This window comes from Massilia sp. BKSP1R2A-1 (assembly GCF_050586525.1).
In the GTDB taxonomy this organism is placed as follows: domain Bacteria; phylum Pseudomonadota; class Gammaproteobacteria; order Burkholderiales; family Burkholderiaceae_D; genus Telluria.
This window is the reverse complement of record NZ_JBOBRE010000004.1, coordinates 339,579-388,804: the sequence shown is the minus strand read 5'-3', so window position 1 is coordinate 388,804 and position 49,226 is coordinate 339,579. Positions and strand designations below refer to the sequence as shown.

General features: G+C 58.0%; 46 protein-coding genes and 1 pseudogene (1 of these 47 only partly in view). 23 read left to right on the top strand and 24 right to left on the bottom strand.

Going from position 1 to position 49,226, the window contains the following annotated elements:
• Nucleotides 1-116 precede the first annotated feature (116 nt).
• The 5 genes from kdgD (at nt 117) to ACQ7JA_RS09185 (ending at nt 5,967) form a co-directional block, all read left to right on the top strand.
• The gene (kdgD, locus tag ACQ7JA_RS09205) at nt 117-1,034 is read left to right on the top strand and encodes a 5-dehydro-4-deoxyglucarate dehydratase (RefSeq protein ID WP_430896819.1); all 918 of its coding nucleotides are present in this window, start codon (nt 117-119) and stop codon (nt 1,032-1,034) included.
• 10 nt (nt 1,035-1,044) lie between these two features.
• Nucleotides 1,045-2,625: an aldehyde dehydrogenase (NADP(+)) gene (locus ACQ7JA_RS09200; protein WP_430896817.1), complete on the top strand. Its 1,581-nt coding sequence runs from the start codon at nt 1,045-1,047 to the stop codon at nt 2,623-2,625.
• A 103-nt stretch (nt 2,626-2,728) separates the two neighbouring features.
• Nucleotides 2,729-4,120: an MFS transporter gene (locus tag ACQ7JA_RS09195; RefSeq protein WP_430896815.1), complete on the top strand. Its 1,392-nt coding sequence runs from the start codon at nt 2,729-2,731 to the stop codon at nt 4,118-4,120.
• A gap of 10 nt (nt 4,121-4,130) precedes the next feature.
• The gene (locus ACQ7JA_RS09190) at nt 4,131-5,012 is read left to right on the top strand and encodes an SMP-30/gluconolactonase/LRE family protein (RefSeq protein ID WP_430896813.1); all 882 of its coding nucleotides are present in this window, start codon (nt 4,131-4,133) and stop codon (nt 5,010-5,012) included.
• Between the two features lie 82 nt (nt 5,013-5,094).
• Complete coding sequence (locus ACQ7JA_RS09185) at nt 5,095-5,967, top strand: cupin-like domain-containing protein (protein WP_430896811.1); 873 nt, start codon at nt 5,095-5,097, stop codon at nt 5,965-5,967.
• A 100-nt stretch (nt 5,968-6,067) separates the two neighbouring features.
• On the opposite strand, the gene ACQ7JA_RS09180 is transcribed toward ACQ7JA_RS09185, so the two are convergent.
• The 6 genes from ACQ7JA_RS09180 to ACQ7JA_RS09155 all read right to left on the bottom strand — a co-directional run bounded on the left by ACQ7JA_RS09180 (nt 6,068) and on the right by ACQ7JA_RS09155 (nt 12,926).
• A complete protein-coding gene (locus tag ACQ7JA_RS09180; protein ID WP_430896809.1) occupies nt 6,068-8,167 on the bottom strand; it encodes a putative bifunctional diguanylate cyclase/phosphodiesterase in 2,100 nt (699 codons plus the stop codon).
• A gap of 140 nt (nt 8,168-8,307) precedes the next feature.
• On the bottom strand, nt 8,308-9,096 hold the full coding sequence (locus ACQ7JA_RS09175) for a nucleotidyltransferase domain-containing protein (protein WP_430896807.1): 789 nt from the start codon (nt 9,094-9,096) through the stop codon (nt 8,308-8,310).
• Nucleotides 9,097-9,103: 7 nt separating this feature from the next.
• Nucleotides 9,104-10,297, bottom strand: a complete 1,194-nt coding sequence (locus ACQ7JA_RS09170) for an acyl-CoA dehydrogenase (RefSeq protein ID WP_430896805.1) — start codon at nt 10,295-10,297, stop codon at nt 9,104-9,106.
• Between the two features lie 157 nt (nt 10,298-10,454).
• Nucleotides 10,455-11,402 carry an AraC family transcriptional regulator N-terminal domain-containing protein gene (locus ACQ7JA_RS09165; RefSeq protein ID WP_430896803.1) on the bottom strand — a complete coding sequence of 316 codons (948 nt, stop codon included), beginning with the start codon at nt 11,400-11,402 and terminating at the stop codon, nt 10,455-10,457.
• 40 nt (nt 11,403-11,442) lie between these two features.
• Complete coding sequence (locus ACQ7JA_RS09160) at nt 11,443-12,282, bottom strand: SDR family NAD(P)-dependent oxidoreductase (protein WP_430896801.1); 840 nt, start codon at nt 12,280-12,282, stop codon at nt 11,443-11,445.
• Between the two features lie 140 nt (nt 12,283-12,422).
• Complete coding sequence (locus ACQ7JA_RS09155; RefSeq protein WP_258826948.1) at nt 12,423-12,926, bottom strand: flavin reductase family protein; 504 nt, start codon at nt 12,924-12,926, stop codon at nt 12,423-12,425.
• 121 nt (nt 12,927-13,047) lie between these two features.
• On the opposite strand from ACQ7JA_RS09155, the gene msrA reads away from it, so the two are divergent.
• Complete coding sequence (gene msrA, locus ACQ7JA_RS09150; RefSeq protein ID WP_430896799.1) at nt 13,048-13,587, top strand: peptide-methionine (S)-S-oxide reductase MsrA; 540 nt, start codon at nt 13,048-13,050, stop codon at nt 13,585-13,587.
• 115 nt (nt 13,588-13,702) lie between these two features.
• On the opposite strand, the gene ACQ7JA_RS09145 is transcribed toward msrA, so the two are convergent.
• Entirely contained in the window at nt 13,703-14,908 is a 1,206-nt protein-coding gene (locus ACQ7JA_RS09145) for a class I SAM-dependent methyltransferase (RefSeq protein WP_430896797.1), read from the bottom strand.
• A gap of 51 nt (nt 14,909-14,959) precedes the next feature.
• Complete coding sequence (gene pdxH / locus ACQ7JA_RS09140; protein WP_430896795.1) at nt 14,960-16,162, bottom strand: pyridoxamine 5'-phosphate oxidase; 1,203 nt, start codon at nt 16,160-16,162, stop codon at nt 14,960-14,962.
• An 89-nt stretch (nt 16,163-16,251) separates the two neighbouring features.
• Between pdxH and tcdA the strand changes: the two genes are divergently transcribed.
• From tcdA to cysK, 3 genes are read left to right on the top strand one after another with little or no spacing between them, the layout of a single operon-like run.
• Nucleotides 16,252-17,133 (top strand): tRNA cyclic N6-threonylcarbamoyladenosine(37) synthase TcdA, encoded by an 882-nt coding sequence (gene tcdA / locus ACQ7JA_RS09135; RefSeq protein ID WP_430896793.1) that lies wholly within the window; start codon nt 16,252-16,254, stop codon nt 17,131-17,133.
• Nucleotides 17,134-17,168: 35 nt separating this feature from the next.
• On the top strand, nt 17,169-17,714 hold the full coding sequence (locus ACQ7JA_RS09130) for an FKBP-type peptidyl-prolyl cis-trans isomerase (RefSeq protein WP_430896791.1): 546 nt from the start codon (nt 17,169-17,171) through the stop codon (nt 17,712-17,714).
• A gap of 60 nt (nt 17,715-17,774) precedes the next feature.
• Nucleotides 17,775-18,707, top strand: coding sequence for a cysteine synthase A (gene cysK, locus ACQ7JA_RS09125; protein ID WP_430896789.1), 933 nt, complete (start codon nt 17,775-17,777; stop codon nt 18,705-18,707).
• 9 nt (nt 18,708-18,716) lie between these two features.
• Here cysK and ACQ7JA_RS09120 read toward each other — a convergent pair whose 3' ends face one another.
• From ACQ7JA_RS09120 to ACQ7JA_RS09110, 3 genes are all read right to left on the bottom strand, one after another.
• Nucleotides 18,717-19,337 (bottom strand): hypothetical protein, encoded by a 621-nt coding sequence (locus tag ACQ7JA_RS09120; RefSeq protein ID WP_430896787.1) that lies wholly within the window; start codon nt 19,335-19,337, stop codon nt 18,717-18,719.
• Between the two features lie 96 nt (nt 19,338-19,433).
• On the bottom strand, nt 19,434-20,417 hold the full coding sequence (locus ACQ7JA_RS09115; protein ID WP_430896785.1) for a cation diffusion facilitator family transporter: 984 nt from the start codon (nt 20,415-20,417) through the stop codon (nt 19,434-19,436).
• Nucleotides 20,414-20,743, bottom strand: coding sequence for an ArsR/SmtB family transcription factor (locus ACQ7JA_RS09110; RefSeq protein WP_430896782.1), 330 nt, complete (start codon nt 20,741-20,743; stop codon nt 20,414-20,416). The genes ACQ7JA_RS09115 and ACQ7JA_RS09110 overlap by 4 nt, the downstream gene beginning before the upstream one ends.
• Before the next feature lie 302 nt (nt 20,744-21,045).
• Here ACQ7JA_RS09110 and ACQ7JA_RS09105 point away from each other — a divergent pair, with 302 nt between their 5' ends.
• From ACQ7JA_RS09105 to ACQ7JA_RS09080, 6 genes are all read left to right on the top strand, one after another.
• Nucleotides 21,046-21,345: a helix-turn-helix domain-containing protein gene (locus ACQ7JA_RS09105; protein ID WP_430896780.1), complete on the top strand. Its 300-nt coding sequence runs from the start codon at nt 21,046-21,048 to the stop codon at nt 21,343-21,345.
• Nucleotides 21,346-21,770: 425 nt separating this feature from the next.
• The gene (locus ACQ7JA_RS09100; RefSeq protein ID WP_430896779.1) at nt 21,771-22,664 is read left to right on the top strand and encodes a hypothetical protein; all 894 of its coding nucleotides are present in this window, start codon (nt 21,771-21,773) and stop codon (nt 22,662-22,664) included.
• Nucleotides 22,655-25,069 (top strand): hypothetical protein, encoded by a 2,415-nt coding sequence (locus ACQ7JA_RS09095; protein WP_430896777.1) that lies wholly within the window; start codon nt 22,655-22,657, stop codon nt 25,067-25,069. Before ACQ7JA_RS09100 ends, ACQ7JA_RS09095 begins: the two co-directional genes overlap by 10 nt.
• A complete protein-coding gene (locus ACQ7JA_RS09090; RefSeq protein ID WP_430896775.1) occupies nt 25,069-26,565 on the top strand; it encodes an ATP-binding protein in 1,497 nt (498 codons plus the stop codon). Before ACQ7JA_RS09095 ends, ACQ7JA_RS09090 begins: the two co-directional genes overlap by 1 nt.
• A gap of 20 nt (nt 26,566-26,585) precedes the next feature.
• Nucleotides 26,586-28,319 carry a TniQ family protein gene (locus ACQ7JA_RS09085; RefSeq protein WP_430896773.1) on the top strand — a complete coding sequence of 578 codons (1,734 nt, stop codon included), beginning with the start codon at nt 26,586-26,588 and terminating at the stop codon, nt 28,317-28,319.
• 374 nt (nt 28,320-28,693) lie between these two features.
• The gene (locus ACQ7JA_RS09080) at nt 28,694-29,854 is read left to right on the top strand and encodes a TniQ family protein (RefSeq protein ID WP_430896771.1); all 1,161 of its coding nucleotides are present in this window, start codon (nt 28,694-28,696) and stop codon (nt 29,852-29,854) included.
• 431 nt (nt 29,855-30,285) lie between these two features.
• Here the strand turns inward: ACQ7JA_RS09080 and ACQ7JA_RS09075 are convergent, their stop codons facing one another.
• The 9 genes from ACQ7JA_RS09075 to ACQ7JA_RS09035 all read right to left on the bottom strand — a co-directional run bounded on the left by ACQ7JA_RS09075 (nt 30,286) and on the right by ACQ7JA_RS09035 (nt 39,030).
• A complete protein-coding gene (locus tag ACQ7JA_RS09075) occupies nt 30,286-30,945 on the bottom strand; it encodes a lysozyme inhibitor LprI family protein (RefSeq protein WP_430896769.1) in 660 nt (219 codons plus the stop codon).
• A 549-nt stretch (nt 30,946-31,494) separates the two neighbouring features.
• The gene (locus tag ACQ7JA_RS09070) at nt 31,495-31,902 is read right to left on the bottom strand and encodes a DMP19 family protein (protein WP_430896767.1); all 408 of its coding nucleotides are present in this window, start codon (nt 31,900-31,902) and stop codon (nt 31,495-31,497) included.
• Nucleotides 31,903-32,403: 501 nt separating this feature from the next.
• Complete coding sequence (locus tag ACQ7JA_RS09065; RefSeq protein ID WP_430896765.1) at nt 32,404-32,727, bottom strand: hypothetical protein; 324 nt, start codon at nt 32,725-32,727, stop codon at nt 32,404-32,406.
• Between the two features lie 149 nt (nt 32,728-32,876).
• Nucleotides 32,877-33,329 (bottom strand): hypothetical protein, encoded by a 453-nt coding sequence (locus tag ACQ7JA_RS09060; RefSeq protein ID WP_430896763.1) that lies wholly within the window; start codon nt 33,327-33,329, stop codon nt 32,877-32,879.
• Nucleotides 33,330-33,466: 137 nt separating this feature from the next.
• Nucleotides 33,467-33,988 carry a hypothetical protein gene (locus tag ACQ7JA_RS09055; protein ID WP_430896761.1) on the bottom strand — a complete coding sequence of 174 codons (522 nt, stop codon included), beginning with the start codon at nt 33,986-33,988 and terminating at the stop codon, nt 33,467-33,469.
• A gap of 262 nt (nt 33,989-34,250) precedes the next feature.
• Complete coding sequence (locus ACQ7JA_RS09050) at nt 34,251-35,294, bottom strand: LPO_1073/Vpar_1526 family protein (protein WP_430896759.1); 1,044 nt, start codon at nt 35,292-35,294, stop codon at nt 34,251-34,253.
• Between the two features lie 416 nt (nt 35,295-35,710).
• Nucleotides 35,711-36,958 carry a hypothetical protein gene (locus tag ACQ7JA_RS09045; protein ID WP_430896757.1) on the bottom strand — a complete coding sequence of 416 codons (1,248 nt, stop codon included), beginning with the start codon at nt 36,956-36,958 and terminating at the stop codon, nt 35,711-35,713.
• Between the two features lie 181 nt (nt 36,959-37,139).
• Nucleotides 37,140-37,916, bottom strand: a complete 777-nt coding sequence (locus tag ACQ7JA_RS09040) for a hypothetical protein (RefSeq protein ID WP_430896755.1) — start codon at nt 37,914-37,916, stop codon at nt 37,140-37,142.
• Between the two features lie 487 nt (nt 37,917-38,403).
• On the bottom strand, nt 38,404-39,030 hold the full coding sequence (locus tag ACQ7JA_RS09035; protein ID WP_430896753.1) for a tyrosine-type recombinase/integrase: 627 nt from the start codon (nt 39,028-39,030) through the stop codon (nt 38,404-38,406).
• 139 nt (nt 39,031-39,169) lie between these two features.
• Between ACQ7JA_RS09035 and ACQ7JA_RS09030 the strand changes: the two genes are divergently transcribed.
• Together ACQ7JA_RS09030 and ACQ7JA_RS09025 are read left to right on the top strand one after the other, a co-directional pair.
• Nucleotides 39,170-39,499 (top strand): H-NS family nucleoid-associated regulatory protein, encoded by a 330-nt coding sequence (locus tag ACQ7JA_RS09030; RefSeq protein WP_430896751.1) that lies wholly within the window; start codon nt 39,170-39,172, stop codon nt 39,497-39,499.
• Between the two features lie 418 nt (nt 39,500-39,917).
• A complete protein-coding gene (locus tag ACQ7JA_RS09025) occupies nt 39,918-40,430 on the top strand; it encodes a hypothetical protein (protein ID WP_430896749.1) in 513 nt (170 codons plus the stop codon).
• A gap of 278 nt (nt 40,431-40,708) precedes the next feature.
• Here the strand turns inward: ACQ7JA_RS09025 and ACQ7JA_RS09020 are convergent.
• A pseudogene (locus ACQ7JA_RS09020) lies at nt 40,709-42,136 on the bottom strand (IS1182 family transposase); the annotation flags it as partial.
• Nucleotides 42,137-42,299: 163 nt separating this feature from the next.
• Here ACQ7JA_RS09020 and ACQ7JA_RS09015 point away from each other — a divergent pair.
• The 6 genes from ACQ7JA_RS09015 to ACQ7JA_RS08990 all read left to right on the top strand — a co-directional run bounded on the left by ACQ7JA_RS09015 (nt 42,300) and on the right by ACQ7JA_RS08990 (nt 45,167).
• Complete coding sequence (locus ACQ7JA_RS09015; protein ID WP_430896747.1) at nt 42,300-42,572, top strand: hypothetical protein; 273 nt, start codon at nt 42,300-42,302, stop codon at nt 42,570-42,572.
• A gap of 123 nt (nt 42,573-42,695) precedes the next feature.
• On the top strand, nt 42,696-43,163 hold the full coding sequence (locus ACQ7JA_RS09010) for a hypothetical protein (RefSeq protein ID WP_430896745.1): 468 nt from the start codon (nt 42,696-42,698) through the stop codon (nt 43,161-43,163).
• A 144-nt stretch (nt 43,164-43,307) separates the two neighbouring features.
• Nucleotides 43,308-43,625 (top strand): hypothetical protein, encoded by a 318-nt coding sequence (locus ACQ7JA_RS09005; protein WP_430896743.1) that lies wholly within the window; start codon nt 43,308-43,310, stop codon nt 43,623-43,625.
• A gap of 482 nt (nt 43,626-44,107) precedes the next feature.
• Nucleotides 44,108-44,395 (top strand): hypothetical protein, encoded by a 288-nt coding sequence (locus ACQ7JA_RS09000; RefSeq protein WP_430896741.1) that lies wholly within the window; start codon nt 44,108-44,110, stop codon nt 44,393-44,395.
• Nucleotides 44,396-44,506: 111 nt separating this feature from the next.
• Nucleotides 44,507-44,755 (top strand): DUF7660 family protein, encoded by a 249-nt coding sequence (locus ACQ7JA_RS08995; RefSeq protein WP_430896739.1) that lies wholly within the window; start codon nt 44,507-44,509, stop codon nt 44,753-44,755.
• Nucleotides 44,756-44,804: 49 nt separating this feature from the next.
• Nucleotides 44,805-45,167 carry a transcriptional repressor gene (locus ACQ7JA_RS08990; RefSeq protein ID WP_430896737.1) on the top strand — a complete coding sequence of 121 codons (363 nt, stop codon included), beginning with the start codon at nt 44,805-44,807 and terminating at the stop codon, nt 45,165-45,167.
• A 121-nt stretch (nt 45,168-45,288) separates the two neighbouring features.
• Here ACQ7JA_RS08990 and ACQ7JA_RS08985 read toward each other — a convergent pair whose 3' ends face one another.
• The 3 genes from ACQ7JA_RS08985 to ACQ7JA_RS08975 all read right to left on the bottom strand — a co-directional run.
• A complete protein-coding gene (locus ACQ7JA_RS08985) occupies nt 45,289-46,119 on the bottom strand; it encodes a hypothetical protein (RefSeq protein WP_430896735.1) in 831 nt (276 codons plus the stop codon).
• Between the two features lie 320 nt (nt 46,120-46,439).
• On the bottom strand, nt 46,440-47,939 hold the full coding sequence (locus ACQ7JA_RS08980) for a recombinase family protein (protein ID WP_430896733.1): 1,500 nt from the start codon (nt 47,937-47,939) through the stop codon (nt 46,440-46,442).
• On the bottom strand, nt 47,933-49,226 hold the 3' portion of the coding sequence (locus ACQ7JA_RS08975; protein WP_430896731.1) for a recombinase family protein. 239 nt of this gene lie beyond the right edge of the window; 1,294 of the gene's 1,533 nt are visible here — the last part of the coding sequence; the start codon falls outside the window, past its right edge; its stop codon occupies nt 47,933-47,935. The genes ACQ7JA_RS08980 and ACQ7JA_RS08975 overlap by 7 nt, the downstream gene beginning before the upstream one ends.

Sequence of the window (49,226 nt, the reverse complement as noted above, 5' to 3'; positions counted from 1 at the left end):
AAAAAGAAGACCGAACATTTTGCTTGCGAGGTGATCATTTAGGTTGTACGATGACATACAACTGATCCACGATCGTTCTGCCGTATTCACCGATAACCTGTCTGGAGACCTTCGCAATGCAAGCACTCGAATTACAAAAAGTCCTGTCGCACGGCCTGCTGTCCTTCCCCATCACCGACTTCACCGCCGAACTCGAATTCGACAAGGCCGGCTACCAGAAGCGCCTCGAATGGCTGGCTCCGTACGGCGCCACCGCGCTGTTCGCCGCCGGCGGCACCGGTGAATACTTCTCGCTGCACGGCGAGGAATACGGCCAGATCGTCAAGACCGCGGTCGATACCTGCGCAGGCACCGGCGTTGCGATCCTGGCAGGTTGCGGCGGTCCGACCCGCGCCGCCATCGCCCACGCACAGGAAGCCGAGCGCCAGGGCGCCCAGGGCCTGCTGCTGCTGCCGCACTACCTGACCGAATCCAACCAGGATGGCCTGATCGCCCACGTCGAAGCGGTGTGCCGCTCCGTGAAGATCGGCGTCGTCGTCTACAACCGCGCCAATTGCCGCCTGACCCCGGATTCGCTGGCCAAGCTGGCCGACCGCAACCCGAACCTGATCGGCTTCAAGGACGGCATCGGCGACATCGAACTGATGGTCTCGATCTACCGCAAGATGGGCGACCGCTTCAGCTACCTGGGCGGCCTGCCGACCGCGGAAGTCTATGCCGGCGCCTACAAGGCACTGGGCACCCCGGTGTACTCGTCGGCCGTGTTCAACTTCGTGCCGCAGCTGGCGATGGACTTCTACAACGCCACCGCCTCGGGCGACACGGCCACCACCAACCGCCTGATGGACGAGTTCTTCCTGCCTTACCTGGAGATCCGCAACCGCAAGGGCGGCTACGCCGTCAGCATCGTCAAGGCCGGCGCCCGCCTGGTGGGCCATGGCGCGGGTCCGGTGCGTCCGCCGCTGACCGACCTGACCGCGGAAGAAGACCAGATGCTGCTGGACCTGATCAAGAAACAAAAGAACCCGGTGTAAGGGTAGAGCCATGACGATCACTGGTGAAATGATCATCGGCAGCCAGCTGGTCCGCGGTACCGCGGGCGAGCAGCGTGCCTACAATCCATCGACCCGCGCCGAGTTCGAGCCTGCCTTCGGCCAGGCGACCGGCGCCGACGTCGACCGCGCCTGCGAACTGGCAGCCGCGGCCTTCGACCCCTACCGGCTACTCCCGCTGGAGCAGCGTGCACGCTTCCTGGAAGCGGTGGCGGAACAGATCCTGGCCATCGGTCCGGAGCTGATCGAACGCGCCCAGCAGGAAACCGGCCTGCCGCAAGCCCGCCTGGAAGGCGAGCGCATGCGCACCGTGAACCAGCTGCGCCTGTTCGCGAAAGTCGTGCGCGACGGCCGCTTCCTCGGGGCGACCATCGACACCGCGCTGCCGGAACGCACTCCGCCGCGTCCCGACCTGCGCCTGTCGAAAATCGGCCTGGGCCCGGTCGCCGTCTTCGGCGCCAGTAACTTCCCGCTGGCCTTCTCGGTCGCGGGTGGCGACACGGCGTCCGCACTGGCCGCAGGCTGCCCGGTCGTCGTGAAAGCCCACGGCGCCCACCTCGGCACCTCGGAGCTGGTCGGCCGCGCCGTCCAGCGCGCCGTCAAGGAATGCGGCCTGCCGGAAGGCGTGTTCTCGATGCTGTTCGGCGACGGCCGCACCATCGGCCAGCAGCTGGTTGCGCACCCGGCCATCAAGGCGGTCGGCTTCACCGGCTCGCGTGGCGGCGGCACCGCGCTGATGCGCACCGCGGCGAGCCGTAGCGAGCCGATCCCGGTCTACGCCGAGATGAGCAGCGTGAACCCGGTCTTCCTCCTGCCGACCGCGCTGGAAGAGGGCGGCGCCGCGCTGGCGAACGGCTTCGTCGATTCGCTGACCCTGGGCGTCGGCCAGTTCTGCACCAATCCGGGCCTGGTGTTCGCGGTCAAGGGCGCGGCGCTGGACGCCTTCACCGCCGCGGCGACCACCGCGCTGCAAGCCAAGGGCGCCGGCACCATGCTGACCGCCGGCATCCATGAGGCCTACAACAGCGGCATCGCACGCTTCGGCGCGACCGAAGGCCTGCGCCTGGTCGCCCAGGGCAGCCTTGATGGTATCGGCTGCGCCGCCCAGGCCGCGCTGTACGAAGTCGAGGCCGGCGCCTTCATCGGCAACCCGGAGCTGCAGGACGAGATCTTCGGCCCGGCCGCGCTGGTGGTGCGTTTCGAGACCGAAGCGCAGATGCTGCAGGCAGCCGAACAGCTGCACGGCCAGCTGACCGCGACCGTGCACGTGAAGCAGGCGGACCACGCGCTGGCTGCGAAGCTGCTGCCGATCCTGGAGCGCAAGGCCGGCCGCGTGCTGTTCAACGGCTTCCCGACCGGTGTCGAGGTTTCGCATGCGATGGTCCACGGCGGCCCCTTCCCGGCCACCAGCGACAGCCGCAGCACCTCGGTGGGCGCGACCGCCATCGACCGCTTCCTGCGGCCGGTGTGCTACCAGAACCTGCCGGCCGAGCTGCTGCCGGAGCCGCTGCGGGACGACAATCCCCTGCGCCTGGCACGCGTGCTGGACGGCGACCTGAAGGTCGCGGTGTAATCACGGGGGCGCCTGGTGCGCCCCCTTTGACGATTGAAGCACCAGCCGGCGGAGACACCGGCTGATCCACTTGAAAAGAACTGATCACATGAATCAGCAAGTCATGAGCCGTAGCCCAGAGAAGACCGCGGAGCTGGCCTCCACGGTGGGCAAATACCGCTGGACGATCTGCGCCCTGCTGTTCTTCGCCACCACCATCAACTACCTCGACCGCCAGGTCCTGAGCCTGCTGGCGCCGCTCCTCACCAAGGAATTCGGCTGGTCGAACACGGACTACGCCAACATCACGGCGACCTTCCAGTTCGTGTACGCGATCTCGATGCTGTTCGCCGGCCGCGTGATCGACCGCCTCGGCACCAAGCGCGCCTTCGTGCTCGCCATCGTCGTCTGGTCGATCGGCGCCATCGCCCACGCCTACGCGATCGGCATCGGCACCGCCGTCAACAACGTCTTCACGACACTCGGCCTGGCCGCCGTGCCGGTCTCGATCATCGGCTTCATGGTCGGCCGTGCGGTGCTGGCGATCGGCGAAGCGGGTAACTTCCCGGCCGCGATCAAGGCCACCGCCGAGTACTTCCCGAAGCGCGAGCGCTCCTTTGCCACCGGCATCTTCAACTCCGGCGCCAACGTCGGCGCGATCCTGGCGCCCCTGACCGTGCCGCTGATCGCCGAGTACTGGGGCTGGCAGGCCGCCTTCATCGCCGTCGGCGCGGTCGGCTTCCTGTGGATGGGCATCTGGCTCTGGCTGTACGACACGCCGGAACGCCAGAAGCGCCTCAGCCCGGGCGAACTGGCCTACATCAACAGCGACAGCACGCCGGTCGAAGCCGTTCCCGCCTCCACCAAGCCGAAGGCATCGTGGTTCAAGCTGCTCGGCTACCGCCAGACCTGGGCCTTCACCTTCGGTAAATTCATGACCGACGGCGTGTGGTGGTTCTTCCTGTTCTGGCTGCCGAAGTACATGTCCTCGCAATACGGCCTGACGGGTCCGGAAATGGTCGTTCCGCTGGCGGTCCTGTACAGCATGACCATGGTCGGCTCGATCGGCGGTGGCTGGCTGCCGACCTGGTTCATCGACCGCGGCGCCAGCATCTACCAGGGCCGCATGCGCGCCATGCTGACCATCGCCCTGTTCCCGCTGGTGGTGCTGGCGGCCCAGCCGCTCGGCGCCCTGGGCTACTGGTTCCCGGTGATCCTGATCGGCATCGGCGCCTCGGCCCACCAGGCTTGGTCGGCCAACCTGTTCACCACGGTGTCGGACATGTTCCCGAAACACAGCGTCGGTTCGGTGGTCGGCATCGGCGGCATGGCCGGCGGCCTGGGCGGCGTGCTGCTCACCAAGCTGGGCGGCTGGCTGTTCGACTACTACGGCGCCCTGGGCCACCTGGAGACCGGCTACATGATCATGTTCTCGATCTGCGCGCTGGCCTACCTGGTCGCATGGGGCGTGATGAAAGCCCTGGTGCCCGCGCACCGCGAGATCACCGACCTGTAAGATGAGCGACATGCAGATCGAACGACTCGAAGGCGTGCATTGCGCCACCGGCGAAAGCCCGACCTGGAACGTCGCCGAGGGGGCGTGGTACTGGGTCGACATCCCGGCGCGCCGGGTCTGGCGCATGGACCACGCCACCCGCGCGGCGCGCTATTGGGAAGCCCCGGAGATGGTGGCTTGCGTGGCGGCGGCAAGCGACGGCAGCCTGGTGGCGGGCATGGAAACCGGCATCTTCCGCCTGACCCTGGGCGAGGATGGCGACGCCAAGGTCACCCTGCTGGCGGCGCCGCCCGCTTCCCAGCTGGGCGAGGGCATGCGCTTCAACGACGGCCGCTGCGACCGGCAGGGCCGTTTCTGGAGCGGCACCATGTTCATGGACATGGGCGCGGCGCGCGCGGTCGGCGGCTTGTACAGCTACGGCGCGAAGAGCGGCCTGGTGGGCCCGGTGGTGAGCGGCATGCTCACCCAGAACGGCCTGGCCTGGTCGCCCGACGGCCGCACCATGTACCTGTCGGATTCGCATCCGCAGGTGCGCACGGTGTGGGCCTTCGACTACGACATCGAGACCGGCACGCCCAGCAACAAGCGCGTCTTCCTCGACCTCACCGGGCAGAAGGGCCGTCCGGACGGCGCCGCGGTCGATGCCGAGGGCTGCTACTGGAGCTGCGCCAACGACGCCGGCCTGCTACAGCGTTTCACGCCCGATGGAACGCTGGACCGCGAGATCGCACTGCCGATGGCCAAGCCCTCGATGTGCGCCTTCGGCGGTCCGGACCTGGACGTGCTGCTGGTGACCTCGATCGACCCGGGCACGGGCGGCGACGCCGGCTCCGTCGTGCTGCTGCGCCCGGGCGTGCAGGGCGTGCCCGAGACGCCGTTCGCCACCAGCTGATTCGACTTTTCTTCATCCAGGCAGTACCCTGTTCGCGGTTTCGTGAACAGGTGTGAAGAAGATGTCGGGCAAGGGAAGTGAAATGCATGCGCAGCTGCCGCCGCTGCCGGTGGTGGCGCGCACGCCGGAGGAAGCTGCGGCGCGCAAGCTGGCGCAGGAAGAACGCGATGCCGCCGTGCGCGGCGTCGCCTCGATCGCGGCGATGCGCGAGGCCGTCAAGGCGCACGCGCGCAGCCTGCCGCTATTGACAAGCATCCCTCGTGTAAAACGCCTCGACGCGCAGGCCTTCGACGCTAGAGCCGCGCAAGGGCTGCCTTTTCTCATGACGGGCCTGGTCGGGCGCTGGCCCCTGTGCAGCCTGACGCCATCCGAATTGCGTGAACGGTACGGCGACCTGCCCGTACGCGCCCGCACCGGCGACTACATCCGGCAAGCCTTCCGCGCCGACCGCCCGATGCGCGACATGAGCCTGCGCGACTACCTCGACCTCGAACCCGGCCGCATCCACGGGCCCGACGAACCGCCGCCCTATGTCGGGAATATGGAACTGCGCGAGCTGAACCGCCTGTGCCACTGGCCCGCCTACTTCCGCAAGATGGGACCGCCGCGCTTCTGGCTCGGCCCGATCGGCACGATGACGCCGCTGCACTGCGACTTCGACGACAACATCTTCGCCCAGATATGGGGAGCCAAGCGGATCTTCCTGGTCCCACCGCACCATGACGAATTCCTGTATGCGCGCGAGGCGAACCCGGTGCTGTTCGGCTCGCCTTTCGATCCGGAACAGCCGGATTTCGACAGCTATCCACTGGCGCGCCGGGCGAGGGCGGTCGAAGTGATCGTCGAGCCGGGGGATATGCTGTATGTGCCCGCAGGTTGGTATCACCAGGTGCGCGCGCTGACGTTCTCGCTGTCGTCCAATCGCTGGGCGCGCGGCAAACCGCTAGCCCTGTAGGGTGGGCGGTCCTCCGCCCACGCGTTCAGCCGACGTCAAATGGACAATGCGCCTCGATTCACCGTGTAGTTGAACGCGTGGGCGGGGACCGCCCACCCTACTAATGCACCATGCGCGCGTACTGGGTGAAGTGCTCGGCGCTGAGCGCGTGCTGGTATAAAAATCCCTGGTAGATGAAGCACCCGGCGTCGGATAAGAACTGCCGCTGCCCAGGCGTCTCCACCCCTTCCGCGATCACCTGCAGTCCCAGGCTGTCGCCCAGCGCGATGATCGAGCGGACGATCGAGGCGTCGTTCTGGTCGGTCAGCACGTCGCGCATGAAGGAGTGGTCGATCTTGAGCTGGTCGAGCGGGAGCTTGCGCAGGTAGGCGAGCGACGAATAACCGGTGCCGAAGTCGTCCAGCGAGAAGCTGATGCCGCGCTGCTTCAGCGTCGCCATCGTGTGGGCGGTGTGGGTGAAGTCGCTCACCACCAGGCTTTCGGTCAGTTCCAGCTTCAGGCTGGAAGGCTGGACCCCGGTCTCCTCGAAGATCTGCTGCAGCATGGGCACGAAGTCCGGCTGGGTGAACTGGCTCGCGCTGACATTCACAGACAGGGTCAGGCCCGCCGTATCCGGCCAGCGCTGCCAGCGTGCCAGTTCGGCGCAGGCGGTGCGCAGCACCCAGCGGCCGATGTCGATGATCAGGCCGCTCTCCTCGAGGGCCTGGATGAACTCGGAAGGATAGAGCAGCTTCCCGTTCGGCAGCCGCCAGCGCAGCAGCGCCTCGGCGCCGATCACGCGGCTGCTGCGGTCGAGCTGCGGCTGGTAGTGCAGCACGAACTCCTCGTCGCGCAGCGCGCGCCGCAGGCCTTTTTCCAGCTCGGCCCGCGCCGACCACGCGGCCTGCACCGCGGGGTCGTGGAAGCGGTAGGTATTGCGTCCGCAGGCCTTGGCCTGGTACATGGCGGCGTCGGCCTGGCGCAGGGTCGATTCGACCGTGTCGATGGTGCCGCACAGGGTGGTCACGCCGACGCTGACCGAGACCGAGTACATCATCTCGGCCAGCTGGAAGGGCGCGGCCATCGCGGCCACCACCTTGGCCGCCACCGTCTCGGCCTGGGCCGCCGCGCCTTCGCGCGTCTCCTCCACCGGCTGGATCAGGATCACGAACTCGTCGCCGCCCAGGCGCGCCACCAGGTCGGCTTCGCGCACGCAGTGCTCGAGCCGCCGCGCCACCGCCTGCAGCAGCATGTCGCCGGCCGCGTGGCCCTGGGAGTCGTTCAGGTACTTGAAGTTGTCGAGGTCGCAGAACATCAGCGCGCCGCATTTCCGCGTGCGCGCGCTGCCCAGCAGGGCGCGGCGCAGGTGGTCGAGCAGGCTGGCGCGGTTGGGCAGGTCGGTCAGCGGGTCGAAGAAGGCGAGGTGGTAGATCCTCGCTTCGTTGTGCTTGCGCTCGCTGATATCGGTGCCGATCACCAGGATCTTCTGGGGCGCGCCGGACTCCCGGTCGGCCGCCAGCAAGGTCCAGCGGGTATCGGTCTCGATGCAGACGCCGTCGCGCCGCAGGTGCGTGAGCTCGCCCGACCACTCGCCGTTGGTGAGCGTGGTTTCGTAGGCGGCGTGGTAGGCCGGCAGGTTCTCGCACAGGAGCTCGGAAAACTTCTTGCCGCGCGCCTCGCTGGCGCTCCATCCGTACAGGCGTTCGGCGCCGTTGTTCCAGTAGATGATGCGCGAGTTCATCTCCATCGCAATGATGGCGTCGCGCGCCTGTTGCAGGTAGGAAGCCTGTTCGTAGACCAGCATGTTGGCGTTGCGCAGCTGGGTGTAGTCGAACATGAATCCTTCGATGATCCGCCCACCGCCTTCGGGCGGCGCCGCGCCCTGTTCGTAGACCCATCTCAGGCTGCCGTCCGTGCAGCGGATCCGGTAGGTCAGCTGAAAGGAGCGTCCCTGCTGCAGCGCCAGGGCGACGCCGCGTTCGGTAGCTGCGCGATCGTCGGGATGGATCAGGCTGGCGAAGTTCACGCCGGGGCGCGCCAGGAAGGCAGCGGGTGGATAGCCGGTGAGCTTCTCGACCCCTGCGCTGATGAATTCCATGGTCCAGTCGGCATCGACCAGACAACGGTAGGCGACCCCTGGCAGGTTCTGAAGCAGCAGCTCGAGCGACAACGCGTGCGCGTCGCCTGCAACGGGCGATTGCGGTCCCTCAACGGCGCTCATCCGTCCTCGCGAAGTGGTGTGAGTTACGTCTTATTATCGTTATGCGATTTCTGGTAACTATCCTAGCGCAAATTTGCGCCGTATTGACAAGGCGCGATTGAAATTGGAAAAGAATTGTTGCTGGGACGTTGACCTTCAGATTAGCCCCAGGTTTCGCGTAACACGTCCCGGAATAGTGCGGACAAGAGCGGCTCGACCTCCGAACGGGCGTCGCGGGCGATATGAAGCGTTTCCAGCCGCGCCAGCTCGGACACGATGAATCCCTGTATCGCCGGCACCTGCGGCGCCAGCCCCAGCTCAGGTGCGGCGCGCTTGGCCTCGAGCAGCGCATCGATGGCGTCGCGCAGCGCCGGCTCGCCGTCGATCATCTCCAGCAGGCGGCCGAACTCGATTGGTGCGGGTGAGCGGTGAGTGAGCAGCCAGCGTACCGCGAGCAGAGGGCGCAACACGTAGAAATACTTCTTCAGCGGGACGCGTTCGGTCTGCAAGTAGCCGCGGAAATTGGTCTTGGCCATACTGCGGTAGTGATGCACGCCGCGTTCGATCGAATACACCCGGGGCAGCAGTTCGCGCGCCCGCGTCGCGAACGAGCCAGCCGACTCGTACACGAGCGGTGACTGGATCCACTCGACGAAACCGGGATTCGAGCGCTGGAACAGGCGCAGGGCCTTGCGCAAGTCCCAGCCGTTGACGTCCATTTCGCCGACGATCGGGTACTCGATGACGTCGCGCTGTTCCTCCAGGCCGACGGACAGGTACCACTCGGGCCGGTTCACATAGATGAAGCGGCCGTCGTAGTCGCTGTCGGGCGAAGCGAAGCCCCAGGCGCGGCTGCCGGATTCCACGGCGAGCAGCACCTTGACCTCGTGTTCGGCTTCCGCCCGGCGCAGGCGGCGCCGGATTTCATCCTGTTTGTCGGCAGCGATCACCGGATGCTCAGAACGCGGCGATGCCGGTCTGCGCACGGCCGAGGATCAGCGCGTGGATGTCGTGGGTGCCTTCGTAGGTGTTGACGACCTCGAGGTTGACCATGTGGCGCACGATGCCGAACTCGTCGGAGATGCCGTTACCGCCGAGCATGTCACGTGCCGTACGTGCAATATCCAGCGACTTGCCGCAGGAATTGCGCTTCATGATCGAGGTGATCTCGACGGCGGCGGTGCCTTCGTCCTTCATGCGGCCCAGGCGCAGGCAGCCCTGCAGGCCGAGGGTGATTTCGGTCTGCATGTCGGCCAGCTTTTTCTGCACCAGCTGGTTGGCGGCGAGCGGCTTGCCGAACTGCTTGCGGTCCAGCACGTACTGGCGTGCGGTGTGCCAGCAGGCTTCGGCGGCGCCGAGCGCGCCCCAGGCGATGCCATAGCGCGCCGAGTTCAGGCAGGTGAAGGGGCCCTTCAGTCCGCGCACGTCCGGGAAGGCGTTCTCTTCCGGGCAGAACACTTCGTCCATGACGATCTCGCCGGTGACCGAGGCGCGCAGGCCGAACTTGCCGTGGATTGCCGGTGCGGACAGGCCTTTCCAGCCCTTCTCCAGCACGAAGCCGCGGATCGCGCCTTCGTCGTCCTTGGCCCAGACCACGAACACGTCGGCGACCGGCGAGTTGGTGATCCACATCTTGCTGCCGGTGAGCGAGTAGCCGCCTTCGACCTTGCGCGCGCGGGTGACCATGGAGCCCGGGTCGGAGCCGTGGTTCGGCTCGGTCAGGCCGAAGCAGCCGATCCATTCGCCGGTGGCCAGTTTCGGCAGGTATTTCTGTTTGGTTTCCTCATTGCCGAACTCGTAAATCGGCACCATGACGAGCGAGGACTGCACGCTCATCATCGAGCGGTAGCCCGAGTCGACGCGCTCGACTTCGCGCGCGATCAGGCCGTAGGCGACGTAGTTCAGGCCCGGGCCGCCGTACTGTTCCGGAATGGTCGGGCCGAGCAGGCCCAGTTCGCCCATCTCGCGGAAGATCTCGACGTCCATGCGCTCGTGGCGGAAGGCCTCGAGGATGCGCGGCTGCAGCTTGTCCTGGCAGTAGGCCGCCGCGGCGTCGCGCACCATGCGCTCCTCGTCAGTCAGCTGGCTGTTCAGCAGCAGGGGGTCGTCCCAGTGGAAGGCGGCTTTGCGGGGCGAATCGGAGTGGCTCATGGATCTTCCTGTCTCGATGGGGTTTTTTACGGTAACAAAGGCGCGCGCCCGTCCCTGGACCGCGCCATAGCCCACTCATTATAGGAATGCTGCGACGCGGTATCTTTTGAAACTGCGACAGGCATTTTCATTTTTGCCCGGCCGTCAACAGGCGAGTTTATTGTGTAAATGATACGGAATCGGCAACCAGGCCGGCGCTGCGCAGCCGCACCATGTCCCGGGTCGGCGCCGAGCCGAAGTGCCGGGAATATTCCCGGCTGAACTGGGAGGCGCTGGCGTAGCCGACCCGCTGGCAGGCCAGGCCGGCGTCCATGCCGGTCGACAGCATCAGGCGGCGCGCTTCCTGAAGGCGCAGGGTTTTCTGGAATTGCAGCGGGCTCATCGATGTCAGGGACTTGAAGTGCTCGTGCAGCGAGGAGGGGCTCATGTGTGCCAGCTCGGCCATGTCGTCGATGCGGATCGGCTGGTCGTAGTTGCGGCGGATCCAGTCGACCACCTTGCCGATGCGGTGCGATTCGACCCGTCCCAGCTGGGCCAGCCGGGCGCCGAAGGGGCTGCGCAGCAGGCGCAGGACGATCTCGTCCATGGCCAGCGGCGCCAGCAGTTCGGCATCCTCGGGCTGGCTTGCCATGGTCAGCAGGCGTGCCGCGGCGTCGATGACGGCCTCGCCGGCCTGGGCCACGTACACCGCGCGCTTGTCCTGTACGGCGGGCACGCCGTCCGGGTAAGCCTTCAGGATCAGCTCGGACAGGCGCTGCTGGTCGAAGTCGAGCCGGAAGGACAGATAGGGCGCCGCCACGCTGGCCTGCCGGATCATGGCGGCGATCGGCAGGTCCAGCGAGAAGATCATCATGCGGGAGGGATCGTACTCGTAGGACTCGTCTCCCAGCATGACGGTCTTCGCGCCCTGCGCCACGATGCACAGGGCGGCGCAGTGCAGCCCGTGGACCAGTTCGGCACTCGTGTTCGAGGCGCGGATGGCGTGCACGCCCGGAATGCAGGTCTCGAAACTGCCGTCCTGCGGAGCGTGGGCCATGAGCTGTCCTGCCAGTCGCGCGAGCGAAGGCGTGGGAGCCTGGGATGGTGGCGGGACGAGGGAATTCATGATCTTGTCCCAATCAGGATACACCATCCCAGCGACCCGCTCAGGCATCGGCATGGTCCGTCGAGCGCGACAGTTCCGCCATGCCCTGCATCTCGGAAAGGCGTGCATCGACCTCGGCATGGGCCATGGCGAGCGCGTCGCTGCCGGCCAGGAAGTGCTGCGGCGGCTTGTCCATCCCGGCCAGGCGGACTACCACGTCGGCGAGCTTGGCCGGGTCGCCCAGTTGCTTGCCGTGATAAGCCCCGTAGGCGCCCTCGACTGTCCCATGGGCGGCATAATCCTCGATCACTTTCTTGCCGTAGCGCACCGAGCTCTGGTCGAGGAAGTCGGTGCGGAAGAAGCCCGGCTCGACGCTGGTGACATGGATGCCGAACTTGGCCAGCTCCAGGGCCAGCGAGGAGCTCAGGCCCTCGATCGCATACTTGGTGGCGCAGTAGACGGCGGCGCCGTCGAAGCCGGTCCTGCCTGCGATCGAGCTGATGTTCATGACGTGGCCGCTGCGCTGCCGGCGCAACACGGGCAGGGCGGCGCGCAGTACGTGCATGACGCCGAAGACGTTGACGCCGAACTGCTGGTCGATTTCCTGTGGGGACAGTTCCTCGAAATTGCCCAGCAGCCCATAGGCGGCATTGTTGACCAGCACGTCGATACGGCCGAAGCGTTTCATGGCGGCCTGGATGGCGGCCGCCGCCTGCTCTTCGCGGGCGACGTCGAGCTGGACCAGTGCGACCCGTTCCGGATCCGCGCCGGCGAAGGTGGTGTTCAGCTGTGCGAGGCTGCGGGCGGCGGCGACGACCTTGTCGCCTGCCTTGATGGCGGCTTGTGCGATGTGGGCGCCGATGCCACGGCCGGCGCCGGTGATGAACCAGACTTTGGACATTTCTCTTCTCCTGTCGGTGCCGCGGATGCGGCGTTGATGGTGAAGAGAATGGTAGGGCGCGGGCCTGGCCGCGACTTGCCTGAAAATCCGGAGAACTGGCGCAATCCTCGGCAAGTGCCGGTTTTTGGCCTTGATACGGCTCAGTCGGTCTTGCCGAATCGTCCGCCGTGGAAGAGCAGGGCCGACTGCGGATGCACGGCGCATTCCTCGACTTCGCCGACGAAGATGACGTGGTCGCCTTCGGGGTAGCGGCTGCGGTTGTGGCATTCGAACCAGGCCGAGACGCCCTTCAGGATGGGCTGGCCGGTGCGCGAGAGCTCGTATTCGACGCCTTCGAAGGGATTCTCGGTACGGCGCGAGAAACGCATCGCCAGTTCCTGCTGGCCGGCGGCCAGGACATTGATGACGTAGTGGGAATTGCCGCTGAAGATGGGCAGGCTGTTGGCGCCGGCACCCAGGCTCCACAGGACGAGCGGAGGCTCCAGCGAGACCGAGTTGAAGGAGCTGGCGGTCAGGCCGCGGAAGCTGCCGTCGGCAAGGCGCGTGGTGATGACGGTGACACCGGTAGCGAATTGCGACAGGGCGTGGCGGAAATGGGCCGAATCGAAGCCGCGCTCGGTGGCGCGGGGAGCACGTGTATTCATAGGATGCGCCATTATGCCACTGTCGGGCCGAAGGGGCGGCGCAGGTGCGGTAGTGCACTGCAAGACGGTGCGCTTTGCGTTACATTAAGAATTATTAAAACTGACGAAAACAAGGTGTGCGATGAGCGAGCAAACAGGGAGTGAAGTGGCTATCCTCGGCGGCGGATGCTTCTGGTGCACGGAGGCGGTCTACCTCGAAGTGCGCGGCGTGACGCGCGTGGAATCCGGCTACATGGGCGGGCACGTGGTGAACCCGACTTACGAGCAGGTGTGCTCGGCCACCACCGGCCACGCCGAGGTGGTGCGGCTGGAATTCGACCCGTCCGTGATCAGCTACCGCGACATCCTCGAGATCTTCTTCACCATCCACGACCCCACCACCCAGGACCGCCAGGGCAATGACGTGGGACCGCAGTACCGTTCGGTGATCTTCACGACCTCGCCGGAACAGGACGCGACGGCGCGCAAGGTGATGGCCGAGATGGCGGCAGTGTGGGATGCGCCGATCGTGACCCAGATCGTGCCGCAGGAAACCTGGTACAAGGCCGAGGATTACCACCAGAATTATTTTGCGCAGCATCCGCTGCAGGGTTACTGTGCTTTCGTGGTGGCGCCGAAGGTGGCGAAGTTTCGGAAGACGTTTGCGAACCGGATGAAGTAGGGTGGGCGGTTCCCCGCCCACGTGTTCAACCGGCGCGAAAATGGACGATGCGCCGCATATCACCGTGTATTTGAACGCGCGGACGGCAAAGCCGCCTCTCGTGGCCCGGTCCACCCTACGGGTACATGTACTTCCGTGACCACGGAATCGTCGCCGGATCCTGCCCCGCCTTTCCGCACACGATCTGGTACAGGCTGATCCGGTCATGCGCAAAGGCATACGCGCAGCCTGCCAGGTACACATGCCAGATCCTGAAGCGCTTCTCGTCCGTCAGCGTACGAATCCGCTCCGCATTCGCCTCGAAGTTATCGGTCCACGTGGCGCAGGTGCGCGCGTAGTGGCGCCGCAGGTTTTCCACGTCGCGTACTTCCAGCCCGCCTTCCTGCATGGTCCGCACGACCGTCGCCAGGTGGGCCAGTTCGCCGTGGGGAAACACGTACTGGTCGATGAAGTCGCCGCCGCCGTAGGGCGTCGCGCTGTTGTCGACATTGGTGGTCGTGATGCCGTGATTCATCACGACGCCATCGTCCTCGAGCAGGCTGTGAATCGTCGAGAAATAGTCCGCCAGATGCTGCACGCCGACATGCTCGAACATGCCGACGCTGGTGATGCGCTCGAAGCGCCCCTGCACGTCGCGGTAGTCCTGCAGCCGGATCTCGACCTGCCCCTGCAGCCCCGCGCGCTCGACCCGCTCCCTCGCCAGGGCGGCCTGGTTTTCCGACAGCGTGATGCCGACGCAGCGCGCGCCGAAGTGCTGGGCCGCGCGCAGCACCAGCGCGCCCCAGCCGCAGCCGATGTCGAGCAGGCGCTGGCCGGGCCGCAGGTCGATCTTGCGCAGGATGTGGTCGATCTTCTTCTGCTGCGCCGTGGCCAGGCTTTCCCTGCCATCCTCGAAGTAGGCGCAGGAATACACCATGTCCGGGTCGAGCCAGGCGGCATAGAACTCGTTGGAGACGTCGTAGTGGTAGCGGATCGCATCGGCGTCCAGGGCGCGCGTGTGCGGCACGCGGCGGCGCAGGGCGTCCACCAGGCGGCTGCGGCCCTTGCCCAGGTGTTCGGACAGGACATTGCCGACGCTGATGATGTCGGCCGCCCGTCCCTTGACGTCGATCGCGCCCTCGACATAGGCCTTGCCCAGGCTGTAGAGCGAGGGCGAGCGCAGGTAGCGCAGGGCGGAACGGTCGGGCACGCGGATGGTGACGCGTGCGGGCTCCGACGAAAAATCAAGGCGCTCGCCATCCCATAGTTCCACCCGCAAGGGCAGGGACAGTTTTTCGCGCAGGCCCGCGCTCCAGGCCCCCAGCTTCATCTGTTCGAACACGGTTCACCTCCGGCATCGCGGCCGGGCGCGCGCAGGGCGCGGGAAGCCGGCCTAGGGTTGCAATCGCTGGCGCGTCCAGCTGCCGTCTTCCTGCCGCTCGTAGACGATGCGGTCGTGGAAGCGGGAGCGGCGCCCCTGCCAGAATTCCAGGCGCTCGGGCACGAGACGGAAACCGCCCCAGTTTTCCGGACGCGCTGGATCGTCACCGGCCTGCTGCGCCACCTGCTCGTAATTCTGTTCGAGCTCGGCGCGGCTGCCGATGGGAGCGCTCTGCTGCGATGCGATGGCCGACAGGCGGCTCTTCAGTGGACGGCTGCGGAAGTAGCGGTCACTTTCTTCGGAGGATGTGCGCTCCACACGCCCTTCGATGCGAACCTGGCGTTCCAGTTCACTCCAGAAGAATAGCAGAGCCGCGTATGGATTGTCCTGCAACTCCTCAGCCTTGCGGCTCCCGTAGTTCGTGTACCAGGTGAAGCCGCGCTCGTCGAACTGCTTGACGAGGACGATGCGCGAACTCGGGCGGCCCCTGGCGTCCACCGTGGCCACCGACATGGCGTTCGGCTCGTTCACTTCGGCCTTCAGGGCCTGCTCGAACCATTGCGTGAACTGGAGCATCGGATCGTCCATCACGTCGGTTTCGTTGAGGCTGGCCTGGCCATAGTCCTTGCGCAGGTCGGCGACGGCCTGGCCGATCGCCGGCGCTTGCGGCGGCAGGGTGTCCGTGGCAATGCCACGGCGTCGCTGCATGGCCTGTCCCAGCTGGGTCATCTGTTCCGGCGAGAACAGGCGCATGGCCATCGGCGCCATCGTGCCTTCCTCGCGCTCCATGTGCGCGGTGTAGCGCTGGCAGAAGCGCTGCACGGCGCTGGCCGACAGCACGGCCGCGCTGCCTTCGGCGATGGCGGTGAGCTGTTCGTGCAGGTCCTGCCAGAGCGCGTCCATGTCCTTGTGGTCCTGCAGGATCACCGGCGCCAGCGCCTGCAGCGTGGCCGCGTCGTCTCCTTGTGCGACGGCGCGCAGCATGGGGATCAGGTCCTGCTCCTCGTCATCGTGGTGCAGTTGGGCGGCCTTCTCGAAATACGTCAGGACCGCCTGCGCGGCCTGGCGCGCCTGTTCGTCGGCGCCGAATTCCGGCAGGTGGGCCAGCAGCTTGTCGAGGGTCGCGAGCTGCTTGCGGATGCGGTTGTGGCAATGCTTGAGGACGGCGATCGGCTGGTCGAAATCGGGAGCGGTGTCGTGCAGGAGAGGGGTCATGGGGCGTTTTGTTGACACACGAGAAGAATTTGATTGACTAGGAGATATTTTAGTGCAGATACGAAAGCATCGTCCGCTAAAATGGCGGGATGAACCTGAACGATACCCCTTCTTTTGCAGCCACTCTGGACGATGAAGTCGACTTCGCGCGCCGCTTCGGCGGGATCGCGCGCCTCTACGGCGAGCGTGCACTCGAACGCTTCCGTGCGGCGCACGTTTGCGTGATCGGTGTCGGCGGCGTCGGTTCCTGGATCGTCGAGGCGCTGGCGCGCAGCGCCGTCGGCCACCTGACCCTGATCGACCTCGACAACGTGGCGGAATCGAACATCAACCGCCAGCTGCAGGCGCTCACCTCGACCATCGGCATGCCGAAGATCGAGGCGCTCAAGGAACGTATCGCGCAGATCAACCCCTTCTGCGAAGTCACCCTGGTCGAGGATTTCATCGACCCCGAGAACCTCGAGAGCATGATCGCGGGTAAAGGTTTCGACTATGTGGTCGACGCCATCGACGGCGTCAAGTCGAAGGCCGCGTTGATCGCCTGGTGCAGCGCCAACAAGATGCCGCTGGTCGTCATCGGCGGCGCCGGCGGCCAGACCGACCCGACGAAGATCGAGATCCGCGACCTGGCCCGCACCGAGCAGGAGCCGCTCCTGAAAAAGGTGCGCAAGATCCTGCGCGCACAGTATGGCTTCGCCAAGGGCGAGAAGAACAAGTACCACATCGACGCCGTGTTCTCGATGGAGCCGCTGCGCTATCCGGAGGCGGGCGACGCCTGCGCGATCGACGCGGGCAGCATCACCGGCCTGAACTGCGCCGGCTTCGGTTCGAGCATGGTGGTCACCGCAACCTTCGGCATGGTGGCGGCCGGCCACCTGTTGCGCAAGCTGGCCGACGGGGCCAACGCGGCAGCACAGAAACTTGTAGACAAAGTGGAAACTGTGCAAGCGGAAGAGGCCTTGCTATCATAGGATCAGTTATTGATCACTTTGATGGAAGAGCCCACATGATCCGTCGTACCGCATTTGCCGCCTTGACGCTCGCCTTTGCCGCGAGCGCAGCCGCCCAGGACACTACCCAGCAGCAACAACAGGACCCCTCCAAGCCGACCACCCAGCCGGCGCCGGAACAGCAGGCCGTGCCGCAGGCGACCCAGCCGCAAGCCACTTCGCCACAAGCCGAACCGGTGGTCCCGGCCGTGCCGACGCCGCAGGTCGAGATCATCGACCGCGTGGTGGGCAAGGGCAAGGAAGCGACCCGCGGCAGCTCCGTGTACGTCCACTACACCGGCTGGCTGCACAAGCCGCTGGCGCCCAAGCAGCGCGGCAAGAAATTCGACTCCTCTTTCGACCGCGGCGAGCCGCTCAACTTCCAGCTGGGCGCAGGCAGCGTCATCAAGGGTTGGGAACAGGGCGTGGCGGGCATGAAGGTGGGCGGCAAGCGCACCCTGGTCATCCCCAGCGTCCTGGCCTACGGCAAGCGCGGCGCCGGCGGCATGATCCCGCCGGATGCGGACCTGATCTTCGACGTGGAACTGGTGGACGTGAAGTAAATCCAACTCATCGAGCCGGGCCTGCAGGGCCCGCGCCCTGACCTACTGCGGGAGACCGGGATGCGCATCGCGAACGATGTCACTGAACTGATCGGCAACACGCCGCTGGTACGGATCCGCAGGCTGGCGCAGGGCGCCGGCGCCGAGATCCTCGGCAAGCTCGAATACCACAACCCCGCCCACAGCGTGAAGGACCGCATCGGCCTGGCCATGATCGAGGCCGCCGAGCGCGCCGGACGCATCGGGCCCGACACCGTCATCGTCGAACCCACCAGCGGCAACACCGGCATCGCCCTCGCCATGGTGTGCGCCGCGCGCGGCTACCGCTGCAAGCTGGTGATGCCCGAAACCATGAGCAACGAGCGCCGCATGCTGCTGCGCGCCTATGGCGCCGAGCTGGTGCTCACGCCGGGTGGCGAAGGCATGCTGGGCGCGATCCGCCGCGCCGAGGAACTGGTCGCGTCCGACCCGCACTGCTTCATGCCGCAGCAGTTCAACAATCCGGCCAACCCGGAAGTCCACCGCAACACCACCGCCGAGGAAATCTGGAGAGATACCGACGGCAAGGTCGACATCCTGGTTGCCGGCGTCGGCACCGGCGGCACCATCACCGGCGTGAGCGAAGTCATCAAGGCGCGCAAGCCGGGCTTCCAGGCCATCGCCGTGGAGCCGGAATCCTCGCCCATGCTCTCGAAGGGGACCAAGGGTCCCCACCCGATCCAGGGCATCGGCGCCGGCTTCGTGCCGGAAGTGCTCAATACGGGCATCTACGACGATGTCATCGCGGTCAAGAACGACGACGCTTTCGAGACCGCCCGCGCCGCCGCGCGCGAGGAAGGGCTGCTGGTCGGGATTTCCTCGGGCGCCGCCCTGTGGGCCGCGATCCAGGTGGCGCGCCGGCCCGAGAATGCCGGGAAGACGATCGTGACCATCATCCCCTCGTTTGGGGAGCGCTACCTCAGCACGGCGCTGTACGCGAACCTGGCCGGCTGAGTTTTCCTTTCACGCCGCCAGCGCTTCGTTCCGGCCCACCTGGGCCGAGCGGCGCAGCTCGCGCACCAGGGCGCACACGGCCTGGTCGATGCGCATGAACACGGTATCGAAATAGTCGCCGCCCAGCGAGAACGGGTCGTGCAGGTGCGGCATGCTCACGGGGCACCACAGGCCCAGCAGGGAAATGCTGACATCCTGCCTCCCGCCCAGGCGCTCGCGCAGTTCGATCGCCTGGCCAGGCTCCATCACCAGGAACAGATCACCCGGCTTCACCTCGAAATCCTTCAGGTCGGTGGCGCGGTGAAGATCCATGTCGATGCCGGCACGGGCCGCTGCCTCGACCGCGGCCGCGGGCGAACGCACGCCGGTCTTGGTTTTCAGGCCGAGCGAGGCCGCCGGCAGGCCGTAGCTGGTCGCCAGCTGGTGGGCGAACGAGCTCCTGCAGATATTTCCCCGGCAGACGAATACCACCCGCCGGATCCCCTCGGGCTGGCGCAGCTTGAAGTCGTCGAGGCCGCCGGTGGCCAGCTGGAGCTGGGCCATCACGGTGCGGACCAGGCCGCGCCAGGTGCCCCAGCGCCTGTTGATGGGGGCGAAGATCTTGGCAAATACAGGATGATCGGCTTGCATGGGATTCCTTGTCTGTCTGCGTCAGACAGGAATCAGACCATGTGCTTATTTCAACATGATGACAAAGGCTAGCGTGCGCCCCCTGGGGCGCTCGTCTCAGTGGGCGTGGCCGTGCGCGTGCTCATGCTCATGGTGCTCGTGCCCTTCCAATGCACAGCCGTGGTGCGTCGTGCCTTCTTCCACCTGCAAGGTGCAGTGGTGGATCGCGAAATCGCTGCGCAGCTTCGCCACCATCTCGTCCAGCACGCGGTCGCCCGGGTAACCGCCGGGCATGACCACGTGCGCGGTCAGCGCGTTCTCGGTGGTGCTCATCGCCCAGATGTGGAGGTCGTGCACCTCCTTGACGCCGGGCTGGGTGACCAGGAACTCGCGCACCGCGCCCGCATCCACGCCGGGCGGCACGGCCGCCATCGACAGCTGCACCGATTCGCGCAGCAGCGACCAGGTGCCGAGCACGATCACCAGCACGATCGCCAGGCTCACGGCCGGGTCGATCCAGGTCCAGCGGGTAGCCATGATGACCAGGCCCGAGATCACCACGCCCAGCGACAGCGCGGCGTCGGCCGCCATGTGCAGGTAGGCGCCGCGCAGGTTCAGGTCGCCCTTGCTGCCGGCCATGAAGAGCCAGGCCGAGAAGCCGTTGATCGCCACGCCGATCGCCGCGACGATCGACACCGTCATGCCCTGCACGGGCGCCGGCTCGAAGAAGCGCTGCACGGCCTCCAGGGCGATGGCGCCGCAAGCGATCATCAGGAGCAGGCCGTTGCCCAGCGCTGCCAGGATCGAGGAGCCGCGCAGGCCATAGGTGTAGCGTCCCTTCGGCGCGCTCCTGGCCAGCATTGCCGCGCCCCAGGCCAGCACCAGGCCCAGCACGTCCGACAGGTTGTGGCCGGCGTCTGCCATCAGGGCGGTGGAGTGGGCGATGAAGCCGTAGATGAATTCGATGGCGACGAACAGCGTGTTCAGGCCGATCGCCAGCGCGAAGGCGCGGCCGTGATTGGCCGGGTCGGGCATGTGGTGGTGGTGGCCGAATCCGTGGGAATGGCCGTGCTCGTGGTCGTGGTGGTGATCGTGGCTCATGTGTCCATTCCATTGGCGGGTTCGGCGATGTGCTCGAACATATTGGCGAGCAGGCTGCTGATGTGGGCATCGGCAGCCGCATAGAAGACCTGCTTGCCCTGGCGCTCGGCCTTGACGATGCGGGCCGCGCGCAAGAGGCGCAGGTGGTGGCTGACCAGGGAGCTGGACAGGTCCAGCGCGGCGGCGATGTCGCCCACCGCGGTCGGCTGGGCCAGGCAGGCGAGCACGATGCGCAGGCGGGTAGCGTCGCCAAGCAGGTGGAAGAGGTCGGCGAGCTCTTCGACGGCGCCGGGGGCGTAGTCGGTGTCGGTTCTCATATTCAACATGTGAAGAGATGTTCATATGTTAGGTGAGAACGACGGTGTCTGCAAGCGCCAGCCCGCTGTTACGTCCTAATAGAAGCTTGAACAGAATAATAAAGTCTTGAACAGCGGTAGGGCGACAAATAATAGAACCTTGAACCAAGTTGCTGATTGTTCAGTTGTTGGCGCTTCATGGCATAGCTTTCGTGGCCCAACTCGCTTTCGATTGACAAAGGAGAAATTGTGCTCATAATAGTTCACAAAGTTGTTTTAATAACATCTAGATCTAGTCTAGTATATGAGCCCCTTCGCAATCTGTTCCGAGATTGCGGCTAGCTTGCGGCTTCCGCCAGGCGGAGTTTGCCGCGCGACTGGGTTACGAACAAAGTTATATCTCAGCCATCGAGCTCGGCACGAAGGGCCTTCCAGCGCCTGATTCTGTAAATCGTCTGGTCGAGCGTCTAGGACTGAGCGATGACTGGAAGTCCCGACTGTTCAGCGCGCTCGACGAGTCGCAGCGCAAGATCGTTCTTCCTGGTGAGGCTTCAGAGGAGGTTTACCGAATGTTCAATGAACTGCGCCGGCAAGTTGGAACGTTGCATCCAGTGCAGTTGGAGCTCATGTAAATAGCTCTGCGCCTCCCGAAGTCGATGTCACATGAGTTACCCGAAGTTTCGTCGCTTCCAAAACGACGGAGAAGCGAACCCAACAAAAAGGCAGGGGGCAAAGTGTAAGAGTTGCGTGGTCTGTATGCGTTGTGTAGCAAGGGGAGGGGCGGTCGTACATGCCAGCCTCCTGGCGATCAAGTAAATGAAACTAGTAGGACTGTTTACTGCTGTTACAGGAAATATTTACATCTGAGCATTGACCTACGACCGGGGCCATGGCAATTCGCTGGTAGCTAGCACCTGTCCGGGTACCACCACTAAGGGAAGCGGAACCGATGTTGCGAAGTGCCCTGGACGACTCGCCTGTACTCCAGCTGGATAGTAACCAGTCTGACATCGTTTTCCCGACGGAGCCGCGTCCAAAGCTGCGGCGATCAGGTGCGATGACGCACAAGAAAATGTGCGAATTGATTCAACAGGGGCGAGGCATGGGCCATGGCCGTTCCTATTTGCCGTGGCTGATGCTGCGGCGAAAGAATCCTTCCCCTAACTCCAATCAAGCGGTTTCTTGGGTGCCGCCGCTTCAACGCACGGCACACTATTTCTCTCGCGGCGAATACCACACAGCGCTCTTGCTGCTCTGGCTGGGCGTCAAGGACCTACGCGAGCAATTTCCCATTTGGCCCATCCCTCATCCGCATCCACTGGAGGGCACGCCGGGAATGCCCCCGGCTCAAGCGCGTTGGTCGCGTGGCTTACTCACGCTCGCTCGTGAGGCTGGGATCGAGCACGGGTTCGAGTTCGGAACCCGACTGCCGTACGTGGCGACTCTCGATTTGCTGGCAACTGTGCCGTTACCTAAGGGTAACGCTCTAGCAATATTTTCTTCCAAACCTATCAAGGAGCTGAACACAAAGGTTAAGTTGCGCACTCTCGAGCGACTAGAGCTCGAGCGCCGGTATTCGATCGATATCGGTGCCAAGTATTTTGTCTCGAGTTCAGCCCTTATTCCCTTGTCGATCGCAGGACGACTCGAATGGTGGCTGGACGCCTCTACACTCGACTGCGCACCTCATCTGGTTCAGCTGCGGCAGCAGTTCGCGGATTGCTTCAACCAAGATCTTGAACGTCCAATCAATGAGACAGTTCAGGCAGTCGCAAAACTGATATCAATTGAGCCGGACGATGCGTGGCTATTGTTTCGTCATTGCGCATGGACGCAAGCCGTAGACATTGATCCGTTTGTTCCGATTCTTACCTCGCGCCCGCCGCAACCAGGTGGCCGGGCTTGGCGCGACTCATTGCGTCGCACCCTTTTTGGGGAGACATGGTTGTGACCGACGAGCTTATCGTAGTGGGTGACGTGATCATGAGCGTCGCCGAGGACAACCCCCTTGCTGGATTACACCGGGTCTTGGAGCTTATCCCTCGCTTGGATCGAGCAACGTTGATCCCAATTCCTTCGGTGCGAAAGCTCCCTGGACGAAAGCAGGCTAACTATTACGCGAAGGGCTTCTTTTCATTCAGGCTTTCCCTGCTGCAGTCCTTACTCGATACCAAGGTAATCAAGAAAACTGTCCTGGAACTCCCGGGACACTGGCATCTAAGTGATACCGATCTGAGGAAGCTTTCGCCTCCAAAAGACGATCCGAAGATCCCATTAGAAGATCGTCACCGCTCTCCCCTTGAGATTAAGCGTAATTTCAAGATGCAGTTGATCGATCCGATTATTGAGCTGACCCAGAATTCAGGAAAACGTCCACCTGATCTTACGTGTCTCGACGCAATGGTGCGCGACCGTGCGCGAGAGGTCGGGGTAAGCCCTGGGCAGGTGTTTGACGCGCTACATCGATATTATGCTTTTGGATGCATAAGAAATGCACTCCTCCCAAATACCACAAGTAAGTCGGGAGCGCCTGGCGTACCACGTAGAGCAAAGAATAATGTAAAGCTTGGCCGTAAAAATGCCGCTGTGAAAGCTGGACATCCAGAGCTCGCCGGCCTCGCCCTCACAGATGCACATATCCAGAACATCCAAGATGGCTTCAGCATGTTCGTGCGGGGAGGAACTACAGTTTCCCAAGCGTTTCTTGCGATGAGCGCCACCTTCTACAGCAACGGTTACACGCTAAAGCATGGACACTTAGTCCCGAATTTGCTCGACGCTCATCTGAGACCAACTCCGATCGAGTTTGCGTACCACGGTCCGCGAGGGGGCGATGGCACAGGCGCAGCCCGAAGACTGATGGGCGAGGGAGAGTGGGCTCGCAACTATAGGCCGCTCTCTGGATCTGTACGCGACGGTATTCCTACGATAGGCCAAGTAGGCTCCCTGGATGCTTCCCCAGTAGACGTCAATTTTGTATCGTGTAGCGATCCTCTTCAACCGATCGGAGTTGGTCGCGGTCTGTTTGTGCGTGATGCTTGGTCAGGACTGTACCTGGGATGGCATGTCAATTTGGGTGGCCTCGGGACTGATGACGCTAAACTCGCCATTCTCAGGGCCGCGACCGACAAGTCATCAATTCTCAAGCGCTACAACTTAGACCTACCGCCAGAAGACTTTCCGTCCCTTTTCTTTACTAAATATCTCTCCGATAACGGTGAGCTACGGAGTTGCGATGGGATCAAGTCGATTGGGGGCGAGCTTGAATCACGCATCGAGTTTGTGGCCAGTGGTCGAGCGGATCGTAATAGTTCGTCGGAGTCAGGCCACCATTCCCGTCATCGTCTATTTGACCACCACCTTGCAGGAACTACCAAGGGACGGCAAGCAAAGCGAGGCGAGCCGCTACCTATTACCAACGCACTCCTGAACAGGTTCAGCTACACACGCCTCCTCCTGCTCTGGATTCACTGGGCAAACACGAAGCAAGAGCTGCCCCTGCACATGATCCCGACGGAGATGCAACGGGAATTTGCTGCGGAGGGCAAGCCCATAGATCGCACACGGATCGGGCTCTTTCGCTGGGCAAAGGCAAATGGATACGTTTCCGGAAAACCTGTTGATCCTACTTATCTACGAGCCCATCTGCTTCCAAAATTCAAGGCAAGCGTGTCACGTGCGGGCTTGACACTGCACCGACCGAACACAGGCAATGCGGTCGAGCTATTACACGGAGCGCGCTTCAATCACGAGTATTTAGCGCTCGCCGGAATCATTCGCGAATGCATTGCAAAAGGTACCAAGCATATTGAAGTCCGTGCCGACCCAGATGACCTCACCCATGTCCTTCTGCTCGACAAGCATGGCGTGCATGTAATCCCCAATATAAAGGATGACTTCATCATGGTACACGAGGGTGGCATCGCCGATCTTTGCGCAATTAACGACTTAGAAAAGGTGCATAGCGTCACAGTTGCTTCGCGCCGAGATCAGGATGGGGTTGATCAGCAGGCGTTCCGACAAGAGGCTACAGCGGATGCGAAGGAAAACCTAAAGTTCATGCAGAAATCGTTGAGTAAGGGAGCACAACCAGATCGAAAGAGGGATGGTGTGCGCAAGGCGCAGGCGGCCGAAAAGCAAGCGCAGCTTGACGATGAAATTCGCCGCCTTTCGAACCAGGGCCCAGCTTCTCCGCCAAATGTAGAGCCTCTGCAAGCGTCAGCTTCGCCTAAAGTAGATGAGCTCCCTGACTTGGTAGATCAAGTGCACGCTCAACTGGTGCATGGCACGTCCGGCGGACTCATTGATATGAGAAGAGCTCGGTTAGCAAAGTTCAATAGGGAAAGGAAGTTTTGATGAAAGCGCACGAGGACCCGTTTCAGTCGACGCTTGGAAACCCATTCCTTGAGCCAATTGAGCAACACTTAGACACAAATGATCTTGAGGAGAGGTTGACAAATTGGCCCCTTGCTAGATTGGATGTCGCTCATTTGAATACGCAGTCACGCCTCGACCTTCTCGATCGCATGCAAGAGCAAATGTTCGAGCCGACACTCACTGCTATTGACACTACGACCCGACTGTTTCGAATGATTCGACGTGGCTATACTGGGCGCAATCCCATACAGATTCCAAATCGTGCTCAAGGAATGGCGATCGCTCGCTTCGCTGGCAAGGATTTGCGTGACTTGCCATGGTTTCCCGTATCTGCGAAAGGAATGCGAATAACCGGTATAACCGGGCTTGGAAAGACATATGAAGTTTTACGCGCTTTGAAGCTAATCCCGCAAATTTTCCGGCATGGTCATTCTCAAGCAGCTGACTGGACCCACATGACACAGGTAACGTGGCTCTATGTTGGCATGAGCCATGACGGGTCTCTAGGTGGACTGCTGCTCCAGATCCTCGTCGAGCTCGATGATAAGGCTGGCACTGATTATTCTCTCGACCGTAGCCTCACGAACCTTAGTAACGAAAAACTTGCTGTCCACGTTGGCATTATTTTGAATAACCACGGCGTTGGTGTGTTGGTTATTGACGAGTTGCAGGGTCGTAATTTTTCCGGTGGAGCTCGAGGGGGCTTGGCAGCGACTTTCTTCCTGCGACTTCTGAATTTTGGGATTCCGTTGGTCCTGATGGGGAATCCACTTGGGATGGATGCGCTGGATAGATTTTCGCAGGATATGCGCCGCACCGGATCGGGTGGAAATATCGAAATGCATCCGATGGAGATCGATGATTACGACTTCACTGACGTTCTCGCACCCGCAATGTGGCGTTACAACGTCATGCCCAAACGCTCGCCGATCGACGACAAAGATGGCAGGATTTTATTCCATTACTGCGGCGGCATCCGCGATTATGCCGCAAGGATTTTAGTTTCGGCGCAGAGATTAGCACTTGACCTCGGCGATCAATTCATTACCGAAAAACACTTGAGTGAGGCGTTTTTGGGAGCAGATTTTAGCACAAAGGAAAGAAGTCTTATTGCTGGATTTCGAGATAAGAATCCGCTTCTTTTACAGAAGTTTGATGACGTCCCGTGGGAGCAGTATGCAGTTCGATGGGGATTGTTTACGACGTTGTACAACTCTGCCGAGGCAGCAACTTCTGGAAAAAGTAAGCAGAGCAAGGGAGAAAGTTCTAAGACCTTAGCAAAGCCGCGGAAGCCAGTAGCTCAGCAAGCGAAAGAAACTGCACAACGCAATCGAACCAGAAAGACCAACCAAGCAACGAAAAGAGCGACAGAGCGCGCAGGTCTTCATACTGAAGACATACGGAATGAAGGTTTGCAGGAACACCTGATTACTGGCTTGGAGCAGCTAAAACAAGATGGTGCCCAATCACTATAGGAATAGATAGGAGTTCCCGGATGTTCGAAAAGCACGATAAGTCACCCACTACACCCGTTCCTTTTTTTCCTGCTGGGCTGCCCGATGAAACGATCGGTTCACGAGTCAGCCGTTATCATATTCGTAGAGGCAGGCCAACGATGGCGACCACTTTTCGACAACTGTTCGATAGATCTCCATTCAGTCTGACTAACCTAATTCAACCGCACCTTGACGCGCTGGCAGCACGGCTCCCAGGTTCACAAGCACTAAACTTGGTGCATTTACAAGCGGAAAGTACGCTATTGCCGCTGTACCAGAGGTTTCTTGGGGCAACATGGGGTGGGAGAAAACGACAGCAAAAAATCGGCGCATCTGTCACGCCCGCCCGGCGTATAAACGGTGATAGCAGATTAACTCACATTTGCCGTCAATGCTTAGTTGATGACGAATGCGAACACGGCTTTCCCTACATTCATCGAGCTCATCAAATTCCAGGTGTAACAGCATGTTGGAAGCACGCAGCGACCCTGCTAGACCGCTGTCCGTCTTGTCGGCAGCCTTTTGCACAGCCAACGCAACTGGTTTTGTCGGCCTGGCTAGGATGCGACTGCGGTCATGCGCTGTCCGCGGAAGTTGAATCAAAGGCGGCCGAGCCATCAGAGATTGAAGTAAATTTCGCTAGCTTCACACGTGAACTACTGGAGGCTGAGCCAGTCAAGCTGAGACCAGGGGAACTGGTTGGAATTTACAGAACGCGCGCGGCGGAGGTCGGCTTCGGTTGGGGACGTGAAAGAATTAAGCAAAAGGCGCTTTTTGCGTCTGTCGAGATGTTCTTCGGCCGGAAGCTCCTTGCAATCGTCGACTCTGCATACCGTCAACACCGCATTTCAGGCTGGTTCAAAGTCTTGGAAAGCTGGTCGTTCGATGAGATCCCTCTCCACCGCCATCTACTACTTGCTTATTTTCTGTTTCGGGACCCGAATCTATTTACGCGTAGGTGCCAAGAGATTGTGGAGGCGAGAACCAGCGCTCGCGCTGCAGATGTGTCGGATAGTGCCCGAAGCGAAGATGCTGACTTAAAGAAAACCTCAGAAATGCTGTTGAGGCAAATGGTTGCAGTAGCGCAGCGGCATGGCTACGACAGTCATCAGCTTTGGAAGTTCTACAGCGGCGGCATGAGGCGTTTGGTGAAAATCTTGCCAGATGCATGTGAACGAATCGATGCACGCTTACGTGCCGCCGCGGCGAAAAAGAAACGCCGAGCTGGAAAAGAATCTGAGATTAAAGAGCGTGAAAAACAATCGGACATCGAATGGGCCGAAGCCATCAACGAAAGCGCAAGAATTATCTACGCGAGTGACGAACGGCCCTATCGTGTCACAATGAATAAACTGATCGCGGCAGCGAAATTTCGTCCGAAAGGAGTTCGGTTGCCGTCGAAGGAAAGGTTTCCTTTAGCACGTGCAGCAGCGGAAGAGAATGCGGAAAGCGTTTGGCATTTCTTTGCGCGTCGTATGCTCTGGACACTGCAATCTCTACATGAGCCTAGTAGCTCCCTGTCTGTAATCTGCAGTCGTTCTAAGTTGGAGTTGCACAAAGGCAGAGCTATCCTCGAATATTTTTTAGACGTGCCCAGATGTGGCGGTGCTTCGGCGCAGGAAATTAATGCTGTGCTCTCAACGCGGGGCATTGGCCGAGACTGGACTGGACCCTGTCCCGAAAGAGTGTTTTATCAGGCGGGAAGGGCGTATCAACGGCGAGCTATTTCCTGAATCTAACTCGACGTTTTATATCAGCTAGTCGGGTCCTCTCTGACACATTTCTCTAGATGGTGTCGTTGCATTGTTTAGTGATCGCCGTTTCGGCACAAGCACGTGCTTATCAGTGGATGCGTAAGCATGCATCAACTGTCATGAGCAAATGACCTGGGCTTGCTTGTGGCCTCAATTGCTGCATATGCTCCCACATTTCTTTGCTATAGGAAGTCATTCAGAGCACGTTCGCCGAAGAGCCAGCGTGCGCTGGCTAAACCTTTGCTGAGCTTGTACATCGTTCGACATCAAGGACTACCCACAAGAAACGAGCGATCATTGAAGACCTTGTTAGTCGCTACTCACTGCCCAAGTACTCATTCCAAAGTTGATAAATGCAGATCAATTTCCTCCCAATCCTTCGATATGACGAAACGCTTTACAGCATAGCAGCCCGCACGCGTTTGCAGAATGCAGCGCGCGACGATCGCGAGGCCTGCAGGAGTCTCTTTGGCCCATCGTCCAATATTCGAATAGCGGAGTTCCCAGTAAATCTGTCGCGCTTCTGTGAAGCAACAGGAGGACATTTTGGTGATCCGCGAGAAGTTTTGCTAGGAACGACCCTGTGCGGCTTCTTCGAGCGGATTGGCGGGCCACCTTGGCGCGCTGCAAAGTGGCGGCGCCCTGTAGAAACTGCTGGCTATGGTCTAGCAACTTTATCCAACGGCAATGTCAACACTTGGCGTGGGTGCCCATACTGTGTTGAGTCGGATCTATCGACGTACGGTATATCGCATTGGCGCAGAGCTCACCAGCTTCCCATGGCGTTCTTTTGCCTCATACACCACACTCCTTTAAAGCTTTCGATCGCGCCGAATAACGACCGACACATTCGTTTCTTATTGCCAGAGCAGACTACTCTTACCACGGATTACTGGTCAGTTAATATCGCCTCATATGAGGGTGTGCTCGTGCGGCTTAGCAAATTAGCGAGCGATGCACTGTTCTACATCAGCGATATCCCGGATCTTACCTCTTCGCACGCGGTGATGCTCCGAGCACTCGGGAGTCGAGGAATCTTAACGACCACCGGTAAGATCCGGAACGAAGAGTTCGCCGCCGAATTTTCTCAACGATATAGCTTCCTGAAACATAACGCAGACTTTCGTGAATCCCTATCGCCAGAAGGCTTAGGCATCTTAGCCCGTAGCTTCCGGCGTGCGAACTCATGGCGTCGCCCACAACATAACCTACTGCTTATTGACTGGCTTTTTGGGTCATGGCAAGGGTATCTAGAGCATTGTATGTGGCAGGCCGTCATGGATTGCCCTGGGTTAGCAAAAGCCGAAATGAATCCGCCGTGTCCAGCTGATGACCAATTGATACATCGAAGGGTGTGCCTTGAATTTATGAATAACCGCGCGCTGCCATTGCGAAGTGAGTTTTTCCTTGTCGCGCGCACGTCCTTTAAATGGTTATTACGCAACGATACCAAATGGTTTGATTTGAACTTCCCAGACGCACGATGTACAGCTGCACAAGCTCATTTATTCTGACGTAGGCGCGTTTTCCTACGCTTCGTTCTAGTTACACGGCCTTCATCTGCAAATCGAACGTGGTGACCGGTGTGGCGATAAAGGACGCAACCCCTTCCGTACCAAGCGCACCTAAGATCCAAGTATGAACCTGCAACCATGCTGCGACCCCTCAGTTCACGCAGCTGCGCTTCCAGAGTCATCAACGTATGAATACGCTCGACAACCTGCGACGTTCACCCCTCTACGGTCAGTCTTATAAAAGAAGTGCAACTTGGAGTCAGTCGTCTCTCGCATGAGCTGTTGGTTTCACCTTTGGCAGGTCCATTGCGATCCGGCGTCCCATCAGCTTTAGCAACTGCTCGCTGTTACAGGTAAGGGTGTCTAACGTATCGTGCACTGGACTAACGTTCATCGGTCTGCTTTCGACCCAAAGCAGAAGTTGCGCAAACCTATTTCCGTCGGTACGTCCCGTTGAACGTCACGTTTAGCCCACCGCAGCCGGTTTCATCCTTGACCTCGAGAATGGTGCCACGCAGGTGCAGACTTGCTGAGCACCCGTCAGCATCTAAGTTTGCGCTCTCACCAGCCATGATGGGGTCGGAGTAACCCGTCATCTGGCCATCATTGACTTGGCCGATTTTGGCTTGCGGCCCATACCAGAGAGCCGTGCCCGATACATAGAGACGACCTGATCGAAGTCCTAGCACAGAAATCGTCGCCGCATCTGTATCAACTTTTCCGCTTGAATACCTTACGTAGATACCACTCCATTGCGACAAGGGCTCTCCATTCGCTGCCACATCCTTCAATAGCGCGATACGCTCGGAGAAATGCAGCTTCAAGCATTCGGCTTGACGACAAGCGTCCAACTCCGATGACTCCAGCCAATCGCGTTGCGATTGCCGCACGACTGACTTGTTCGCAGCCGTGTTGTATGCACGCTGGTAGACCTTGTTCAAGACTTCGTCGAGTGAGGAAAGTTCGGAATTTGAGCAAATCAGCTGTTCGTTCCTAGACTTCGCCTTCTTGCAGTCGAAACTCGCGGCACTAGCGTACGAAAAGGCCGAAGAGACGGCTAGAAAAATAAATGCTCTTGGAACAGTGCTCATTTGTATGTCGATTCTTGATTCACTACCTTCTCCGTTCGATTTAGAACACATCAGACGTCCGCTTCTGGCCGAAGGCGGCCGTTTAGCTCAGCATAGCAGGTAGCCAGGGCCGAAAAGTCGCGGACTAACGAAGGACCGCAACCGACCCAAAGCGGTCTCTGCAATCCAAGTTTATAGCTGAGTTTGCACTGCTACGACAACAAATTCACTCCCACCAAGCTCGATGGACTTCCGCCAAGTATGTTTGAGGTTCGCTACCGGTGGGAATTCGCCTCGATATGCCTGCTCTGCAAGCTCACGATGGAGTATAGGCGTTAGGGCCGGCAGTGCTCCAGCAGGTATGTTAGAACACCACGTAGATATAAAGCCCTTGAAATTGCTATGGCTACCCTGGGCCACATGGGTCGCTCCCTTGTACGACACTACGTATGTGTAAAGCGGCATCAGAATGTCCTGAATTAAGAGGTTCAAAAAGGGCCGCTTTTGGCCGGTAGCTGACGTCCAGAGTACGGCAGCTACCGGCCGAGAGCAGACGTTCTCCACCTTGAATTAAGGTTTGCGCGTCAGGAACGCGTTTAACGTTCCTTCAATATCGTTGTGTTTATAGATAAGATGTTCAAGCTTCTCCATTGCGGCGGTGAAGTTTGGCGGTTGAGAATCGAGAAACTCCTGCCTCCTCTGACTGGACTTGTGCGGATCGCCGAAAGGAAACAGTGCCACCAACTCTGAAAAACGTGTCGCGATCTCGTCAAGTCCCACAGTATGAAAAGCCTCTGTGAAAACGTCAAACGAAGGATCACCGTCGAAATTGTTTTCGAAGAAGTATTGTAGGCCTCCATTCCCAATAACTCCCCATGCCGAGTAGACGGTCACTACGGCGCGACAGGACTGATCTAGTAGCGCAAGCTGCTTTACCTGGTCGAAAATTTCAAAACATGTATCGATATTACGAGACATTAAATTTCCTTTTATGAGGGCGGAAGTATTAGAGTCATTAGTCCGCTACTGGCCGAAGGCGGCCATTGAGCTCAGCATAGCAGGTAGCCGCGGCAAAAAAATCGCAGACTGTCACGAAGGACCGCAACCGACCCATTGCAGACGTTCATCGAGATTTGAGGCGACGCCGTTGCACGACCAAAGATGCCCCGAACAAAGGTATAGAGATCAGAAGTCCTAGAAGCGCGGCAACATAAAGCCCACCGAGTAAGCCTGCAATTACAAACGAACCGACTTGATGCCCACTGATCACACATTGATTCACCGAGTAGGGAGTCGGGTTGCAGTTTGGAAGCAGCCAGATGAGGCACTGGGAAAATAGCGAAACCAAGAGGGGAACAACAGTAACCCAGATCGCTATACGCCTCCATTTTTTGGGGTTTGCCATACCTCTTCCTTTTGCTCGCTTCGAACGATCGCTATTGGCCGAACGCGGCCGTTCATTGCGAACGTTCCGAGGCATTACTTCTCGACTTCCTTGAGCCAATCGCGAAACCATTGTACCGGCATAGTCTCGCTATCAAACGTTTTCGAGCGCAACTCCTCAATCGAGTATGTGTTCGCAAGATAGAGGTCCCATTGCGTTTCGACGTCGGTCAACACAGGAAGTAATTCTTCAATTGCAGGCTCAGCATCAATATCTAGATACTGGCACCAGAAACGATCACACCACTCAGCGATCTGCTTGTGACTATACGGGCTGGCCTCCGGATTGGCGCCGTAGGTAAGGACACGAATCACCGAGTCACGGGTGAAGGGAAGCTCAATCGGTTTGGACGATGCCATCTCGTTTCCAATTCGTTTGATTCGCGGGTTACAGCGTACATCGCGAGGTCCGCTTTTGGCCGATTGCTGCCGCTCACTGTACGGCAGCTGCCGATCCGAACCAGACACCCAACAAGCTGTGAAGCGTAAAAGCATCCGGGACCTCGAGTTCAATTTAAGTGAAACTCCTCGTTCTTTATCGCTGTAAGGGTACGTCTGGCCTTGGAGAATACAATGTAATCTCGAATGGTAGTCCAGAGACAAAACGCAAGCACAAGGAAACCTGCCACACTAACGTTGAGCGACTGTTTACTTAAGTCGAGCAAGAAGGCGGCCGCTGGAAATGACAACAAAAAGAACAACACCTGGGGTCCGCGACTCCAGCAGACGATCTCACCAGTATCATGGTTGAGCCACCCCAACAAGGTCTGCCAGTTATCGCTTTCTTCAAGCAGTGCGGACACCGTCATGCCATTCTCAAGTCCGGGCTTACCTGGAAGCGCAACGCCAAATTGACTTGTTTCGCCGCTTTGAAAGTTGAAGAAAGTGCAATGCTGCCTGCCTCGCGACAGGCTTGTCGTGATATCGAAGACATGATCAATCGTGATGGTAATGCGCTGCATGTCATTGCTTGCTTTTAACTGCATCGAATAACTGACATACCTTGTCTTTTAAACAAAAAACACCCGTTTCGGACGGAAACGTCTGCTTCTGGCCGAACTCGGCCGATCGATATAGATCAGTGTGTACCTATGCGGGGTCAACTAGCCAACTCAATTTTTGCGATGCGGTAACGGGCCCAGCGATCAGGCCAAGGATGCTTATGGCCTTCGGGCATGCAGCACTCTAAGCCAAGGTTCCGCAGTGCATTGTGCTCGCTTTTGGTTACCCAAGCCCGCAATGCTGTAGCGTCGAGAACTTTCATCACTTTCGGAATCAGCGCGGGCCCATCAACGAAGTCGCCTTTCACGGTCTTTTCGAGTAAATGCTTCATAATGCATGCAACTGGAATAGCGTGCTCAACGATCGGCTTGTTTCCGCGCTTGCGCTCAGTAATTGCTTTCTTTGAGGACGGGAGGGGATCTTTCGACCGAGCCGCTAAGCGCGCGTGATATGAGCGAATCAGGTTGTTCACAACTAGTTGGCAGTCATTGCGTGTGCTTAGCTCATGGGTTTTCCATACCAATACTGAGTGAACGATTTGCGCCGCAATGCCTTCAAGGGTCAGTCCTTCATAGCTTTTGAACGGCTTGATTGCTGGTTGGTTTTTTTTGGTAGCCATAAGCTATTGTATAACGACTGTCGACCCATTGCGGACATCTGCTTCACAATCCAGTACTCTACGCAAACTGCTCAGAGCCACCTATCTCTTTCAGAAGTGCGAACGCCTCTCGCGTTGCCGTCCTGTTTTTCCAAGACCTCTCCTACTGCGACTAAAGCTCATTACTATCCCGTTCATTCGACTTAGTCTACATCTGTTTATTGCCTATGTAGCACTGCATCTGCGGTCGTAATCCAAGTCAACATTTGTCATGCTGAGGCTTTCAATGAATCCAATCCGTTAGAGGGCGAATAGGACCAAACTTTGACAAATTCGCGTGCGCGATCGCAAACCCGACACTTGTCAAAGAGAAGTTAGAGAGCTGAGTGTCGTCCCATACCTTCCAAAGGTGATCAAAATACGGTCGACGACTCGCGCAACACTCGAGTAACTTCACTTGGCTGCGAGAATTAAAGATGGCTTCCAGCATCTTGCGGTCGTTAATTGCTAAGTTGAACTGATCGCAAAGTGCCCGCACGTTCTCCAAGCTTCCACCAAGGACCTGGACATGTCGGGCGTCGTGCTCGCACTGAACAAGAAGTGTGCGCGCAGCAGGACTCAAGACTTTGACGCAAACATCTGCTTCTGAAACGCCTGACTGAAAGGCACCAGGGTAAAAACAAAGCATCGCCTTATTCATTTCGAACTTCTCGGTAGTATTAACCGTTCCACATCCGGCGTATTCCAGATGACTTATGGATGCATTTGAACCGGCGATATCGCGAAGTAAAGGCTCTACGTACTGGTCGAGCGTATCCAACAGAGTTGCGAACGACGACACTGTTAAGAACTTCATGTGCTTTATTGCGAAAACTAGCGTTAGTGCGTTGATCTGCGCTGCTGAAATTTTCTGAATTGCTTCGATAGACTCGCTTAGCACGAGCTGGACAAAACTCCTGATGGGCTGATGCGAACGTTGTACAAGCAACTCGACAAGAAGGGACTGCAGGTCAGCATCGCCACTGCGGGCAGCGATTTTCTGGGCCATGTAAAGGCTGTATCGAAAATCAGGGTCGCTTGCGTTACCTAGAGATGTGTGATTCTCACGCTCGACGCGAGCAATGTACTCATTGAGCAATCTCGTCGCACGTGCTTCAGCGATCGCGCCGGCCATGTCGAGCATTTTGACGAACTCAGCGCGGAAGGTGTCGAGCGCTAACGTCCGGACGTTTTCATAAGTGAGGCCAACATTGACGGTCACGTCCCGATGCGCTTGAACTGCTAGTGCGCCATCGCCCACTTCCTGCTGTTGTGTATCACCGATCACGACTATCCTCTGCTCGAGATATCATGGTTAGAAACATCTCGTCCAGCTTGAATCCCAACCCCGCCAGAGCCCACTGTTTGCGATTGTGTCGGTTCGCCTTTCTGCATAAATGCGCTTATAACCGTAACCAGGGCGGCTAGCGCGGCGCAGATGCTATCCCAACCAGGCTTCAAAAATGCCCAGGCACCAGTGACCATAAAAGCAAGAATCGCGACGAGTTTGAACATTTTAGACTGCCTTATCAAGATTAAGTGACTTGTATCCCACTCCACATTTTTGCGTCAACTGATCCATATGAATAATTGTTAATCCTGATGGTTCCGTAGACGCCCCCTTCCCGGCACTGCGACGCTCCCACGTCATGACAGCTTTTTAGTGAGCATACGTCTTATTTGCGACGCGGCAACAGCCCGCTCTTATTCTTCAATATGGCCGCTAACATACTGGTTAAATAGATTGTATAACGCTTGAATTTCCTGCAAGCGCGGGTCGTGCATTAGTCTGACGGATCGACCATATTTTAGTTTCTGCACATTTAAGAACATTGCACAGCCCGCGCCAAGGAAACGATATATCTTCCGCAGTCCCTCGTCACTTGCAGAACCATCATCTTTGTATACTCGACTACGCGTAGCTTTAAAATCGTCAGCCTCCCATATTTCATTACCATCTTCATGGATATACCCTTCCTGAATAGTAATCAGATCTTTGTCGCGCTTATAAGGACTAGATCCTATCTGGCTAATTTGTTTTGAGAAGACGAAAACAAGTGGCGACAGGTCGCCGGCTATGGCTGGCACGTACACGACTATCCCATCAAGACCGATATCGTAATAGTTATCAATATCTTCGGTGTAGATTCGAAGTATGCCTCCCGGCTTAGCTCCAACTACTTTAGCAAGGCCTGAGCAGTGGTGATTAGAAAAGTCACAACCATAAACGAGATCATCGCCTTGGATATGTGACAAAATACCAATCGCTTTATCATAATCTTTCACCAAGAAGACGCCGGGGGCAGTAACATCCTTTACCCCATGCTCTTTTAGCGCAGCTATTAGCCTCTTAACTACTGTTTCTTTCAAATCGTTCGGTACCTGACGAGATGCTATGTATAAGTTGTAGGCACGCTCTAAATCAACACGACCTTGACCATTGATATATCTTTCCCCGATTGCAGTCGAGAAAAAATTGTCAAGGCTGTGCATTAACCCGCCTAAGACGGCTGCAACCTGCACTTCAGGCAGAGAAACAGCACTATGCATGAGAAGATTTCTCCATGCTTCAACTTTAATTAGACTCTTATTTAATTTTGACGGAATTTCAATTCCGCAAATATCTCGAACCCGTTCAAGTGACTCTTTAAAAGTCACGGTATGAACGCCGTCAAGTTCGAATAGTTCTGTGATCACCCCTTCTCGTCTTTTCGTGAAAGCTTGCTTGAGCTTTGCGTTTATTTCCGAGTACAGAAGTATTTCATTCTTGTTGCGCAAAATATCTTTAAAGAGAATCTCTACGCCATGTTGAATGGCCAATATCGCGTCTTTAAGCAACGAGAAACGTTGCGTGTCATTCATTGGATCTGCGTCGAGTTCTTCATACTTCTTTAGATGCCCATACCCTTTTTTGAGCGAATCAAGGCCATTTTCTATCAGTGAGATTTTCATTGAGTGCAAGAATTAGCAGCTAATCGAATCAGGTCGGTATTAATCTAATAGCGTGTTGTAGTTTGCTGTGGGTTCCATGCATAGCGGAACGACCGCTTTTGGCCGGAACCGGCCTGTTGCACTTAATTAGCCGCTTTGCAAAGCGGCAAAAGATCCACCGATAGTCGCAAACGCTGTTTCCCTATAAAGCAATACCGACAGGGACCGAGGCACTCCATGTTGGATTTTCCAGCGCCTTCAATCCTGCATCGCCCATGAACGAGAGAAAGCTTGGGCGCGGTCGCGGTACGCCTTTGGACAGGCTGCATGGAACACACCGAACACCACCACGTTCGCGGTCTCGCATGGCAGCCAGCGGCATGAAGGCGATGCATGTCGGAGCAGCACCCCGCTCTCTGGCTGAAAAGAATGGCATAGCTACGACCATCTCGGGATGCACGGCGCTAAGGACGCCAGCAAAGCCATACGTGTCTCGGTCCCGCTTCTCTGGCGTCGGGTACAGTCCCTTAACCTGTACCGGGCGGAGTATGATGTCACCTGCTACCTGCTTGGATACGACGAAGTCAAAGCCGACGTCGCGCTTCGGGAAATAAACAGCCCAGCCGGCGTCGCCGAACAAGCCAGCCACGTAAAGCTCTGCGAAATAGTCTCGCGTTTTCGGGGGCCGTCCTCGGAACCGAGAAATAAGAAGCGGGAGCGCCTTCTCGTTCCAGAATCGCAGGGATACATGACGGCTCGACATTCCGTCGTCTGGATAGCGATCGATCACTACCACGCCACTTCCGTCCAGGGTCGCGCCCGTCAAAGCCTCGACCGCACTTGCGATGATCTGGCGCACTGCGTTTGCAGAATTTGGCACTGCGACCTCGGCGAGATGCACCGCGAGCTCATCCCAGAGGTGCGAATCGCCGCGCAGTTCCCAAATGTCGGGCCGTGGCGAGAAGAGATCGGTGAACAATAAGTGCTCCATGTTTTCGTCATCACGGCTTTTTGACTTGGACTATCCAGCCGCACTTCAATGCCCACCGAGCCTCAGTTCTCCAAGTGATGCGTCGATTCGTGCTTGTAGTATGGATGGGGGCGGGACAACGCCTCGCAAGCTCCTCAAACGTCGAGCAGGCCCAAATTTCTTTCCAAATGCTCCACTTTGCGGGGTCAGTCTCGGCCGTAGCCCGCAAGCTACGCTTCTCGATCACTTGGTATGCACCTTCGAGAATAGCAGGCTGTTTGCGCATGTTTTTCCTTTCGATACCGGGCGCTATCGCGCAACAGTATTTTGTTCGGCGGCTGGCCAACTGCCGCAAGTTTTAGCGCACCAACGAAAAAGGAAACTTGGCCCGGCAAAATTTTACCATCCATGTCGAGAGCAATTTTCCAAGCCGTAAGCGGCCTTGACGACAAGGCCACTTATACGCATTTATGAGCGACAGATCCTGTTTCGTAAGTCAGACTTCGGTCTGCTCAGCGATCTCGAGTGCGTCGTCGACCTCAATGCCGAGATAGCGCACTGTGCTCTCTAGCTTAGTATGGCCGAGAAGCAGCTGTACAGCACGAAGATTTTTCGTACGACGATAGATCAATGTCGCCTTCGTCCGCCGCATTGAATGAGTTCCATACGCCGCTGGATCCAAGCCGATGGATCGCACCCACCTGGCGACGATCCGTGCATACTGACGAGTCGAAAGATGATGCGAGTTCTTTTCCCTACTCGGGAATAGATACTGGTTCGATGTAAGCTCTCCAGCTGCAATCCAGCCTTGAACCGATTGGCGAGTCTGCTCCGTGATTTCAAACTGAACAGGCCGGTGGGTCTTCCGCTGCATAACAATCGCACGATGGAATATGCTGCCACCTTGAGCGACGTCTTTCACTTTCAGACTGACGAGGTCGCAACCACGCAGCTTGCTATCGATCGCCAGATTAAAAAGTGCTAAATCTCTTGAGTGTTCCGCAATCTGCAGTCGGATCCTTATCGCCCAGATTTCCTTCAACTTCAAAGGGAACTTCTGACCGACCAGACGCCCCTTGTTCCATGGAATACGCCGGCTGCCGGCATCGCTACTTGTGTTCATGTCAACCTCCTTAGTGAGCAAGGCCTAATTTTGGTCCGCAGCTAGAGGAAGAGGTGCAATTGCAGTCGAGCTAGCCCATGGCGCATAGTAGAATCGATGCAATGCGCAAGACATTCAACTAAATTGAAGGGATATCATCATGGCAAATATTGATCTGTCGGGCTACAACCTTGGCGAACTGAAGGGCCTGCAGCACGACATTGAAAAGGAAATCAAGAACCGCCAGCACCAAGATTTGCAGAAAGCACGGGAGCAAATCCTAGCAATCGCTCAGCAGGCGGGGGTGTCGGTCGAGGAGCTGCTTGCTGCAAGTAGCAAGAAATCGAAGAGCAGCAAGGGACAAAAGGTCCAGGCGCGTTATCAAAACCCCGGTGACGATAGCCAGACCTGGACTGGTCGTGGGCGCCAGCCGAAGTGGATTGCAGAAGGGCTCGCTAGCGGAAAGTCCATAGATGACTTCCGCATCTGACAGGAAGTATTGACATCGCTTCCACCAGTAGTGCAACGCAGTTCTGTACCTGATTTACGACTGTGGAGGTTCTCTGGTTGTGCCAGCCGGGATGAGATTGAGTACCTCCCAAATAACCACGTTGGCAAAGCCACGGTCCTCAAGAAACCGCATCGCATACAGTAACCCATGCGTCTTCCTTAACTGGACAGCCGCAACAAGCAACTTAGCGTTGCGGTGAAGATCGGGTTCAAGCTGAGTAGTCATCAGTACATTGTAGAGAACCCGTCCGCTTCGACCATGATATAGATCAAGCAACTGCACCCTTGACTGCGACTATGTGCAGGGATTGGGAATCGGCTTGAGTCTGCGTTCGGCTAGAAGTGGTCGGTTGCTGACAAAGACCGTTTTCAGATCCACCCAAGCATGAGAGGCAAGCGTGAACCCTTTGGAAAAACTCGACAGCTTCTACTTTCGCTTCTTCCCTGTTGTCTTTATGACGGTCTTTTTCGCCACCATCGTCAACAGGCTAGCAATGATGCAGCTAGATGGACTACTCGGCGCTAGTGTTGCTTTTACTACGTCGCTGTTTGCTACCTGTTCGCTGCTGTACGCGCGAGCACGCGCAGTTACTGACCCGGCCGAGATGGAAGCTCGCGCCAAGATTGCGGACGAGTCACTTAAGGCTGCACTTATCACGGTGATGGGGCTTGGCGTTACGGCTTACATCTTTGCAGGGCTAATTGCCGACTACCCTATGCGCGTTGGACACATACTTGACAAAAAAGGTGGTCCGGAAGTGACTCCCGCTTTAACTGCCTTCGCTTGCATAATGATTTTTGGTGTTCCTGTTGTAGCGAAGATGATGCATGTTGTCGAAGAAACAGGTAAGAGCATGGGCCTGTTGGTCAAAGCGTCGAAGCCGACCATCCAAAAACCAACAGAGGACTAGCGGATCTAGGCTCTATAACTGCTTTAGAACGCCTAACAAAATCCTCTCGATGCTCTACAGGCAACAGCCGGGTACACTGAGCCTTGCCGAACGTCCGCAATCGGTCCAGCCTGTGTAAAAACTCATCAGCTGAATTCGTTAGCCGAATTGTACGGCTTACGGCCTATCCAGAAGCCTATAGAAGTGCCGTAGCCTTGGTTATCCCGTTTTCTAGTCCTCGGCAAGACCAGCAGCAAGAACGCTCCAAACAGCCCGGTTTGCGGCAGAAAACGGGCGTACGCCCTGATCGCCGCCAGCATTCCCTCCATGCCAAGCAGCGTGAGCAAGCGACTGAAGTTGTAGGCCAGCACATGCAAGCTCATTTCGCTCTTCACACGCTCCAGGCCTTTCGTTAGAAAGTGCGTGGATCCCATCCATGCCTTGATCGTGGCATAGGGGTGCTCGACAGTCGAACGTCGTATGCGCATGGCGTCGGGCGTCTGTTCAAGGCGCGCCTGCATGTCGTCGAGCACGTCCTGATGTTCCCAGCGCGTCACACGCCGCTGCGCGCTCGGCGTGCACCTGTCCTTAAGCGGACAACCCTTGCAGTTCGAGCTCCAGTAGCGGTGATTTGTCATGCCTTTCTCGACGCTGGAAAATCGCCAAATCAAAGCTTCCCCGGCCGGGCAGCGATACTCGTTGTTTTCGGGATCGTAGATGAAGTCGGCTTTGTCGAACCTGCCATCGGCCTTGGCCCCGGAAGTCTTTGTAGGCGGCACCAAAGCACCTATGCCCGCCTCATGACAGGCCAGGATTTCCTCGCCCTTGAAGTAGCCTCGGTCGGCAATCGCTGTCAACGTCGTCGTACCGATCGCTGTGCGGGCCTTCTTTGCCATGCCGGACAATTGATCGCGGTCGCTGCCATTGTTGGTGACCTCGTGCTCGACGATCAAATGGTGTTTGGCGTCGACCGCAGTTTGCACGTTATATCCCACGATGCCTGAACCCCGCGTCATCATCGAGCGCGCGTCCGGATCGGTAAGCGAAATCTGCGTTTCGCCAGTCTTTTCCAGCTTCGCTTCAATTTCCTTGAGCGTGGCCATCTGCGATTTCAACGCTGCGATCTTGTCGTTCAGGCGAACGCTTTTCGCTTGTGCAGCAGCCGGCTCCTGCCGGTCGGTGGTGTCCAGTTCTGCCAGATAGCGGCTGATGCTCGTTTCGATCTCCGCCATCCTGCGTTTTAGCTTGGCATCGGTGAAATTGCGGTCGCTACTGTTGACGGCCTTGAACTTGCTGCCGTCGATTGCCACGATGGCGTCCGAGAACAGGTCCAGTTGCTGGCACAAGACGATGAACTGTCTGCAAACGTTGCGTATCGCCTTGCCGTTGTCCTTGCGGAAGTTTGCGATCGTCTTGAAGTCCGGCGCCAGGCGCCTGGTCAGCCACATCAGCTCGACATTGCGCTGCGCTTCGCGTTCGAGCCGGCGGCTCGACTGGATGCGGTTCAGGTAGCCGTAGATGTAGAGTTTGAGCAGTACAGCCGGGTGGTATGCCGGCCGACCAGTCTTTGCAGGCACTACTCGCGCAAAACCCAAGTTAGCCAGGTCAAGCTCATCAACGAATATATCGACCACGCGAACGGGGTTGTTCTCGGTGACGTAGTCGTCCAGGTGCTCTGGAAGCAGCGTGCCTTGTCCACGGTCTTCGCCTTCGATAAAGCGCTTCATTTGGCACCCCAGTGATGAGATACTTCCTCAACGTTTACCCGGCCGGGTTCGCTTACACGGTCCTGCGTTTTTACACAGCCTGGGCCAACAGCAGACATTCGCGTAACCGGTGTTGTTGCCCATTCGATTACAGGTCCTATCGCCCAAATTTCCAGGACTAGCAATGACCAGTATTCTTTTGCCGACGCATCTTCGTGCCAAGCTTGGCCCCGAGGTGAAGATGGACGTTCACTGGGTAGACGTGAAGCTGGCCGACGGCACAAAGTTCATGAATTTGGTTGTTCGCGGAGGAACTGCGATTACGGGAAGAGCAGCCGATCCGAACGGTGAGGGACCACTTCCATTCGTATCGGCAGACATCGTTGCCTTGCGCCGCCACGCGCTGCTTGGTGTCTTATGGCCGTTTTGGGGTAAGAATGGAAGCCGCGTTGGCTAGGTCCGCTTTGGGTCGGTAGTTGCCGTACACTGAACGGCCATAATCGGCCAGGAGCTGTCATTAGGGAACTTTACCCAACTCACATTTTGGCGCTGATTCTTTTTCCATTTCGCGGGAGGTTACTTGAAGGTTTCGAAATTCATTTCTGCACTTTTGGTTGTCGCTTGCTTCATGGCACAAGTTCAAACCGCCTTCGCTGCGGACGCGCCCAAAATTGCGTTTTCGACGAAATTTGGAGGTATTGACTTCCTCTTCACTGAAGACGTTGATCGTGCGGCCAAAGCGGACGGCAGTGATTTTCAATTTGCGCTACGCGAAGTTGGCTTTGAGTTGATTTCGGCTGTTGGTAAAGCCGCCGCCAGTTCGCCCGGGCTTCAAGCGATCTTGATTGACCGAATCAAGTTCAAGGAGACGAAGGCATTGGTGGTCCTTGGAGTGATTGCAGACGGAAAGTTTGCGTCGCTTAATTACAACGGGAAGGCACCAAATTCAGTCCTCGAGAAATTCGCGGCCGGCCTGGAGGAAAACCACGTCTCGTCGCTGCGAGTAGCTAACGGTGTTGGGGTTGAGCTATTCATCCAGCCGCACTGATTTTGATCTGACTTCCGGCTCCAACCTTAGGAACGTCCGCAATGGGTTGGTTGCGCCGCAAGCCAGAGGCCGCAACCGGCCAGAAGCGGAGGTTTAACTAAGAACTGAATAAAGCTGAAGCGACAGGACTATATGACATTTCCAATGAACGAAATTATCGTCTTAGACATCGCTGGCGAAAGAGCGCTAGTACATGCGGCGAACTCGTTTCAGCGGAGGGAACTCAGGCGCATTGGCTTTGCCGAAGGCCTTGATGATCGAATGGTGATGCCTCTCCATGATGACGATGCCCGCGTTCGCGTCGTGGTGAGGCTCATCGATTTAGGTGCGCTATTCTCTGATGGGCGAGACTGGTGCCCGGCAGCGCTCGTACATTATTACCGTGAGCAGAGTCTTATAAAGGGGTCGTTTCGCGTCATTACATGGCGGAATCCGGAAGAGTTTTTTGTATCAACTCAATAGCTTTATGACTGTCCGTTCTGGGTCGGATTCGGTCCTCGTGACAGTCCGCGACTTTTCTGCCTTGGCGACCTGATATGCTGAGCTGAACGGCCGGGTTCGGCCAGAAGCGGTCTTTCAAAAACTAGTATCGAGTCCGAACGAAATGGAAAAAATCCGGCAGCTCGTTGTGGTCGTCTGCTACACCGCAGCATCTTCAATTTTTTGGGGATGTGTAGCCGCAGCTGCTGCTCGATACGGGTTCGATATCGATCCTGGCTCTGCTTTGGTGGCGGTAGGGTTACCAACCGCACTAGCACTTTCGGTGTTCATCTTTCCGAGAATTAGCAGGATCGTCGCGATGCAATAAGCAATCGTGCGTACCGCGCGATGTCTGCTTGGGTCGGATGGGTCGTGACAGTCTGCGATTTTTCCGCCTTGGCTACCTGCTATGCTGAGCTCAACGGCCGGGTTCGGCCAAGATCGGACGCGGAAGAAGGAGACCAATGATTTATCTCGACTGTTCGGGAGTGCATTTTGGATCGCAGCTCGACGAGAAGCATCTTTTTGAGTGGGCGACGGAGATTCCAGGTGTCCTTCGCTGGGAACAGGATACGTTGGTGGCCAGAACGAACCTATCGCAAGCATCCCTTAGAGACCTGTTAGCTTTGTTCAGTCGCTATCAAATACCAATGGCCCAGCTTGCCCAATTCCGAACGTCCAAGAACGAAGACTGGTTTGCCGCACCAAAGATGTATTGGCACAGCCGCGTGTTCGGCAAGCTTGCCCGCTAACAACGTAGCTGTCCGAGTTCCGCTTTGGGTCGCGAGCTGCCGCATACTGACAGCAGGAACCGGCCAATTGCGGATTTTACCGTTGGACGCTGAACAGCGAAAGCATGCTAGATGACCCAATTACACAAACAGCTTGAGGCGGTTAATGATGAGGCAACTTTTCTCGCCTTCGTTCAGGCTCTAGCCGTTGACCGGCGAAACGATGCTGAACACTGGGAAAATGGAAATATCGAGGATTTTCTGGAAGCTGCTAATGCATGGGCTGAGGCTTCAGACTTCGGCGCTAGCCATGGTCTATCAGCAGCATCTCCATGGAGAAAGTTCGCAACTTTTCTGTACTGTGGGAAGATCTATGAGTAGCGACAGCGTTTGGGTCTGAAATCGGCCAGGAGCCTACATTGGAGCCAGAATGAAAAGGCGTTTGTACGGAATTGTTTTCGCATTTCCGCAAGATGAAGAGTACAACGGTATGGCTCATCTCTGGACACGTGATGCCGAGACCGCTTACTGGTTTTCACTGACTCGTGCAGTTGACTCTGATGACATCGAAGTGATGGTCTCGGGCCAACTCAACTACGTAGGCCCTGACCTTAGCGTTATACTTTCGTCGACTGAAATTGTCATCAAAGTGAGCGCTGCAGCAGCGCGCGCACTCGACGGTTATTCTGAGTATGCTGTTGCGTTCCACCCAGAGAGTCAGGATCTTTGCTCAATTCGTGAAACACTAGAGGTCATCTTCGGAGGCAAAGTTGGCCTTGTGATCGACACTTAAAAGGCAATTTGGCTATGTCCGCTTCGGGTCGACTGCTGCCCCACAAAAAGCAGCGGCAGCGGCCAATAGAGGACTTTCCAAAACCTGCCCATGCACGAAAGCTACAGATGGGGTACTGCCGTTAGGCCACGGCAACAGTGCGGCTAGACGCGTAGCCGTCGATCTTTGCCCACAATATTATGCCGCTCTCATCCTTTTCTCTAGGGTTCAAAATCGTCGCGCTGGCTGCATAGCTAAACTCACCGATCTCGATCGAGAATCGTCCGCCTCCGTGGCGGGGCAAGGACTCCATGGCGACGTTGTGCTTGTTCAGAAACTTCCTTAGTTCGGCAAAGCGAAGCTTTGGACACTTTAAATAGCCATCTGGCCGGCCCGCTGCCCGGATCATCATGTTGTGAATGTCGTTGTCGGATCTCGGCTTGGTAGTATCAACCGTGACGTTGTCAGGCACTTTTGGAATCGGTTCGTGCGAAACGGCCGTTATGCGTTGCGGTTCTGGATCGTTAGCGAGCGCTTGGTGGCCGACTGCTGGTACTAGATGGAGAGACTCGAAGAGATTTAGAAGATCGTCGCCGGTGAACACAGACTCGTCTACACCTGGCGCAGCTTTCACGTTTACAAAACCCCGGCTTCCCGGCAGAGGAACATAGGAAAACCGGACGGAAAAGACCTGTCCAGCATTGATGAGAGGGTGCCGAATCGTTCCCCAATATATCGCGAGACCACCAGGAGCCAGACGCGAAACATGGGGCGGCCTTATTGCATAGCGCGCGAAAATCTTCTGGATCGTGGACTCGTTGACACCATGCAACTCCTCGCTAACCTCTTCACGCATAGCAGTGACAGTCGCTGCCAGCACGACGTCGATCGATTTGTTGTCTGGCCAGAAGACAAAAACTAGGAAAAGAGCAATCGATATGCCGTACGTAGGCCATGCGAGGAGAAGTGCCAAGCCAAGTGCAATTAAAGTCGACACAATATATTTCTGCTTTCAAGATTTGGTTATAGACTGAGAACCAAGGTACAGTGCCATTATTTAGCGTTTGGTTGGCGAGGGGGAACGCTATGGCAGCTTACGCTAAGATTTTCAGTTCAAGACAATGGATGCGATGCCACAGTGTGTCACTGTAATTGTCAAATGGCAACTCTACCTTTGTTAAGTGCACAGGGCAGTTGCTCACTGCGCAACTAATCTGTCGCGAAGCTCCCTTGCATTGGCGGGAAGATGCTCCCATCGATGTCTGCTTCGGGTCGAAAGCAGTCATTGAAGGTCTAAGCGAGACCGAATAACGCGCGTAGCCCGGAGTACGCATAGCGTTCGTATTTCTGCAGTGTCCTAGTCGACGGCCAAATATATTGATGGTCTGGGAAATCCGCGACGGGAATGAGGTAGACCCGTTCCGGACGCTCATTAGACTGATCCATACGTACCCAAATCACGAAATCTACAGCCGGGTCGTGGGCCAGTGTCACCTTCCAGCAGGGGTAACTGCGCTCATATCGACAGCGTGTGCAGAGCAGACGCACCTTGATATCTCTAACGCGCCATGTCCGCGGGCTGATTGCCTCCACCTCCGCCCTGTGTTCCGTCATATAGCGGACGAGTTCGTTCGTCATGTCACGTGTGACGCAACGCAGTCGGTAACGCGTAATGGTCGCATGAGGTAAGGAGGGCCAGCTGACGCCCGCTAGGCCCATGGCAGAGATGAGACCATTGAAGCGAAAAGCGTATGATTTCGCTGCAGGCCCTGGCCCAGCATCAATCAGTGCCGGTGTTACTTTCCCGTGCTCAATGAAAAGATCACGCAGCGCGTCAAGCATCTCATCATCAGTCCATTGCCGCCGGCGCCGTTTGCGTTCGATCGCTGCTTGATCGAACCTATCTCGCGACACGACTGCTTCGAACGCATTGTCTCTACGCACCCACTTTTCCCGATCATTAGCACGGCGGGTAGTGCGCATTCGCTGAGTGCCGCGGTTGAAGGTCATCGTGCCGACGTACTTGTCGTTGGTCAGTATTTGCTTTACCAAGTGCGCCGACCAGGGCCTGCACGTACAGGTTGAGGCTCCTTCGCTGTTGAGCCTTGCGGCTATACCGACGTCAGTCATCCGTTCGTCAAGGTACATCGCGTAGATTCGATGGATCACGGCTTGCTCGTCTGGTGGCCCTGGCACATAGGTCACTCGATCACTAGGCATGTTCTTTCGTTCCCCTGGCTGTAAGATGCCTTTCGGTTGACCAGTTGCTGACAGAGCCATGCGACGCAATCCGTATCCCGCAGTGCCGCCTTGCTTGTAGCCGAGTTCGGTAAATCGTACTTGCGCACGGAAGACCTTAGCTGACAGTTCACGGCTGTATTCTGCCGCCATTGCTCTTTTGAGCCCTTTGATTAGGGTAGCGATCGGGGAGCCATCGTTGTCGAACGACTCTGCGCAGTAACACACCGTTATCCCGGCTCGCCGGCACGCGTACTCGTAGAAAGCAGCCTCATCGATGTCTTGAAAGCGTCCCCAACGACTAACGTCATAGACTAGGACGGTTGTGAACTCAGCTTGTCCAGATCTGATCGTCTCAAAAAGGGAGAGCAATCCAGGCCGGCCATCCAACGTCAGGCCGCTTCGGCCTTCATCGCGATAAATGCTGGTGATTTCGCAGTTCTGCTTGTCGGCGTAGTCACGTAGCGCAGCTTCCTGATGGCTGGTCGAGTAGTTCTGATGTTCCGTAGACGCTCTAACATAGAGCGCTGCGCATACGCGGCCTTGGTTTAGCATGGTTCCTCCGCCTTGCTGACTTCAGGAATCCCGAACATCGTTTCGAGTGAAAGGTGTCTGGCGAACGCAAACTGGTCCAGGTTGGACGCTTTTAAGTAGACTGGCTTGGCTGTCAAGTCGGCTTGCGAAAACAGGAAGTAGTCTGCAATCTCCCCAGTTGCTGGCTCCATGCGAGCAGTAATGGTGAAGTCAATTTGCGGTCGTGGCAAAATTCTCCAGTTGCGAATCCCTCGCTTTGGATTGCGTGGCACAGCGACATCGCATCGAACACGTACTGCTCTGTTCAACAGCAAAATATGACAGTCGGCAGTTCGTTCGACTGTGGCACCTCCAGCCAGGGCCAACGTTTCTGCACGCTCCAGGAGGTCTGCCTGCATTGCCGCCAGTTTTTTCTTGGTATCGATAAACGCATATGAGGCACTTCGAGGCAAGCCAGCTGCGTCATACGCAGACACGAGGGATCCGAATGATCTGACCAGCAGTTGTGGGTCTGGCATCGTTGAGTCCGCAGCGATGATCTTTGCGTTGACTCTTCCGTGTCGTGCATAGCAGGCTTGCAGTAGCGAGATTAGCTCAGGCTTGGTATAGCGTCGCTGGCGTCGAGCGCGCTCAACCTGGACAGCGTCAAAGAGGTCCTTTGGAATGATTGGCGCAACTGCATCAAACTTTACGATCCACTTGGTAGGCTCGTTGCGTGTTCGAGGCACTGACAATTTGCAAGAACGCCGGTTATATGCGAGCGCACCGCAATACTTGACGTTGGTTAGAAGCGAGTTGACCATGGCTTGAGTCCATGGCCGGCCAAACTCACTTGAGATGTTCTCGCTGTTCAGTAGGTGCACAATGCGACGCTCACTGTACCCTTCATCCAAGTAAAGCGCATAAACGCGCCTGACTACAGCAATCTCGTCGTCTGGTCCCCATATGAGGATTACTCGATCGGTTGACGAAACTTTCGTCTCGCCGTACTCGAGTACGGCTCGCGGTGTACCGCATGCTCTGAGCGCGAGGCGCCGTAGTCCAAAACCGGCGTGCCCACCTTGTTTGAAGCCCATCGCAATGAATCGAGACTGTGCTGCGAAGACCTTCTCAGAAAGATCACGACTGTACTCAGCAGCCATGACACGCTTCATGCTCTTCAGTAGCGAGGCATAGGGACCACTATCGTCGGTGAAGCGTTCACCGCAATACACCACGGTGATCCCAGCACGACGACAGGTGTGTTCGTGATACGCAGCTTCGTCAATGTCTTGGAACCGCCCCCAGCGGCTTATGTCATAGACGATG

Bases quoted from the DNA above. Each gene is read 5' to 3' on its own strand.
- kdgD (WP_430896819.1), top strand. From the start codon at position 117: ATGCAAGCACTCGAATTACAAAAAGTCCTGTCGCACGGCCTGCTGTCC.
- ACQ7JA_RS09200 (WP_430896817.1), top strand. From the start codon at position 1,045: ATGACGATCACTGGTGAAATGATCATCGGCAGCCAGCTGGTCCGCGGT.
- ACQ7JA_RS09195 (WP_430896815.1), top strand. From the start codon at position 2,729: ATGAGCCGTAGCCCAGAGAAGACCGCGGAGCTGGCCTCCACGGTGGGC.
- ACQ7JA_RS09190 (WP_430896813.1), top strand. From the start codon at position 4,131: ATGCAGATCGAACGACTCGAAGGCGTGCATTGCGCCACCGGCGAAAGC.
- ACQ7JA_RS09185 (WP_430896811.1), top strand. From the start codon at position 5,095: ATGCATGCGCAGCTGCCGCCGCTGCCGGTGGTGGCGCGCACGCCGGAG.
- ACQ7JA_RS09180 (WP_430896809.1), bottom strand. From the start codon at position 8,167: ATGAGCGCCGTTGAGGGACCGCAATCGCCCGTTGCAGGCGACGCGCAC.
- ACQ7JA_RS09170 (WP_430896805.1), bottom strand. From the start codon at position 10,297: ATGAGCCACTCCGATTCGCCCCGCAAAGCCGCCTTCCACTGGGACGAC.
- ACQ7JA_RS09165 (WP_430896803.1), bottom strand. From the start codon at position 11,402: ATGAATTCCCTCGTCCCGCCACCATCCCAGGCTCCCACGCCTTCGCTC.
- ACQ7JA_RS09160 (WP_430896801.1), bottom strand. From the start codon at position 12,282: ATGTCCAAAGTCTGGTTCATCACCGGCGCCGGCCGTGGCATCGGCGCC.
- ACQ7JA_RS09155 (WP_258826948.1), bottom strand. From the start codon at position 12,926: ATGAATACACGTGCTCCCCGCGCCACCGAGCGCGGCTTCGATTCGGCC.
- msrA (WP_430896799.1), top strand. From the start codon at position 13,048: ATGAGCGAGCAAACAGGGAGTGAAGTGGCTATCCTCGGCGGCGGATGC.
- pdxH (WP_430896795.1), bottom strand. From the start codon at position 16,162: ATGACCCCTCTCCTGCACGACACCGCTCCCGATTTCGACCAGCCGATC.
- tcdA (WP_430896793.1), top strand. From the start codon at position 16,252: ATGAACCTGAACGATACCCCTTCTTTTGCAGCCACTCTGGACGATGAA.
- ACQ7JA_RS09130 (WP_430896791.1), top strand. From the start codon at position 17,169: ATGATCCGTCGTACCGCATTTGCCGCCTTGACGCTCGCCTTTGCCGCG.
- cysK (WP_430896789.1), top strand. From the start codon at position 17,775: ATGCGCATCGCGAACGATGTCACTGAACTGATCGGCAACACGCCGCTG.
- ACQ7JA_RS09120 (WP_430896787.1), bottom strand. From the start codon at position 19,337: ATGCAAGCCGATCATCCTGTATTTGCCAAGATCTTCGCCCCCATCAAC.
- ACQ7JA_RS09115 (WP_430896785.1), bottom strand. From the start codon at position 20,417: ATGAGCCACGATCACCACCACGACCACGAGCACGGCCATTCCCACGGA.
- ACQ7JA_RS09110 (WP_430896782.1), bottom strand. From the start codon at position 20,743: ATGTTGAATATGAGAACCGACACCGACTACGCCCCCGGCGCCGTCGAA.
- ACQ7JA_RS09100 (WP_430896779.1), top strand. From the start codon at position 21,771: ATGACGCACAAGAAAATGTGCGAATTGATTCAACAGGGGCGAGGCATG.
- ACQ7JA_RS09095 (WP_430896777.1), top strand. From the start codon at position 22,655: ATGGTTGTGACCGACGAGCTTATCGTAGTGGGTGACGTGATCATGAGC.
- ACQ7JA_RS09090 (WP_430896775.1), top strand. From the start codon at position 25,069: ATGAAAGCGCACGAGGACCCGTTTCAGTCGACGCTTGGAAACCCATTC.
- ACQ7JA_RS09085 (WP_430896773.1), top strand. From the start codon at position 26,586: ATGTTCGAAAAGCACGATAAGTCACCCACTACACCCGTTCCTTTTTTT.
- ACQ7JA_RS09080 (WP_430896771.1), top strand. From the start codon at position 28,694: ATGCAGATCAATTTCCTCCCAATCCTTCGATATGACGAAACGCTTTAC.
- ACQ7JA_RS09075 (WP_430896769.1), bottom strand. From the start codon at position 30,945: ATGAGCACTGTTCCAAGAGCATTTATTTTTCTAGCCGTCTCTTCGGCC.
- ACQ7JA_RS09070 (WP_430896767.1), bottom strand. From the start codon at position 31,902: ATGTCTCGTAATATCGATACATGTTTTGAAATTTTCGACCAGGTAAAG.
- ACQ7JA_RS09065 (WP_430896765.1), bottom strand. From the start codon at position 32,727: ATGGCATCGTCCAAACCGATTGAGCTTCCCTTCACCCGTGACTCGGTG.
- ACQ7JA_RS09060 (WP_430896763.1), bottom strand. From the start codon at position 33,329: ATGCAGCGCATTACCATCACGATTGATCATGTCTTCGATATCACGACA.
- ACQ7JA_RS09055 (WP_430896761.1), bottom strand. From the start codon at position 33,988: ATGGCTACCAAAAAAAACCAACCAGCAATCAAGCCGTTCAAAAGCTAT.
- ACQ7JA_RS09045 (WP_430896757.1), bottom strand. From the start codon at position 36,958: ATGAAAATCTCACTGATAGAAAATGGCCTTGATTCGCTCAAAAAAGGG.
- ACQ7JA_RS09035 (WP_430896753.1), bottom strand. From the start codon at position 39,030: ATGAACACAAGTAGCGATGCCGGCAGCCGGCGTATTCCATGGAACAAG.
- ACQ7JA_RS09030 (WP_430896751.1), top strand. From the start codon at position 39,170: ATGGCAAATATTGATCTGTCGGGCTACAACCTTGGCGAACTGAAGGGC.
- ACQ7JA_RS09015 (WP_430896747.1), top strand. From the start codon at position 42,300: ATGACCAGTATTCTTTTGCCGACGCATCTTCGTGCCAAGCTTGGCCCC.
- ACQ7JA_RS09005 (WP_430896743.1), top strand. From the start codon at position 43,308: ATGAACGAAATTATCGTCTTAGACATCGCTGGCGAAAGAGCGCTAGTA.
- ACQ7JA_RS09000 (WP_430896741.1), top strand. From the start codon at position 44,108: ATGATTTATCTCGACTGTTCGGGAGTGCATTTTGGATCGCAGCTCGAC.
- ACQ7JA_RS08995 (WP_430896739.1), top strand. From the start codon at position 44,507: ATGACCCAATTACACAAACAGCTTGAGGCGGTTAATGATGAGGCAACT.
- ACQ7JA_RS08990 (WP_430896737.1), top strand. From the start codon at position 44,805: ATGAAAAGGCGTTTGTACGGAATTGTTTTCGCATTTCCGCAAGATGAA.
- ACQ7JA_RS08980 (WP_430896733.1), bottom strand. From the start codon at position 47,939: ATGCTAAACCAAGGCCGCGTATGCGCAGCGCTCTATGTTAGAGCGTCT.